At 40.2% G+C, this 42,554-nt stretch carries 42 protein-coding genes, 1 other RNA gene and 1 pseudogene; 27 read left to right on the top strand and 17 right to left on the bottom strand.

The window, feature by feature from the left end; translation table 11 throughout:
- Window positions 1-211: 211 nt before the first annotated feature.
- Window positions 212-1,144 (bottom strand): metal ABC transporter substrate-binding protein, encoded by a 933-nt coding sequence (locus RMX69_RS26625; protein WP_409877910.1) that lies wholly within the window; start codon window positions 1,142-1,144, stop codon window positions 212-214.
- 413 nt (window positions 1,145-1,557) lie between these two features.
- Here RMX69_RS26625 and RMX69_RS26630 point away from each other — a divergent pair, with 413 nt between their 5' ends.
- Window positions 1,558-3,162 carry an iron uptake porin gene (locus RMX69_RS26630; RefSeq protein ID WP_322639227.1) on the top strand — a complete coding sequence of 535 codons (1,605 nt, stop codon included), beginning with the start codon at window positions 1,558-1,560 and terminating at the stop codon, window positions 3,160-3,162.
- Between the two features lie 163 nt (window positions 3,163-3,325).
- Here RMX69_RS26630 and RMX69_RS26635 read toward each other — a convergent pair whose 3' ends face one another.
- Window positions 3,326-3,955: a TenA family protein gene (locus tag RMX69_RS26635; RefSeq protein WP_322639228.1), complete on the bottom strand. Its 630-nt coding sequence runs from the start codon at window positions 3,953-3,955 to the stop codon at window positions 3,326-3,328.
- 29 nt (window positions 3,956-3,984) lie between these two features.
- Window positions 3,985-4,755: a pentapeptide repeat-containing protein gene (locus RMX69_RS26640; protein WP_289795048.1), complete on the bottom strand. Its 771-nt coding sequence runs from the start codon at window positions 4,753-4,755 to the stop codon at window positions 3,985-3,987.
- A 530-nt stretch (window positions 4,756-5,285) separates the two neighbouring features.
- Here RMX69_RS26640 and RMX69_RS26645 point away from each other — a divergent pair.
- Both RMX69_RS26645 and RMX69_RS26650 read left to right on the top strand, forming a co-directional pair.
- Window positions 5,286-5,552, top strand: coding sequence for a toxin HicA (locus tag RMX69_RS26645; RefSeq protein ID WP_099103576.1), 267 nt, complete (start codon window positions 5,286-5,288; stop codon window positions 5,550-5,552).
- Window positions 5,536-5,748 carry a type II toxin-antitoxin system HicB family antitoxin gene (locus tag RMX69_RS26650; RefSeq protein ID WP_289795047.1) on the top strand — a complete coding sequence of 71 codons (213 nt, stop codon included), beginning with the start codon at window positions 5,536-5,538 and terminating at the stop codon, window positions 5,746-5,748. Before RMX69_RS26645 ends, RMX69_RS26650 begins: the two co-directional genes overlap by 17 nt.
- Before the next feature lie 196 nt (window positions 5,749-5,944).
- Here RMX69_RS26650 and RMX69_RS26655 read toward each other — a convergent pair whose 3' ends face one another.
- Complete coding sequence (locus RMX69_RS26655; protein ID WP_322639229.1) at window positions 5,945-7,006, bottom strand: L-histidine N(alpha)-methyltransferase; 1,062 nt, start codon at window positions 7,004-7,006, stop codon at window positions 5,945-5,947.
- Between the two features lie 214 nt (window positions 7,007-7,220).
- Here RMX69_RS26655 and RMX69_RS26660 point away from each other — a divergent pair, with 214 nt between their 5' ends.
- The 4 genes from RMX69_RS26660 to RMX69_RS26675 all read left to right on the top strand — a co-directional run bounded on the left by RMX69_RS26660 (window position 7,221) and on the right by RMX69_RS26675 (window position 12,055).
- Window positions 7,221-8,999 (top strand): ABC transporter ATP-binding protein, encoded by a 1,779-nt coding sequence (locus RMX69_RS26660; RefSeq protein WP_322639230.1) that lies wholly within the window; start codon window positions 7,221-7,223, stop codon window positions 8,997-8,999.
- Between the two features lie 134 nt (window positions 9,000-9,133).
- Window positions 9,134-10,936, top strand: a complete 1,803-nt coding sequence (locus RMX69_RS26665) for an ABC transporter ATP-binding protein (RefSeq protein WP_289795044.1) — start codon at window positions 9,134-9,136, stop codon at window positions 10,934-10,936.
- Between the two features lie 208 nt (window positions 10,937-11,144).
- Entirely contained in the window at window positions 11,145-11,399 is a 255-nt protein-coding gene (locus RMX69_RS26670) for a TIGR03643 family protein (protein WP_289795043.1), read from the top strand.
- 110 nt (window positions 11,400-11,509) lie between these two features.
- Window positions 11,510-12,055, top strand: a complete 546-nt coding sequence (locus tag RMX69_RS26675; protein WP_289795042.1) for a dihydrofolate reductase family protein — start codon at window positions 11,510-11,512, stop codon at window positions 12,053-12,055.
- Between the two features lie 70 nt (window positions 12,056-12,125).
- Here the strand turns inward: RMX69_RS26675 and trxA are convergent, their stop codons facing one another.
- Window positions 12,126-12,464: a thioredoxin gene (trxA, locus tag RMX69_RS26680; RefSeq protein WP_289795041.1), complete on the bottom strand. Its 339-nt coding sequence runs from the start codon at window positions 12,462-12,464 to the stop codon at window positions 12,126-12,128.
- A 231-nt stretch (window positions 12,465-12,695) separates the two neighbouring features.
- Window positions 12,696-13,007: a hypothetical protein gene (locus RMX69_RS26685; RefSeq protein ID WP_322687094.1), complete on the bottom strand. Its 312-nt coding sequence runs from the start codon at window positions 13,005-13,007 to the stop codon at window positions 12,696-12,698.
- Window positions 13,008-13,864: 857 nt separating this feature from the next.
- Here RMX69_RS26685 and RMX69_RS26690 point away from each other — a divergent pair.
- Complete coding sequence (locus RMX69_RS26690; protein ID WP_289795039.1) at window positions 13,865-14,080, top strand: hypothetical protein; 216 nt, start codon at window positions 13,865-13,867, stop codon at window positions 14,078-14,080.
- Between the two features lie 158 nt (window positions 14,081-14,238).
- On the opposite strand, the gene RMX69_RS26695 is transcribed toward RMX69_RS26690, so the two are convergent.
- The 3 genes and pseudogenes from RMX69_RS26695 to aroB all read right to left on the bottom strand — a co-directional run bounded on the left by RMX69_RS26695 (window position 14,239) and on the right by aroB (window position 16,725).
- Window positions 14,239-14,559, bottom strand: coding sequence for a hypothetical protein (locus tag RMX69_RS26695; protein ID WP_289795038.1), 321 nt, complete (start codon window positions 14,557-14,559; stop codon window positions 14,239-14,241).
- A 318-nt stretch (window positions 14,560-14,877) separates the two neighbouring features.
- Window positions 14,878-15,480: pseudogene (locus RMX69_RS26700) on the bottom strand (Uma2 family endonuclease).
- An 87-nt stretch (window positions 15,481-15,567) separates the two neighbouring features.
- Window positions 15,568-16,725, bottom strand: coding sequence for a 3-dehydroquinate synthase (aroB, locus tag RMX69_RS26705; RefSeq protein ID WP_322639231.1), 1,158 nt, complete (start codon window positions 16,723-16,725; stop codon window positions 15,568-15,570).
- Between the two features lie 144 nt (window positions 16,726-16,869).
- Between aroB and petL the strand changes: the two genes are divergently transcribed.
- From petL to ssrA, 12 genes are all read left to right on the top strand, one after another.
- Window positions 16,870-16,965 (top strand): cytochrome b6-f complex subunit PetL, encoded by a 96-nt coding sequence (gene petL, locus RMX69_RS26710; RefSeq protein WP_084227316.1) that lies wholly within the window; start codon window positions 16,870-16,872, stop codon window positions 16,963-16,965.
- A 269-nt stretch (window positions 16,966-17,234) separates the two neighbouring features.
- A complete protein-coding gene (locus tag RMX69_RS26715; protein ID WP_292781172.1) occupies window positions 17,235-17,675 on the top strand; it encodes an ATP synthase subunit I in 441 nt (146 codons plus the stop codon).
- A 60-nt stretch (window positions 17,676-17,735) separates the two neighbouring features.
- Entirely contained in the window at window positions 17,736-18,497 is a 762-nt protein-coding gene (gene atpB, locus RMX69_RS26720) for a F0F1 ATP synthase subunit A (RefSeq protein WP_175586935.1), read from the top strand.
- 148 nt (window positions 18,498-18,645) lie between these two features.
- Window positions 18,646-18,891: an ATP synthase F0 subunit C gene (gene atpE / locus RMX69_RS26725; protein ID WP_012411162.1), complete on the top strand. Its 246-nt coding sequence runs from the start codon at window positions 18,646-18,648 to the stop codon at window positions 18,889-18,891.
- A gap of 182 nt (window positions 18,892-19,073) precedes the next feature.
- The gene (locus RMX69_RS26730; protein ID WP_094351161.1) at window positions 19,074-19,505 is read left to right on the top strand and encodes a F0F1 ATP synthase subunit B'; all 432 of its coding nucleotides are present in this window, start codon (window positions 19,074-19,076) and stop codon (window positions 19,503-19,505) included.
- A gap of 189 nt (window positions 19,506-19,694) precedes the next feature.
- Window positions 19,695-20,267 carry a F0F1 ATP synthase subunit B gene (locus tag RMX69_RS26735; RefSeq protein ID WP_289795034.1) on the top strand — a complete coding sequence of 191 codons (573 nt, stop codon included), beginning with the start codon at window positions 19,695-19,697 and terminating at the stop codon, window positions 20,265-20,267.
- The gene (gene atpH / locus RMX69_RS26740) at window positions 20,264-20,818 is read left to right on the top strand and encodes an ATP synthase F1 subunit delta (RefSeq protein ID WP_289795033.1); all 555 of its coding nucleotides are present in this window, start codon (window positions 20,264-20,266) and stop codon (window positions 20,816-20,818) included. Before RMX69_RS26735 ends, atpH begins: the two co-directional genes overlap by 4 nt.
- Window positions 20,819-21,008: 190 nt before the next feature.
- Window positions 21,009-22,529: a F0F1 ATP synthase subunit alpha gene (atpA, locus tag RMX69_RS26745; RefSeq protein ID WP_322639232.1), complete on the top strand. Its 1,521-nt coding sequence runs from the start codon at window positions 21,009-21,011 to the stop codon at window positions 22,527-22,529.
- A gap of 501 nt (window positions 22,530-23,030) precedes the next feature.
- Window positions 23,031-24,266, top strand: coding sequence for a GTPase (locus RMX69_RS26750; protein ID WP_322639233.1), 1,236 nt, complete (start codon window positions 23,031-23,033; stop codon window positions 24,264-24,266).
- A gap of 170 nt (window positions 24,267-24,436) precedes the next feature.
- Window positions 24,437-25,537 carry a GTPase domain-containing protein gene (locus RMX69_RS26755; RefSeq protein WP_322639234.1) on the top strand — a complete coding sequence of 367 codons (1,101 nt, stop codon included), beginning with the start codon at window positions 24,437-24,439 and terminating at the stop codon, window positions 25,535-25,537.
- 228 nt (window positions 25,538-25,765) lie between these two features.
- Complete coding sequence (locus RMX69_RS26760) at window positions 25,766-26,713, top strand: F0F1 ATP synthase subunit gamma (RefSeq protein ID WP_289795031.1); 948 nt, start codon at window positions 25,766-25,768, stop codon at window positions 26,711-26,713.
- A gap of 157 nt (window positions 26,714-26,870) precedes the next feature.
- Window positions 26,871-27,260: a transfer-messenger RNA gene (ssrA, locus tag RMX69_RS26765) on the top strand.
- Window positions 27,261-27,655: 395 nt separating this feature from the next.
- Here the strand turns inward: ssrA and RMX69_RS26770 are convergent.
- Window positions 27,656-28,111, bottom strand: a complete 456-nt coding sequence (locus tag RMX69_RS26770) for a helix-turn-helix domain-containing protein (RefSeq protein ID WP_289795030.1) — start codon at window positions 28,109-28,111, stop codon at window positions 27,656-27,658.
- A 1,083-nt stretch (window positions 28,112-29,194) separates the two neighbouring features.
- Between RMX69_RS26770 and RMX69_RS26775 the strand changes: the two genes are divergently transcribed.
- From RMX69_RS26775 to RMX69_RS26795, 5 genes are all read left to right on the top strand, one after another.
- Complete coding sequence (locus RMX69_RS26775; protein WP_322639235.1) at window positions 29,195-30,934, top strand: diflavin flavoprotein; 1,740 nt, start codon at window positions 29,195-29,197, stop codon at window positions 30,932-30,934.
- 112 nt (window positions 30,935-31,046) lie between these two features.
- Window positions 31,047-32,759 (top strand): diflavin flavoprotein, encoded by a 1,713-nt coding sequence (locus RMX69_RS26780; protein WP_289795028.1) that lies wholly within the window; start codon window positions 31,047-31,049, stop codon window positions 32,757-32,759.
- Window positions 32,760-33,109: 350 nt separating this feature from the next.
- Entirely contained in the window at window positions 33,110-33,358 is a 249-nt protein-coding gene (locus RMX69_RS26785) for a class I SAM-dependent methyltransferase (protein WP_322639236.1), read from the top strand.
- 249 nt (window positions 33,359-33,607) lie between these two features.
- Window positions 33,608-33,760, top strand: coding sequence for a hypothetical protein (locus RMX69_RS26790; protein ID WP_322639237.1), 153 nt, complete (start codon window positions 33,608-33,610; stop codon window positions 33,758-33,760).
- Between the two features lie 144 nt (window positions 33,761-33,904).
- Entirely contained in the window at window positions 33,905-34,450 is a 546-nt protein-coding gene (locus tag RMX69_RS26795; RefSeq protein ID WP_289795026.1) for a hypothetical protein, read from the top strand.
- 116 nt (window positions 34,451-34,566) lie between these two features.
- Here the strand turns inward: RMX69_RS26795 and RMX69_RS26800 are convergent, their stop codons facing one another.
- Window positions 34,567-35,745, bottom strand: coding sequence for an extracellular solute-binding protein (locus RMX69_RS26800; protein ID WP_289795025.1), 1,179 nt, complete (start codon window positions 35,743-35,745; stop codon window positions 34,567-34,569).
- Between the two features lie 357 nt (window positions 35,746-36,102).
- Here RMX69_RS26800 and RMX69_RS26805 point away from each other — a divergent pair, with 357 nt between their 5' ends.
- Both RMX69_RS26805 and RMX69_RS26810 read left to right on the top strand, forming a co-directional pair.
- Complete coding sequence (locus RMX69_RS26805) at window positions 36,103-36,474, top strand: hypothetical protein (protein WP_289795024.1); 372 nt, start codon at window positions 36,103-36,105, stop codon at window positions 36,472-36,474.
- A gap of 337 nt (window positions 36,475-36,811) precedes the next feature.
- On the top strand, window positions 36,812-36,943 hold the full coding sequence (locus RMX69_RS26810) for a hypothetical protein (protein WP_289795023.1): 132 nt from the start codon (window positions 36,812-36,814) through the stop codon (window positions 36,941-36,943).
- Between the two features lie 201 nt (window positions 36,944-37,144).
- Here RMX69_RS26810 and RMX69_RS26815 read toward each other — a convergent pair whose 3' ends face one another.
- The 6 genes from RMX69_RS26815 to RMX69_RS26840 all read right to left on the bottom strand — a co-directional run bounded on the left by RMX69_RS26815 (window position 37,145) and on the right by RMX69_RS26840 (window position 42,111).
- Window positions 37,145-37,891 (bottom strand): creatininase family protein, encoded by a 747-nt coding sequence (locus tag RMX69_RS26815; RefSeq protein WP_289795022.1) that lies wholly within the window; start codon window positions 37,889-37,891, stop codon window positions 37,145-37,147.
- A gap of 393 nt (window positions 37,892-38,284) precedes the next feature.
- Window positions 38,285-38,539: a cupin domain-containing protein gene (locus RMX69_RS26820; RefSeq protein ID WP_289799882.1), complete on the bottom strand. Its 255-nt coding sequence runs from the start codon at window positions 38,537-38,539 to the stop codon at window positions 38,285-38,287.
- A 40-nt stretch (window positions 38,540-38,579) separates the two neighbouring features.
- Window positions 38,580-38,939, bottom strand: a complete 360-nt coding sequence (locus RMX69_RS26825; protein WP_289795021.1) for a Mo-dependent nitrogenase C-terminal domain-containing protein — start codon at window positions 38,937-38,939, stop codon at window positions 38,580-38,582.
- A 711-nt stretch (window positions 38,940-39,650) separates the two neighbouring features.
- Window positions 39,651-41,108: a protein kinase domain-containing protein gene (locus tag RMX69_RS26830; protein WP_289795020.1), complete on the bottom strand. Its 1,458-nt coding sequence runs from the start codon at window positions 41,106-41,108 to the stop codon at window positions 39,651-39,653.
- A gap of 48 nt (window positions 41,109-41,156) precedes the next feature.
- Window positions 41,157-41,705 carry a GIY-YIG nuclease family protein gene (locus RMX69_RS26835; protein ID WP_289795019.1) on the bottom strand — a complete coding sequence of 183 codons (549 nt, stop codon included), beginning with the start codon at window positions 41,703-41,705 and terminating at the stop codon, window positions 41,157-41,159.
- A 79-nt stretch (window positions 41,706-41,784) separates the two neighbouring features.
- Entirely contained in the window at window positions 41,785-42,111 is a 327-nt protein-coding gene (locus RMX69_RS26840; protein ID WP_289795018.1) for a hypothetical protein, read from the bottom strand.
- Window positions 42,112-42,554: the final 443 nt, after the last annotated feature.

Genomic DNA, 42,554 nt, shown 5'->3' on the forward strand with positions numbered 1-42,554 from the left:
TGTACTGAGCGTAGTCGAAGTATTGGTCACTTGTACTGAGCGTAGTCGAAGTATTAGTCACTTGTACTGAGCGTAGTCGAAGTATTGGTCACTTGTACTGAGCGTAGTCGAAGTATTGGTCACTTGTACTGAGCGTAGTCGTTGGCGTAGCCTCTCGTAGAGAAGTATTGGTCATTAGTCATTTGCCAATGACAAAGGACAACTGACAAATCTATTTACAAGATGTTTCCAGAGTTTGCAAATTAGCTTTCATTGCCTTGAAATAATGCTGCGGATCTGTTTCGCCAGTTTCTAGAGAATCCAGAGTACGCAAATTTAATTTCAAGTCTTTAGAGAGGCTGTTCAGCAGTTTATTATCTACTCCTGGTTCGCTAAATAAAGCTTTAACTTTGTATTTTTTCACAGCGTTGACGGCATTTTGGACATCTGTTGGTGAAAGTTGATCTTCGGGAATTTGCACTACAGCAACTTGCTTGAGGTTATAGCGTTTAGCTAAATATGGAAATGCATCATGAAAGGTAATAAAGGTGCAAGTGGGATTTTTCTGCAAAGTCTGCTGAAATTCACTGTTTAAACTTTCTAATTCTTTAATATAAGCTGTAGCATTTGCTTCGTAAGTAGCTTTGTTCGCCGGATCGGCAGCAATTAATCCATCTCGAATATTTGTTACCTGCTGTTTTGCTAAAACTGGATCTAACCAAACGTGCGGATTACCCTGACTATGTTCGTGGTCTTTTTCATCTGGCGTCGTTTTGACAACAGGTGAAATTTCATTTAAGGGTTTAATACCAATACTTGCATCAATTTCAGCTAATTTGGAATTTTGGGCATTTTTGACAGTACCTTCTAGAAATTCCTCTAAGCCTAAACCATTTTTTACTAACACCTTAGCAGTAGCGATCGCTTTGACATTTCCTGGTGTCGCTTGGTATTCATGTACCTCCGTACCAGGTGGCACTAGAATTTCTACATCTGCCACATCCCCAGCTACTGCCTTAGTAAACAAATATATCGGCAAAAATGTCGCTACTACTTTAGTTTTTCCCGACTGCGCCTGTGGGGTAGAAGCAGCTTCCTGTGCTTGCGGCGACTGTTCGGAAGTTCTTCCCTGATTTGGATTTGATTGGCTACACCCAGTAGCCATCGACAATATTAGCAGAGCAATTATGGGCAAGATGCCGCTTCTTTGCCTACCTGTTCTAATTTCTCTGCAATTCACAATCACAATATTTCTCCTCCAAACGGATGCTTGCTCTACCTCTGTCATCATCGCTATTGACAATGGCAAGTATTCTAAATTTTATACTATAATAATTCTCATTCTCATTTTAAGTACATAATATCATTCTGGGTTTGCTGTGTAATGAGTAACAACAAAACTTTTTCAGACGGTACAGCCCTCTGCAATTTAGTTTTCCCTGAATAATTAGGATTTCTTGACTTTTTTTGTTAAAAAGTTTCCTTACTTCTGATAAGATTGCTGACAAATATTGTCATAAAATGCCCGTTAAAAAAACGTGGTTTGGGTGTGAATTGGAGATTAGTGTGAGGAGAGAAATGCAAAAATTCTGGAAATATCTGCTAGTTAGTCCAGCAGTCTGCGGTGTCATGCTATTTGTTAATACTGCTACATTTGCAGCTGAAACATTGGGTAATTCTGAAATAAATCAACCGCAAGTTTTAGCTAATCCAGACACAAAAGATCAGAAAATGGGACAAGTTACCTCCGTGTCCCAATTTTCTGATGTACAACCCACCGACTGGGCATTCCAAGCATTACAATCCTTAGTTGAGCGCTATGGCTGTATTGCCGGATACCCAAATAGCACTTATCGGGGTAATCGGGCATTAACGCGATATGAGTTTGCTGCTGGTTTGAATGCTTGTCTCGATCGCGTTAACGAACTTATTGCTACAGCTACAGGCGATTTAGTTAACAAACAAGATTTAGCGACATTACAAAAGTTGCAAGAAGAATTTTCCGCAGAACTGGCGACACTCCGAGGTCGTGTGGATGCAGTAGAAGCGAAAACTGCTGAATTGGAGGCGAATCAGTTCTCAACTACAACTAAATTGCAAGGACAAGTTGTCGCAGTTGTCAGCGATGTGTTGTCAGGAAATACAGTCAACGGTGCAGAAATTACAGACGAGAATACAACTTTAGGGGTACGGGCACGGATAGAATTAGTAACTAGCTTCACAGGGCAAGATACGCTGTTCACCAGAATTCAAGCTAATAATATTCTCAGCCCTAACATTGGTACACCAGAAGGTAACTTATTTTTTGCTGGCGAGGATGGTACTACTAATGCTGCCATAGATGCCTTGTATTACAAATTCCCTTTGGGCGAAAAAACAGAGGTTATCGCGATCGCTAATGGAGGTGCAGCAGACGACGTTACCAGCACTGTCAATCTCTTTGATGGTGATGGTGCTTTTGGTGCTTTGTCCACCTTTGGTACACGTAACCCAATTTATAGCCAAATAGGCGGCGCGGGGTTAGGAGTAACATACGAGTTCAGCGAAAAATTGGCATTAAGTCTAGGGTATTTGAGTGGTACAGCTAATAACCCTACACCCAATAATGGCTTGTTCAATGGTTCTTATGGTGCATTGGCACAGCTGACAGTTAAACCAAGCGATCGCATTTCTATCGGTTTAACTTACATTAATTCCTACAACCAACCACTACTCACAGGTAGCAATGCCGCCACTTTCCAGGATATAGCAGCTATCCAGGGTTTACCAGAAGATCAAGTAGGATTTTCCAGTAATTCTTACGGCGTCCAAGCATCGATTGGCATCACTGATAATATCGTCTTGGGTGGTTGGGCTGGATACACCAACAGCCAAAGCTTGAGAGGAACCCGTGGAGACGTTGATATTTGGAACTATGCTGTCACCCTTGGCTTCCCTGACCTCGGTAAAAAAGGTAACTTAGCAGGTATCATCGCTGGTATGGAGCCTAAATTAACAAGTTCTGACATCGCAGGTTTGGATAGCGATCCTGATACATCCTATCATCTTGAGGCTTTCTACCAGTATAAGCTGAGTGACAATATCACCATTACTCCTGGAGTCATCTGGTTAACATCTCCAGATCATAACGACACTAATGATGATGTTGTTATTGGTGCATTGAGAACTACATTCAGTTTCTAATTTTTTTAAATCTTAAAAGAAGACGCAAATTTATCCTTTGCGTCTTTTCTTTTGTGTATGGGTTTAAAAACAGAACTCAATATTTTTACTGGGCTTGATATCTTCAAGCAACGTGAGTTCGATAGATAGAAAAGGTCAAAAAGGTTGCTAGATATCAATTTGCTCAACTGAACATCCACGCAGCCTGAAAAAAGTCGCGTTCACAAAACATCGCATAACGATAAGTTGAATGCACAACAGGGTTGGTAGCGGCATAATTGTCAACTAAATTTTCTAATTGTTGTGTTAGTGGTTGAAAATCTGTGCTGCTATAAGTACGAATCCAGTCTGCATATTGATGATCGGGAATACCTTTACAAGCCAATTTTTCTCCTAAAAAGGCATACAAACGCATACAGGGAGACATCGCCGCCGCAGTTAAACCCACATCTTTGCTCCAAGCAGTTGCTAATAAAAAATCAGTATAGCGGCGGGTGACAGATGCAGGTTCTACAGCATACAAATTGACTCCCCACTCAGAAGCATAGCCACTATGCAGCCGTAGTTCTTCTAAAACTCCACTAGCTAAATTATGAAATGTGGTGAAACCTAACCAGTCTGGTGCTTTAGCTGCGGCGATACTGTAGGCACGGGCAAAAGCTTCTAAGAAAAAAGCATCTTGCCCTACATAGTAAGCAAATTTAGCTCGCTCAAGAGTACCATCGCCAATACCTCGAACGAAAGGATGCTCTAGGCAAGCTTGGGCTAAGTCTTGATTTGCTGCCCATAATTCGTTAGATAAGTCATTTGTCATTTGTCATTTGTTAACTGTTATTATCTCCTTTAAAAAGGGAAGAACTGGAGCAAGACTGAGCCAATACTTCCCAAAAAGTCAACGAAGTTGGGTTTACCAGTACTTATCTTCTCATTGACGGGTGTTTGTAGTTCTGTTATAAAAGTTTGGGCTGTTAGGGTTCCAGTGCTGTTATTTTGGGATGTAAACAATTTTTGTGCAACTTGAGCATCTTGAAATGCACCTTGTCTATCTAGTATTTGGTAACGAGCGACACCACGAGCGAGATAGGCATCCGCATATTCTGGTTTAATTGCGATCGCTTGATTAAAATAACTGATTGCTTGCTGTTGGTTGCCTTTTTGCCCTTCTGCTACACCCAAAGCATAAAATTCTGCTGGTGAAGCAATTTGTGATGGTATCGCAACTGCACCTTGAAAGTTAGTCCCATTTAAGTAAGCGCCAGTTAGTTCTGCATTTGCTAAATAAGTATTTCTCAAATCAGCACCCGTCAAATTTGCCCCATTAAATTTAGCTTCGCTCAGGTTAACGCCAAATAAACTCGCGCCACTTAAGTTTGCACCCCGCAAATCTGCACCACTTAAGTTTGCACGGCTGAGGTTAGCACCTGTAAGATTAGCACCACTTAAATTAGCTCCAGATAAATCAGCCATTACTAAACCTGCACTCGTCAAATCACAGTTTTGACATTGTTTGGTTGCCAATAACTGTTTAATATGTTCAGAATTTGCTGCTTGTACGGTTGTTGTCAAACTAATTGTGGTTAAAAATGCGGCTATACCTAGAATTTGGTTTTTCATATTCGTGTAATATTTCTTACTCAACGCCAATTTACCTAAGACGGATTTATACCTCAGCATTATGATATGAGCAATCTCAACAATTTGCCCTCTGTAGTTGCCTATATAACTTATAAATTGGCGATACCTTTCCTGTGGAAGGCTACGCTAAAGGATTGTAGAAAAGTAGCGAAGCTATAAATTGAGCCAATATTAAGATTGATATCCCCGGTAATTAAGGATCAGTGCGAATTATTCGTCAAGATAAGTGATACACTCCATGATAAGTGAAACTAATGTTAAAAAATTATACTTATTGCAAAATATTGATTCAAAGAAAGCATCTGGAACATCCAAATAATTAGTATTTTTTAAAATCAAGTAAATTACTAAAGCAGTATCCAAGCCTACAATTTTCCCTGATAACTGGACTAGCCATTGTCATCAGTCAGGGATGCTCTCACTCAAGAGTAAAATGGTAAATTTGCTTTTGGATACCCTGATTTTAAATAAATATGAGACTATAGAAACATTAAGACAGTCAGAAAAACGTGAGTCAGCAAGACAAACTCTTAGACAAAATTCTCTCTGGGACTTCTGATACAGATATCCCTTTCGCCCAACTGTGGCAACTTTTATATACACTAGGCTTTGAAGAACGGATTCGTGGCGATCATCGTATTTTTGTCAAAGCCGATGTTGAGGAGATATTGAACCTACAACATAAAAGAGGAAAAGCCAAAAGCTATCAAATTAAACAAGTTAGGGCAGTGATTCTCAAGTATAAGCTAGGAAGTAAAAATGATGTTTCGGTATGAAATCATTCTCTACTGGAGTGAATTAGATCAAGCCTTTATTGCTGAAGTCCCAGAGTTATCAGGCTGTGCTGCTGATGGTGATACTTATCAAGAAGCTTTGCATAATGTAGAATTGGTTGTGCAGGAATGGATAGAAACTGCTAAAGATTTGGGGCGTCCAGTTCCTGAGCCTAGACCGCGTTTGATGTATATTTAACTGAGATACAAGCTAATTAAAACTATTTTTTTCGCCTTATCATAAATATATTTTATCTGCTCTAGATACAAATCAACAATATTTTTGCTATGGCGCTTATTGTACCCTTGGGTGTAGATAATTTTTCTGATCAAGACACTATAAATCGCGTCTCTACATCACGGTTTTGGGTTTTCGAGACTTATCTTAACTGTATTTAATTAGTGGCAATCTTACAAATCACCATAATATGTGAATTGTATTTATTAGTAGTATAGTGAATAAGTTGTAGTCCAGAACGTTCTAGTTCTTGCAATAGTTTAGGTATTTCATACTTGTGATGTCGCCAAATAGTAATCTCTTCACCTTTAGAGATTTCAATATTTTTATCTATACCCATCCGACTAAAGTTTATAGTGTAATCATGACGTAGTTTCAGATTAGCAACAATACTATCTGTTTTTAAATCGTACTTTCTCACCAGTTCACAATCTTCAGATTTAATCCCAATTTTATTTTTAACCCATCCATATACTTCTTCTACATGATACTTGCAGCCACCTCTAACTATTCCATCCCATGTTGAGTTAGAACCAGTTTCGTTAGTAAATACTAAAAGATCATTTTTTCCCATGCTATCTCTGAAGTTTTTGAACACTTCATCTCTATTTTGATGATTTCCAATGGTAACTCCTAAGTGTAAAAATATTTTTGCTGTGTCGTCAATTTCAAGGTTAGCTTGATTTTGGAATAAAATTTTAGGTACACAACTACTTTCTATGTCAATTGTAGAACTGATAAATTCGACTAGTGGGAACCATTTCTTAAAATTACTTTTGGAGACATGAAGCAATTCTTCACTAATATCTAAAGCAATATATTTATTAACCTTTCCTAATTTGTTTAACCTGCCGATAAACTTTTTAACTGGATAGGAATTACCTGCGCCAACATCTATAATATTTACTCTTTCACCAGTTTTTATATTACCATTCAGGTATTTAAAATTATCTTTTAAAAGGTCAATTTCTACATTTGCTCTTCCATACCATCTAGGAATAGCATGTTTCAGATAAAAATCGTTCCAGATTTTTGCACCTCTTCCTTTATAAGAATACTTGAGAGGGATTTCTCTTCTAACTTCTAATGCATGAATTATCCCTAAAACTTCTTCTTCAGAAAAAAGAGAGTAGAATTCAGAACTTGGCTTTGCTGTGCGACTGATAGCAGATGAAATATCTAAGGGAAGTTGGGAATTGCGATGAAAATTTTGAGCCATGATTCTTGTTCTTTGGTTTTCTTCGGTCTTGAAATTGATTAGCCGCAATGCTTGCTAGAAATATATTCTCCCATGCCACTGTCCCAAAACCTGGAATCTTGATCACAAAGAAGAGGGCTGTTTTCCATATTACATTCCCCACTCTCAAAGAATAAATTGGTTTTTTACAATCAAAATACGAGATAATTTTCCAATGATACAGGGGTGAATTGCAGTGGTTCAGCAACCAGAACTCCAGGAAACTTCGTCGATCAAGGCAACCCAGCGTGTGCTTAAGAGTTTAAGCACTTACCGGTGGACTTCACTGGGAGCGTTAGTCAGCCTGTTGCTGTTGACGATCGCAAATGCTGTAACCCCACAATTATTTCGGTGGGGAATTGATCAAGGGATCACGCAAAAAAACCTCCAAATTGTGCTATATAGTGCCGCCTGGATGGTAGTTGCCGCGATCGCTCGTGGTGTATTTAACTTTGGACAAAGCTATTTAGCAGAAGCAGCGTCTCAAGGTGTTGCTTATGACCTGCGAAACAAGATTTTCAGCAAAATTCAAAATCTCAGTTTCAGCTTTCACGATCAGGCGCAGACTTCCCAACTACTAACCCGTGTCACCAGCGATATTGAACAAATTCGTACCTTTGTTGGCACTAGCTTAATTCAAGTCGTCGGCTCAATTGTGACATTGGTGAGTATTTCGGTAGTTTTGCTGCTGATGAACTGGCGATTAGCACTAATTACTCTCACAGTAGTACCCATAGCCGCATGGTTAATGGCGCGATTCATCAACCGAAATGACAAACTTTTTCGGCAAGTACAAGAGCAACTGAGTAACTTGAATGCTGTATTGCAAGAGAACTTGCTAGGAATCCGGGTAGTGAAAGCTTTTGTGCGGGAGTCAACCGAAAGGTCGCGTTATACAACTCTGAATGATGGCCTAGTTAAGGCAAACATGAAGACCATTAGCGCCATCCGTGATACCTTCCCGCTGATCTTTTTGCTGAGTAATTTGGTAACATTGGCAGTTTTCGCCTATGGGGGAGCGCAGGTGATTGGAAATCGGTTCTCCATAGGCGAACTGGTGGCGTTTAACTCCTACCTAGCATTGATTCTCCAACCGATTTTGTTAATTGGATTTGCCGCACCCGCGATCGCTCAAGCAGCTGCTTCCGCCGAACGAGTCTATGAAGTTGTGGATGCAGAGGTAGAAATTCGCGATCGCCCTGGTGCTGTCCCCTTTGACACCTGCGGTGGTAGAATTACCTTTGAAAATGTTTGCTTTCGCTATCCCGGAGCGACAACCGAAACTCTCAAAGAAGTCTCCTTTGAAACCAAGCCTAACGAGCTAATCGCCGTTTTAGGAATGACCGGTTCGGGAAAAAGCACAATTATGAACCTGATTCCCCGCTTTTACGATGTCACCAAGGGAGCAGTTCGCATTGATGGACGAGATATAAAAAGTTTCACACTCAAAAGCCTCAGATCGCATATTGGTATTGTCTTTCAGGAAACCACCCTATTCTCTGGCACAATCCGCGAAAATATTGCCTACGCTAAACCTGATGCCACCTTAGAGCAAGTGATTGAAGTTGCAAAAACTGCCCAAATGCACGATTTTATTAGCGGTCTAGCCGATGGCTACGAGACGATTGTGGGTGAACGGGGCGTGGGCTTATCTGGTGGACAAAAACAAAGAATTGCGATCGCTCGTACCTTACTAACCGATTACAGCATTCTGATTTTGGACGATAGTACCTCAGCTGTAGATGCCAAAACCGCTGCTCAAATTCAAGCCGAACTAGATGGCTTAATGCGCCAAAAAGCTTGTACAACCTTTGTAGTAGCTCAACGTATTAGCACCGTTAAAAATGCCGATCGCATTTTTCTCATGGATAAAGGACACTTGGTAGCACAAGGCACTCACGAGGAATTGATGCAAAGCAGTCCACTCTACGGTGTAATTTTGGAATCTCAGGTAAAGCCGAAGGAGAAAAAATGATCTCCAATTAGCATAATTAATTTTGCTTACAGCCTTGTAATAAAGACTTTTAATCTAAAATCGTTCGACTGAGCGACTTGCCTTGAGCGGAGCCGAAAGGAGCCGAAGTCCAAAATCTAAAATCCAAAATTTTTATGAGAGGCACTATTCCCGTTGTTGCATCCGAGGAAAACGCGAGTCAGCAACTTTCCACCCTGCGGCGCTTTTTGCAATACGTGCTACTTTATCGCAAAGAAATTCCCCTCGCCCTGACATTAGTATTAATTGGTGCCATAACTCAGGCAGTTGGGCCATTCTTTCTCGGCTGGTCGATCGATCGTCTGATTGCACAAGGGGATTTACAAGGACTGCTGGTATTGTTAGGGCTACTAGGGCTGAACTATGGACTTGGTGTCTTAGCAATTCGGGGTCAAATTATTCGAGTTGGCTGGATTATGCAGCGATTGCTGGCTCAATTGAGGCAAGATATTTTCATTAAAATCCAAAGTCTGCCACTCAGCTTTTTCGATCGCAGCGAAGCAGGCGATTTAATGAGCCGATTACTGAATGATGTCAACACCGTGAATCAAGCATTTGGACTAACGATCGCCCAAATGCTGGGCAACACTTTCAGTTTAATTGGCATTGTAATTGCCATGCTCTCTATCAACCTGCAACTTGGTTTGTTGAGCAATCTAGTTGTGCCACTGATGATTTTTACCACAAGCTTATTTGCACGTTGGGCAAGAGTCAGATTTCGCGTCACCCGACAAACCATTGGGGAACTCTCTGCCAAGTTAGAAGAAGATATTGGCAGCGTGCGAGAAGCGCAAGCATTTAATCGCGTACAGATGAATATCAAAGAATTCGATATTCTGAACGCCGCCAATAGAGATGCCAACGTTGAAGCTGTGGCAATTACTTCAGCCTTTTTGCCCTCTATCGATTTTCTCAACACACTAGCAACGGCAGGTGTGCTAGCCTATGGCGGTTATCTAGCGGTAACAGGGGCTGCAACAGTAGGTGTAGTAACATCTTTTTTACTTTACGTCCAGCAATTCTTCCGCCCGATCCAAATTCTCAGCCAGTTTTATACTCAAGCTCAATCTGCCTTCGCCGGATTAGAGCGAATATTTCTATTATTAGATGAACCGTCACAACTCAAAGATGCACCCGATGCCACAGAAATGCCGCCTATTCAAGGTGAGGTGACATTCGAGAATGTCAAATTTGGCTACAACCCAGATCAACTGGTTCTCAAAGGCGTGAATTTACACGCCTATCCAGGACAGATGGTTGCATTAGTGGGGCCAACCGGTTCAGGAAAAAGTACAATTATTAACTTAATTTTGCGTTTCTATGATGTATCAAGCGGTGCAGTGAAAATTGATAATCTTGATGTGCGTAGCGTGACTCAAGCAAGTCTGCGCCGTCAAATTGGCATCGTCCTGCAAGACAATATTTTATTCACTGGTACTGTTGCCGAAAATATAGCTTTTGGCGCTCCTTACGCCACTCAAGCTGATATCGAAGCGGCTGCACAGCTGGCAAATGTGCATGAGTTCATTACCTCACTACCACAGGGTTATACAACTCAATTAGGCGAACGGGGAGCGCCTCTGAGCCAAGGACAGCGACAACTAATCAGTATTGCTCGTGCGGTATTAATTAATCCCCAAATTCTGATTCTCGATGAAGCCACCAGCAGCATCGATACCCGCACAGAAGCGCTAGTACAAAGTGCGATCGCTCGTTTGCTCCAAGGTCGTACTAGTTTCGTAATTGCCCACCGCCTCAGTACAGTTACTCAGGCAGATCAGGTATTAGTAATTCAGCAAGGACAAATTGTAGAACAAGGTACTCACACTGAACTCGTTAATCAGCAGGGTGTTTATGCCAACCTCTATGCTCTGCAACTAGGTGCAGCAGACACAATGGTTCTTCAAAACGAAAAGTAAAATATATTTGAAGAAGGAGTCAGAATTCAGAATTCAGAATCAATTAGTGGTGTGTTTGCATCCCCCACTAAATTTAAGATTTAGGGGATTTATTAAACCCACTTATCACTCGCTAATAATATAGAATTTATTCTGTTAGCGGTAGCGGGGCGTTCACCCATTCTGACTCCTGACTCCTGAATTCTTTTTTTATTTCCCAGGAAAAAAAATGAAGCTCCCTAATCTAGATTCGGAAACCATCGATCGCATCATTGAAATGGCATGGGAAGATAGAACACCTTTTGATGCTATCGAGGCTCAGTTTGGGCTACTGGAGAAACAGGTAATCGCCCTAATGAGGCGCGAAATGAAAGAATCTAGTTTTAAGATGTGGCGAGAGCGAGTCACCAAACGCAATACAAAGCATTTATCTCAGCGAGAATTTATTGCAGGTCGCTTTAAATCGCATAATCAAAAAACGTAAAATTGGGTAAGCTATTGCTCTTTTGTGATATGAACCACCAAGGGCTAAAATGCTGTAGAAAGGCGTTCGCTTGCACTCATTGAGTGAAAACTACCAAATTCAGAAGCACAATGACGAAAGTTACACTCTACATTGCAGCTAGTTTGGATGGCTACATTGCTCGCAGCGATGGCGGAATTGATTGGCTATCCCCCCTTGATACAGAAGGAGAAGATTACGGTTACACTGATTTTTACGAATTGATTGATGCGATCGTCTTAGGTAGCAATACGTATGAAGTAGGGCTGGGTTTTGATCAATGGCCTTATCCAGAAAAAAAATCCTTCGTATTCACCCAGCGTCATCTCCAATCCGAGCGTGAGGATGTTGTGTTTGTTTCTGAACCAGTAAAACAAGCGTTAGCCAATATAGAGGCTCAAGGTTTTAAAAATATTTGGCTAGTTGGTGGCGGAAAATTAATCAATTCGTTTCTTCAGCACAGCTTGATTGACGAATATATCATTTCAACTATTCCAACTATCTTAGGTGGCGGTATACATCTTTTTCCACCACCTACCCCTGAAGAAAAATTGGAACTAATTAACTCAAAACCATATCCTAGTGGTTTACTCCAAGCACATTATAGGAGAAAAATAAATCCTGAAAATAATTCGTAATTCTTAATGATGCTATCTACGAATTACGTTAGCGCAGCGTTAGTGACGCAGGAGCGTCATTACGAATTATCTAGAGAAGCTTCTGAACAGCATTGCTAAAGTCTTCGTAAGGAGAAACTCCCACAATGGTTTCTGCTAAAATACCATCTTTGAAAATTAAAACTGCTGGAATACTGCGAAGACCGAATTTTTTGAAAATGGGCTTATTGCTGTCAACGTCTACCTTAACGACTTTAGCACGACCTTTGTATTCTTCAGCAAGTTGATCCATTAACGGGCTGACTAAGCGGCAAGGTCCACACCAAGTAGCAGTAAAATCAACAACAACAACTTTCTCTTCACTTCCATTTAAAACAACATCAAACTCACTTTCTTCGACGTAAGTAACTATGTCAGTATCAGTAGACATTTTTTAATTCCTTAGTGTCAAACTAAAATTTCAGCAAAAAGCTAACTATACAAACTATACTCCCTTCTGAGTGTCAAATTCATTAGTTACCTACATTCATTGGGAAACTCCCACAGATGATTTTTGCTTACTAAAGTATATTTAATAACTTAAATTTTTGTACGTAGGGTGCGATCGCACCCTACCAACCAACCTAATCCAAAAACCCATACCTTATAAGGCATAGAAGCGTCAATAGTCATCCGGCTGGCCAAATAATTCTAACAACCCAATTGTGCCGACAAAAAAAGTATAAGTAGCATATTTTATTGGCATCTTTTGTCTTGAATGTGCATAAAAAGCTGCTATAATGCTCTCAACAAAATGGCTCATCATCGCAAAACGCTCAATCCAAAAAATTAGATTCAGGCTACTTGGTACATTAATATTAGTTATTACTGCATAAATATTCCACGATTCCAATCCAATTGCGCTTGTTATAAGCACTGTAGATATAATTTTTACAAAGGTATAAATCTTTTTCTTGATAAATTTTAAGTCCATACTGTTCACAACAATAATATTTAACATATCTACAAAACTTGGAAAATTAACAGACAAGTTAATGTGTCTTGTCTAAAAATTTGCCCTAAGTCAACCAATCTTATCTCATGATTTCCATTTTTGTAAAAGCCTATATTTACTACATCATAGTCCCCTCCTCGCAGGGCTACGGTGTATACACAAGTCCTAAAATCATTGCCTGGTAAGATACAAGCTTTGGTAGGCAAGGTTTTGAGTTAAGCGAACTGATTATCAATAGTGTCAGCTTATTGATAGAGTTCTAACGGAAAATCAAGGATTTAAAAAATAATTTTCCGTTGTTTTTCGTTGATTTGATTGCCAACTCGACTTGTGTATACACGGTAGCCTCGCAGGTAGGGGGTTGGGGGTGGGGTTCTTGTACCTCACTCAACTGATACCATTTCTTTGTGAGGCTGCGCCAAATTTTCTTTCTTCTTTGTGTCCAACTCTTACGAGACGCTGCGCGTAGCTTGCTTCTCCGTAGGAGTATGCGCCCTTTGCGGTTCGTTCCTCATATAGTTTGGCGCATCTTCATACAGAATTGGTATGAGAACCGCTATATAAAAATATAGATATGTTACAAAGTTAAATTAGCAGAGCTAGCTATATTTGTACGTTTGTAGTACAAGCGCACATCCAGGTGCATTTAAGATGAGATGTTTTTTAACTTAGAAGTATCTGAAGTCAATATTCCCAAAATTTTGAGAAGAGAACAGGCTAAAACTATGAAAAATCAAGATGAAATCGCCAGATATTTCAAAAATGACAAAAATGTGGAATAATACATAAGTGGAAAATTTGATTGCATTCCATATATTAATAATAAATGTAAAGCTATGATTGCTCAACATTACAACTCAATTCATGTTGAAAATAACTTGCTTAAACAAATCAAAATTAAAGAAAGTCAGCTAAAAATTGCACAAGAGTCTGAGATGCTTCATGTAGCAGAAGAATTACAGAGTCAATTATTAAAGCTACAGTCTCAATTATCAGAGCCGCAAGAGCAAGACGTTGAAATTCAAGCGTTGATGAGTTTGCTAGACGAATAAGATTGTAAAATTTTGTTGCAAAATTTATTGAAAATACAATACTTCTCTTGACTATAAGGAAATCATAGTGATTGTGATCCTTGGCAACATAGCTTATGTGCTACAGCTTAAGAATTAACAGGACAAGCAAAAGCCAATAGAAGAGTGATGATTCTTACTTAGATAAAACGTTGGGGTTTGTGCTGAGTATGTGGTTTTTTGCTTTGCGGTACTGAATCAATCATAAGAATAGGTTTAATTGGGCGCTGTTGCCTTTGATTAAGAATTTGAATTTCTCTCTCAATTGAATCTTTTCCTTGTCTAAAAAATTCTTGAGAATTATATGGAACCAAGTCACGGGAAAAATGTTGAGCTTGTCTTGGAGTCAAACTAGGAACTGCTTGTTCAGCATTGGCAGAAGTCTGTACAGCCAGTAAAAAAGCTGTTGAAAGCACCAAAGGTTTTATTTTTATATATCCGGTGAATATTAGGTTTAACATAGTTCATACATCTGTTGCGTGAATACAGCTTCCAACCATATTAGTGTTGGTCTTATTATAAATAAAGTATACTTATTTCCTTACTAATTACCTCCTACAAATGGATGAATTAATCAGCTAAACTATTAGTACAGTAGAGCTTACATACAGCTACTATCTAAATTAACCAGATAAGTTGCTCAAGCAACTCATTAAAGTTAGACAAACCTTCCACTACTTTAAATTTCGATAGATGTTTAAAGCAAGACAATTGTGCTATTGAGTAGCTAATGGTATTTTCGCCTTTTGAAACACCTGCTCAACAGTAAATTGCAGTCCTTAAAACAAAGAATCTGTGAGTAGTTCTTCTCCCATATAAGTTTGTGGTGCTGCATCTGGATAAAAAACAGTAATGCTTCTGGCTTTACTATCTAATACCCATACCCGCAGCACCTCAGCATCCAAATAGTCTTTGGCTTTAGCCGCCATTTGTCCAAAGGTTTGTCCTGGTGAGAGAGTCGCAGTCTTGGCGGTTTCCACCGATTGCGATAGCGTAGCGTTAGCGAGTCTTCGAGCGTCACTCTCGAACCCGAAAAGTGAAATAATCTCAATCACCAAATCAGGAGGAATAGAACATATTCCTTCTTGCTCCCAATCAAGGGGTAAACGTTCATTAGAAATGTATAAAATATCAGGTATTGCCATCCAATCTCGTCCTCGACGAGTTAATGTGATAGCTAATTCTGGGCAAACTTCTCCTTTCCCCTCACAGCATTACTCAATTAAATTGAGAATGGCGCGGGTAAGTTTAGAGTGAAGTTTTTTTGGTGACATTTTAGGAATTGCTTGACCATCAACAAGTTCGTAGGTGATATCTCCCTCGCCTGGTGGAAGATTCAAGAACTCTTGCAAGGTTAATTGATTTTTGGCTTGGAGTATCATAGCTCATTAATTCGTAATTGAAGGACAGAGCAACTAACTTTTATTCTGACTCCTGAATTCTGACTCCTGAATTCTTATTCAAATTATTTACATTCCTCGCAATACTTGCCGAATAATATCTGATGGCACTTCATCGGTAATTGTTACTACACCAATCTCTGTTGGTAAAACAAACCGAACTTTCCCCTCTTTGACTTTCTTATCTAACTGCAACGCCTCAATAATTGCTTCAATATCTAACCCATCTGGTAACTGAGTCGGTAAACCCGCTTTTTGAATTAAAGCATTTTGACGTTCTGTGTCTTCCTTTTGCCACAATCCTAAATCCACAGCAATTTGACCGGCTGCTACCATACCAATAGCCACCGCTTCACCATGATTTACTAGACGATAACCAGTCAGACTTTCCACTGTATGACCGATGGTGTGTCCATAGTTGAGAATTGCCCGTAATCCGCCTTCTTTCTCATCTTTGCTAACAACATCAGCTTTAGCTTGACAAGAGCGCGTTAATATGGTGGTTATTAGGTCAGGTTTGACATAGCGGAGTTGGTCGAGGCGTTTACTTGCTTCTAACTGGGCAAACAATTCGGCATCCCAAATCACACCGTACTTAATAACTTCTGCCATCCCTGCTCGAAACTCACGCATAGGCAGAGTTTTTAACACATCTGGGTCAATCAAAACCAAACGCGGTTGATGGAATGCCCCAATTAAGTTTTTACCGTGGGGATGATTCACACCAGTTTTGCCACCAATTGCCGAATCTACCATCGCCAACAAAGAGGTAGGCACTTGGACAACATTAATACCACGTAGCCAAGTTGCAGCTGCAAAGCCAGTCATATCCCCAATTACACCTCCGCCCAAAGCCACCATCGTAGAAGAACGTTCTAGGCGGTTTTCCAAGGCTACATCGTAGAGTTTTTGGATAGAATTGAGGGTTTTGTAGCGTTCACCAGGTGGTAGAGTGCAGCTAGCAACTTCAAATCCAGCAGATTTTAGGGATGTAATTGCTCTTTCGCCAAAATGCTTAAAAATTGTCGGATTAGAAACCAGCAGTACCTTCTTGCCTAGCTTGAGACTAGCCATTCGTTGACCCAGTTGATCTAAACTCGAAGGTGCGTTAGCGTAGCTCGACGTTCGCGTAGCGTCTCGTTCGCGCAGCGTCTCCGGCAGGAGAAGAGAAGTTATCGCAATCTCATAAGACTGCTCTGGTAGATTCACATTAATTACAGAAGTCATTGCCCAACCCCAAACAAGCGCTCGTGGGCTGTATTGTATCGCAATCTAGGAGTGGGGAGATGAGAGGACAAGGGGAATCAGCAATGCCCACTGCTCAACAACTAATGATTCAATAGATTTAGGAAGTATTCTGGAGAGCAATAAATGTTTGCAATTGTATCTTATGTCGTCTTCTTGGGTTTATTCTTTGGCTTATCTGTAGGTTTGCTGTTCGGTCTGCGGACTGCCAAGATAATTTAATCGAGAGGTATATTCAACCCCAGACTCTTGTGGGGTAGGCATCTTGCCTGCCCTCAGTTTATCAATATCCTATAAAATCCTTACTTTTTCACCAAGTTCACTTGAGCGGACTTAGTAAAATCGCTTTAGGCTTTAGTCTGTCGGCACTTACTCTCTGATGTTGACAAGAAGTTAATTGTTTTTTCCTAAAGTATTGTTACCGCATCGTGATATGATTCAGCTGACTGAATGTGCAGTCATCATATTTAACTGTACTGGTTTCAAGTCCCGTGAGCTTGTCTGACGAATCAATTGCGCCCACTCCGACAACGCAACAAGATGCTAAAACCGGTTCTGAAGACACAGAATCGGGTAACTCCATGCAAGAGTTCTATCAACTCTTCCAGCGATTGTTGGTAATCACGCTTGTCTTGACGGGGGTTATTTTTATCTCTGTGTGGATTTTTTATTCCTTAAACATTGCCCTAAATTATTTAATTGGGGCGTGTACAGGTGTGGTTTACTTAAAAATGTTGGCTAGAGATGTTGAGCAGCTCGGTAGTGAGAAAACCAGTTTGAGCAAAACTCGTTTTGCTCTATTTATGGGAGTCATGATCGTAGCAACTCAATGGCGTGAGCTACAGATTCTACCCATTTTTTTGGGATTTCTAACTTACAAAGCCACGCTCCTCGTCTATATGGTGCAAATTGCGTTCATTCCTGATTCTTAAAAAGTCAGGCTCACAAAGATAGTAATCCCATCCTCGCTCGTTGGGGAAAATGCTTGAAGAATGCAAATGCTTAGTGTCTTAAACGCCTTTAATTCTTTTCCCCTCGCCGAATTAGAAGTAGGACATCATTTCTACTGGCAGTTGGGCAATCTTAAAATTCATGGGCAAGTTTTTCTCACCTCATGGTTTGTGATTAGTATTCTAGTAGTGGCTTCAATAGCTGCTACTCGAAATGCACAAAGAATTCCCAAGGGCATCCAAAATTTGATGGAATACGCCCTAGAATTTATTCGTGATTTGGCCAAAAACCAACTCGGTGAGAAAGAGTACCGCCCTTGGGTGCCATTTATTGGCACATTGTTCTTGTTTATTTTCGTATCGAACTGGTCAGGCGCACTAATTCCCTGGAAGCTCATCAAGCTACCTTCGGGCGAATTAGCAGCTCCCACCAATGACATCAATACGACTGTTGCATTGGCATTGCTGACTTCCTTGGCGTACTTTTACGCAGGTTTTAGCAAACGGGGTTTAGGCTACTTTAAGAAATATATAGAGCCAACACCCGTTTTGTTGCCGATCGCAATTCTAGAAGATTTCACCAAACCCCTCTCCCTAAGCTTCCGGCTATTTGGTAATATTTTGGCGGATGAATTGGTAGTAGCGGTGTTGGTGCTGCTAGTTCCTCTATTTGTACCTCTGCCTGTAATGGCCTTGGGTTTATTTACCAGTGCCATTCAAGCCCTGGTTTTCGCCACCCTAGCCGGAGCATACATTCATGAGGCAATGGAGGGACATGGCGGAGATGAACATGAGGAGCATTAAACTTCTCAGCTGATAGCACAGTTCCCAGAGCATATTCGCTCAAAACATCGCAAAGCGCGATCAAAGAACTCATGTGCAGCGTGAAAACCACGTTTCTAATCGTTAACGTACTTTTGTTAGTTTTGTAATCAAAGCAAGGAAAATCAACATGGATCCATTAGTTCAGGCTGCTTCAGTTCTCGCTGCTGCTTTAGCGATTGGTTTAGCTGCAATTGGCCCTGGTATTGGTCAAGGAAACGCTGCTGGACAAGCAGTAGAAGGTATTGCTCGTCAACCTGAAGCAGAAGGAAAAATTCGCGGTACTCTGCTATTAACCTTGGCATTCATGGAATCCTTGACTATCTATGGTCTAGTAATTGCCTTGGTATTGCTGTTTGCTAACCCCTTCGGTTAATACCTGAAAGTTTTTGTGAGTGTGGAGACGTGAACCATCACGCCTCTACAATCGGAACTTTTTGGATATCTTAATAGTTCTAATGTTCAGTTGACCCTTATTGGCTATGGGTCTCTAAAATATGAAAGGTTGGATGATGTTGCTAGCCACGAAAACTGCTACTCCAGCCAAAGAGGAGACAAATGTTTGATTTCGATGCTACCTTGCCCTTCATGGCATTGCAATTCCTGCTACTAGCAGCTTTGTTGAATGCAATTTTCTATAAGCCACTGACCAAGGTACTAGACGATCGCGATAATTATATCCGAACGAATACCCTGGAAGCGCGGGAGAGCTTGGCTAAAGCCGAGCGCTTGGCTACTGAGTATGAACAGCAACTCGCAGACGCTCGCAGACAATCGCAAGCAACTGTAGAAGCAGCTCAACTCGAAGCTAAGAAAATTACTGCTGAGAAAATCGCTGAGGCCCAAAAGGAAGCTCAGACTCAACGGGAACAAGCTGCTGTTGAAATAGAACAACAAAAGCAGGAAGCTTTTCGCACCTTAGAGCAACAAGTTGATGCTTTAAGCAGGCAGATTCTAGAAAAACTATTAGGACCAACTCCAGTTAGATAAACTAACTAGACTGGTTCTGTGAAAGCATACGCGCTAACTGGCCCCTAGTCCAGAGCGCAAAATTTAAGTGTCAAAAAAAGGCACTTTTTCCCTTCTGGGGAAAGATACTTAATTTCCTTACGGGGAAAAGATACTTAAATTTCCTTCAGGGAAAATACAACGTATTAGCAGCGAGCAGCGCACTTGTAAATGGGTATCATGGGGACATTCTTATTACTTGCCGCAGAAGCGAACGCTGTTCACTCTGAATTGGCAGAAGGCGCAGCAGAAGGTGGTTTCGGTCTAAACCTAGACATTTTTGAAACCAATCTGATTAATCTAGCGATTCTGATTGGCATACTATTCTACTTCGGACGTAAAGTTTTAAGCAATATCCTGAACGAGCGACAATCCAATATTGCCACCGCAATTCAGGAAGCAGAAGGGCGCTTAAAAGAGGCAAAGACTGCCCTTTCAAAAGCGCAAGAGCAATTGAAGCAATCTCAGGCAGAGGCAGAACGCATCCGTCAATCTGCCACAGAAAACGCTCAAAAGACCAAAGAAGCCTTGTTAGCGAAGGCAGTGCAAGACGTAGAACGCTTGAAACAAACAGCAGCAGCAGATTTAAACACTGAAACCGATCGAGCGATCGCTCAACTGCGGCAACGGGTAGCTACACTAGCATTGCAGAAAGTCGAATCGCAACTCAAAAGCGGGATTGCCGACGATGCTCAACAAAGTTTAATTGACCGCAGCATCGCACAACTGGGAGGCAACGTATGACAAGTCAGGTAGCGTCAGCCGAAGTAGCCCAACCCTACGCACAGGCACTTTTGTCAATAGCGCAATCGAAAAACTTGACTGAAGAGTTCGGGGAAGATGCGCGTACTTTCCTGGGACTGCTCAGGGCAGACAAACAGCTACACAACTTCTTCAGCAACCCGTTTATTCAGTCTGAGAACAAAAAAGCTCTCATCAAACAAATACTCGGTGAAGGCGCTAATCCCTACTTACGCAATTTTTTGCTGATATTGGTAGATAAACGGCGCATTGCATTCTTGGAAGATATTTTTCAACAATATCTGGCGCTGTTGCGGCAGCTGAATCAAACCGTATTAGCGGAAGTAATTTCAGCCGTTCCCCTCACAGAAGCTCAACAGCAGGCAATCATCCAAAAGGTCATCGCCATCTCCAATGCTCGCCAGGTAGAACTAGAAACCAGGGTAGACAGCGAGTTAATTGGTGGTGTGATCATTAAAGTAGGTTCACAGGTAATTGACGCTAGTATCCGGGGTCAGTTGCGCCGCCTTTCATTGCGCTTAACCAGTGGTTAGAAAGTTAGGAGTTAGGAGTTAGGAGTTAGAAGTTAGAAGTTAGAAGTTAGGAGTTAAGTAAATAGTAATTTATTTTGACTTTTAACTTGTCATTTTTGCATTTTTAACTCATCACTCTTAACTCATCACTCCTAACTGTTAACTCCTAACTCTTGAATTTTTCCGTCTCGAAAGCAAAAAAGATAGACACATGAGCATATCAATTAGACCTGACGAAATTAGCAGCATTATCCAACAACAAATCGAGCAATACGATCAAGAGGTCAAAGTTGCTAACGTTGGTACTGTTCTCCAAGTTGGTGACGGTATTGCCCGGATTTATGGTCTGGAAAAGGCTATGTCTGGGGAACTTTTGGAATTTGAAGATGGCACAATTGGCATCGCCCAAAACTTAGAAGAAGATAACGTGGGCGCGGTGCTGATGGGTGAAGGGCTAGAAATTCAAGAAGGTAGTTCTGTAACTGCTACTGGTAGAATTGCCCAGATCCCAGTAGGAGAAGCCTTAATTGGCCGAGTTGTAGACGCCTTGGGTCGCCCCATCGATGGGAAGGGAGACATCAAATCCTCCGAAAGCCGTTTGATTGAATCTCCAGCACCCGGTATCATTGCTCGTCGGTCTGTACACGAACCCATGCAAACGGGTATCACAGCTATTGACTCAATGATTCCCATCGGTCGTGGTCAACGGGAATTGATTATTGGCGATCGCCAAACCGGTAAAACTGCGATCGCGATCGACACCATCATCAACCAAAAGGAAGAAGATGTAATTTGTGTCTACGTAGCGATCGGTCAAAAGGCTTCCACAGTTGCTAACGTGGTACAAACATTGCAAGAAAAAGGCGCAATGGATTACACCATCGTCGTCGCCGCTAGTGCCAGTGAACCTGCAACCCTACAATACCTAGCTCCTTACACAGGTGCGACTATTGCTGAGTACTTCATGTACAAAGGCAAAGCTACCCTGGTAATTTATGATGACCTTTCCAAGCAAGCCCAAGCTTATCGCCAAATGTCCCTACTGCTGCGTCGCCCACCCGGACGCGAAGCTTACCCTGGTGATGTATTCTACATCCACTCCCGCTTGTTAGAAAGAGCAGCAAAACTGAGTGACGAATTAGGTAAAGGCAGTATGACCGCCCTACCAATTATCGAAACCCAAGCTGGTGACGTTTCAGCATATATCCCCACCAACGTAATTTCTATTACCGATGGTCAGATATTCCTGTCTTCTGACTTGTTTAACGCTGGTATCCGTCCCGCTGTAAACCCCGGTATTTCAGTATCCCGTGTGGGTTCTGCCGCTCAAACCAAGGCAATGAAAAAAGTTGCCGGTAAGATTAAATTGGAACTAGCCCAATTTGACGACCTACAAGCCTTCGCTCAATTTGCTTCCGACTTAGATAAAGCCACTCAAGACCAGTTGGCACGGGGTCAACGGTTGCGCGAACTCCTCAAGCAGCCACAAAATTCCCCACTCTCGGTATACGAGCAAGTAGCAATTTTGTACGCTGGTATTAATGGTTACTTAGATGATGTACCTGTAACTCAAGTAACCACCTTCACTGCTGGTCTACGTGAGTACTTAAAGACTGGCAAGACCCAGTATGCTCAAGGAGTACAAGCATCGAAAGCACTAGGTGATGCCGAAGAAGCTGCTTTGAAGGAAGCGCTGACCGAATACAAGAAGACCTTCAAAGCTACAGCATAGTATTTTTGGATTTTGTCTAAACCGAGTTTTTAAGCAAATCTATTCTTGCATAGATTAATGCTTATTAATAAACTCGGTTTTCTTATTTGTATAAAAATGTCTAATACCAATTCAATAAAAGAATGTTACAGATATTTAGGTTGGTTTAAATAAGTGAAATTTAACATATACAAGGTTTTGAAGTGTTAGGTTTCGTTCCTCGACCCACCCTGCATCTGTAGCAACCATTTTTCAAATTTGTATATTTTTTTATAAAAATTGAGAATTTCTGTATGCTGTGGATTGCAAGATACAGTCTATTTAACTGTATCAGCATCAATGGAAGTTTTTCAAATTCTGAATAAATATCCTCAGTTTTTATTTTTAACTTAACGGAATGATATGAATTGAAAATTTATAAAATGTTCTAACTCTTTATGGTAAGCTTGGCGATGACGGCAAATTGGTAAAATAAATTTAAATTTTAGTATATATAATTTATTTACAATAATTAAAGATATTATGGATATTGAAAACTTTCTCCCAAATTTTCGGGAATGGAAAAAGCAAATTGAGGATAAATTGCAAGGTCAGAATCAAGACAATCAAAATCATAATGACCTAGCTAAATGTAATATTTTGCTAATAGGGAAAACTGGTGTTGGTAAAAGTACATTAATTAATACTATCTTCCGAACAAGTTTAGCTCCAGAGGGTGCAGGTAAACCTATGACTGGTAAGCTAACTAAGTACGAGCAAACAGGATGCCCAATCATAGCTTTTGATTCAAGAGGATTAGAATTAACGAACGACCTACCAAATGAAAACAGTATTCATAGTAATCAGGAAGATGTTCGGAACTTAATACAAGGAAATCACGTAGAATTTCCAAGTGTAATAATTGATGTGATTTACTACTGTATTAGTTCAGGCTCTGACAGATTTGAGGATATAGAAGAAAACTGGATTACTTCTTTGATACAGTATAAAATCCCAATTATTATTGTCATAACGAAAACAGCAAAGAAACCAGAATTTTCTAACCTTTTCAAAGCAATAAAAGATAGAACAACTATAAAAAACAACGAATTGAAATCTTTAGTTCACTGCATTACAGAGGAAAAAGAAATAATTATAGACAGAAAAGATATAGTTCCAGTTATCCCAATTCTGGCTCTGGAAGAAAAAATTAGTGATGATTATACATTTCCACCACAGAACTTAGACCTTTTAGTTAGACAAACCGCTTGTCTTCTTGAAAAACAAGCTAAACAAACATTTATTAGTGAACAGGTTGCTAGTATTGACCTCAAGATACAAGAAGCACAAAAATTGACTGCTGTGTATACCTCGGTGGCTAGTATTCTTGCATTGAATCCTGTAATTCCTATTAGTGGAACTATTCTGCCTCCTACACAACTGCTTATGTTAAAAAGGATAAGTTCGATCTTTGGATTAAAGCAGGAAGAACAGGAATTATTATTATCACCAGAGTTTCAACAATTCGCAGGAGCAATATTAACAACAGGTGCATCTACAATCCTGACTAGTTTAATACCAGTCGTAGGTTCAATAAACGATGCCTTGGTTGCGGGAACATCAACATCTTTGCTTTGTTTAGCTTGGATTGATACGCTAAAGCGTCATTCTTTAAGACTAGTAGATGAAAAAACATTAACTGAGGAAGAAATCAGAATATTTATAAAGATTTTTGAAGAAGAATATAAGAAATATTGCATTAATACCAATTGTCCATAAGGTTGCACCAAATAAATTCCGTAGAGACGTTATATATAACGTCTCTACACGCAGTAAGAAAACACATCTTTGTAAAAAATTTGCGTCTATTTATCGACAATATATAAAAGTAACCCATTCAATTATGATTAGTGCTACAATAATATAAAACTCATAATTCATAGAATACAATGGCTGACAACAATACTAGTCCTAGTAATGAGCAGCTGGTTCATATATTCAATAAACAATACGAATCGTTTGCCCAAGATATTGGGCAATGTAACATCTTATTAGTTGGAAAAACGGGGGTAGGTAAAAGTTCCCTATTAAATGCTGTTTTTACAAAAAAATTAGCAGAAACTGGAACTGGCAAACCCATAACTCAATATATCAAACAGTATATCCAACCAGATTGTCCAATTACAGTTTATGATTCTCCAGGGCTAGAATTAAGTGGGGAAGTAATTCAACGTCTAAAAAAGGACGTTGCTGCACTAATTGCTGATAAACGCAAGTTACCTATAGAAAATCATATTCATTTTGTCTGGTTCTGTATTAATAATCAGTCAAGTAGATTGGAAAATGCAGAAGAAGAATGGATTAAAGAGCTAGCTGAACAAAAAGTACCAGTTATTATTGTACTTACCCAAACACTCAATGCTAAACATAGTGAGTTACTGGACTTTATAAAAGGACTAAATTTACCGATCCATGACGTGATTCCAGTTTTGGCAGAACCATTGAAAATTACTAATGATTACACAATTCAATCGCATGGACTAGGGCATCTAGTTGAAGTAACTGCCTCAATTTTACCAAAAGTTGCGAGCAAGGCATTTATTGCAGAACAGAAAGTCAATGTAGATTTAAAAATATCTGAAGCCGAGAAATGCATTAAATTCTACGCAGGAGGAGCAGGCCTAGCTGGTAGTCCTTTGTCGAATGTTTTTGGTGGATTCTTGGTAGCCGGAGTTCAGATGTCTATGATAATACATCTCACCTATCTATGTGGATTGCAATTTAATCGTGCTTTCCTACTTCCAATATATACTGCTTGTGCAGCTGTATCAATCCCTGTATTAATAGCATTATCAATACCGGGACTGGATCTGGTTGAAGCTCCAGTAGGAGCGGCAATGACGTACTTTATGGGTCAGGCTGTGCTTTTTGGATATAAACAGTATCTAAACCAAAAAATAGGGAAAGATGAAATTGCAAAGACTATTATTGACGAATATAAACAGGTATGGGATAGGTATAAACAGAAGTTACCAAACACAAAAAAATAGACATATATACATGATAAAAATATTTTAAAGGAAGGGAAAAACAAAAATCAGGATTACTGAATCCTCCATGAAAGCCTAAATCATGAGAAAATTAGGATTAGCTTAGATGTCCTTGCTGGTAAAATCCAAATGGAGAAACCGCTGAGTGCTGAACCAGCGAATTGGTGAATCAACAAGAAAGATGAACTGATTCATCATTATATCGCATCCTATTCCTTACTACAAATTATGGCCAATTTAAAAGCAATACGCGATCGCATTCAGTCGGTCAAAAACACCAAAAAAATTACAGAAGCCATGCGCCTAGTTGCGGCAGCTAGAGTGCGCCGGGCGCAAGAACAAGTGCTAGCAACTCGCCCCTTTGCCGATCGCTTGGCACAAGTATTGTATGGTTTGCAAAGCCGTCTGCGCTTTGAAGAAGCAAACCTACCACTACTGAAAAAACGCCAAGTTAAGTCAGTTGGGTTGTTAGTTATTTCAGGCGATCGCGGTCTATGCGGCGGCTACAATAATAACGTTATCCGTCGTGCAGAAAACCGCGCCAAAGAAATCCAGGCAGAAGGTTTAGACTATCAATTTGTGATTGTCGGGCGTAAAGCTACACAGTACTTTCAACGCCGCAATCAGCCAATTGATGCCACCTACAGCGGCTTAGAACAAATCCCCACCGCAGCGGAAGCCAATCAGATTGCTGACCAACTACTTTCCTTGTTCCTTTCGGAAGAAGTTGACCGCATCGAATTGATCTATACCAGATTCCTTTCCTTGGTTAGCTCCCGTCCTGTGATCCAAACCTTACTGCCCCTCGATCCCCAAGGTCTAGAAGCAGGCGATGATGAAATCTTCCGCTTGACAACCCGTGGTGGTAAATTTGAAGTCGAACGCGAGAAAGTGACTAAGGAAGTCCGCCCATTGGCTCCTGACATGATTTTCGAGCAAGATCCCGTGCAAATTCTCGATTCTTTATTGCCCCTGTATCTGAGTAATCAGCTATTGCGGGCGCTACAAGAATCGGCAGCTAGTGAACTAGCAGCGCGGATGACAGCCATGAGTAATGCCAGTGAAAATGCTGGTGAACTAATTAATACCCTCACCCTGTCTTACAACAAAGCTCGACAAGCTGCAATTACTCAAGAACTCCTTGAAGTTGTGGGCGGTGCTGAAGCACTAACTTAGGGTATAGCTAATTATTTATTTGTAGTGCGTTGTAATATATAGCCAATTGCTAATTATCTTAAGATTAGCAATTGGCTATTTTAGTATTGGGGACTTTTAATTATGTCTATTAACACATTTCAAGAATTGCGTATTATAATTGAAGTATGAAGTGCATGGGTCCGTCACGGTTTCGACAGGTTGGCGAACGCTGCTCTGTGATTCAGGTCGAGAGTGAGTCTCCTCTCGCAAATCAAAGGCTCAAACAAAAAGTAAATGCGAATAACATCGTTAACTTTGCTCGTAAGGATGCTCTAGTAGCTGCCTAAACACCTCTTATAGGTTCGAGCGTCTTCGGTTTGACTCCGTTAAGGACTGAAGACCAACCCCCAACGGATGCTCTAGCAAGCGTTCTCTGGTTGGCTTGCTGGCTAAGATCAAATCAGAGCATCCTACGTTCGGGATAATGAACGATTCCCGCCTTGAGGATTAGAAAGGCTAAACCTGTGAATGAGCGGGGGGTTAATACCCAATTTGGACAGCAGTTCGACTCTGCTCGGATCCACTAAAAGTTAACAAGTCCACTTGACACTGTGATGTGTAAGTGGACTTTGTTTTAGGGACTTCCAGTTAAAAAAATATCCTGTCGTAGGGGCGCAAGGCCTTGCGCCCCTACAAATCTATAAATAATTTGGGATAGTTTATTTTTTGCCAGTCCCTTATGGGACAATACCGTTCAGTTAAGCCCAAATAACACAAAGAAGCGCAACAAGCACTATCTCTGCAAAAAGCAAAAACCCTTCAAGAAGATATCGATTAAGCCCGTGCAGAAGTAAAGCAACAACAAGTACTATCTCTGCAAAAAGCAGAAATTTGTCAAGAAGATAATCGTGATGGTCATCCACGATCTAGCGATCGCAAAACAAACGAGTGATTTGAGTCCAAGATGGTTTAATTAGCTAATTATGCTTGCTGTTTCTGGGTTTGTGTGCGTGTGCTTCCAAACCTCCTTCCCCTTTTTTTCAGTACCCGTCGTAGTCGATCTGCACTCAAGTTTACTTGACGTTCAGATGCTAGTTTTTTTGCTAATTGTTTAGAGTTATAAGTCTCTGACTCTTGAGCTAAACAATTTTCGAGATAAACCAAATCCGATTCCGAATATCGGGGTTTTCCTCCTCGACCAGGAGCATCCCATAAACCTGCTAAACCCATTTTTTCCCAGCGATGAAGGGTTTGACGCACTGTTGAAATCGCCCAGTTCAAGCCTTTTGCAATTTGCTCATTTTTTAAGCCACGAGTATTCAGCAGTAAAACTTGAGCACGATCCTTAGTACGTTGAGGAACATCTTTAGCTTTTCTCAACTCTTCTAAAGTTAGCTTTTCCTCTTCTGTGAGAAACACTTTTAATCGGCATCCCATAAAAAATAACCTTTTACAAAATCAATTTTTGTCATTTTTGTATCTATTTACGTCTGTATACTGAATTACTTAGGTATTTCACCATACATTCGAGAAAACTGAACTACAAGTATTAAGGATGTCAGCGTATATAAGGCTGCAACACGATCAGTATTGGCTTGAGAACACTATTAAAGTTTGCAATTTTTCATCAACAATGGATTTTTATAAAAAGTTCGGCACATCGAGATTACACATTAACCTATATAGGCAAACCTATCTGATAGCCTGAAGCTGTAGCTTATAGCTATGACAATAAAAAGTTGTTGGCGTTATCTTGATTAATGTTTAAAGTCGATAATAAAGGACTGTATCATTAAATTCCTGAAATTATTCTTATGCTTACGCAGGTTTATCGAAACTTTAAAAATCCTTTTTACGCTAGTTTCCATTTGGATGAGCGGAAAAAGATGTACAAGGCTAGTTCCTTTTTATTCAACTAGTCTCTGGAACTTTGACTTGATTATCTCCAAAAAAATATCTGTTTTACCGACTTTACATAAAGTTTATATTTTATGTACCATATTTTTGATTAAGACAACAAGAGATTGAATATCTATTGAATAAACTAATGTTAACAGCCTATTCGATGCTTTTTGGAAGTCTAATAAGGTTTGTCCTACCTTTCCTACTTTTCCCACCTTTCCTACTTTTTATAATTAAGGGAGTATCCGAAAAAAATATTTTTCTACTTGAGAAATGTATTCTCTGACAATATTAAGCATCACAAGTAATTTAGACTTGGTAAATAGACCTGCAATCTAATATTGTTTAAATTATGCTGTTCTATTGAAAAAATATAATTGCTATGATGTTTTTGAATTAATATAAAACCACATCAATAGCAAAAAATATGTACTCAGTAAAACTTCGGAATAAATTAATATTTAGTGGATTTTTGAATCACATTTTTTGCTAAAAAACAGCAATATTTGATACAAGTTAAATTTTTCAAAAACTGATATTCATTACAACTTCAAATAAAAATAATAGAGAGAATGGGGGCAGAAGAAAAACCTGTTAATTTGCGCTCGGAGACGAATAATGGTATCGATGTCTACGACCGGCAAGGCCCACGAAGAGAACGTTCAACATCGGCTAACTATACAAACTGTAGAAATTGCCCCTAACACAACAGCGATTCGCTCTCTTGACTGGGATCGCGATCGCTTTGATATCGAATTCGGACTGCAAAACGGTACAACCTACAATTCATATCTAATTAGGGGCGAACAAACAGTTTTAATTGATACTTCTCACCAGAAGTTTCGCGATCTGTATTTAGAGACCCTTAAGGGTCTTGTAAACCCCAAAACAATTGATTACATAATTGTTAGTCACACAGAGCCAGACCATAGCGGTTTAGTAGAAGATGTCCTCCAGTTAGCTCCTAGAGCTACTGTTTTAGCCTCAAAAGTTGCGCTTCAGTTTTTGGAAGGCTTAGTACACGATCCTTTTTCCAAGCGGGTTGTGAAAACTGGCGATCGCATCGATATCGGCAAAGGCCACGAAATGGAATTCGTGAGTGCGCCTAACCTACACTGGCCGGATACAATCTTTAGCTTTGACCGCAAAACCCAAATTCTCTACACCTGTGATGCTTTTGGGATGCACTTTTGTGACGATCGCACCTTTGACGAAGATTTAGAAGCGATCGAAGCTGACTTTAGATTTTACTACGACTGCTTAATGGGCCCTAACGCTCGTTCGTTGTTGAATGCGATGAAGCGGATGGGCGATCTCGGAAAGATTAATATTATTGCCAATGGTCACGGGCCATTATTATACCACCATTTAGATGTTCTGACCGGGTGTTATGAAAATTGGAGCCAAAAACAAGCGAAAGCAGAAACCACAGTTGGCTTGTTTTTTGTCTCAGAATATGGATATGGCGAGCGCCTTGGTCACGCAATTGCCGAAGGTATCTTGAAAACTGGCGTTGGCGTAGAAGTACTAGATTTGAGTACTGCTGGGAGCCAAGAAATTCAAGAACTAGCCGGGAGAGCAGCTGGCATCATTATCGGTATGCCCTCGACTACCGCCGCCGCCGCCCAAGCTAGTATCAGTTCGGTGCTAGCTGTTGCCAAGAACAAGCAATTTCTTGGGCTGTTTGAATGTTACGGTGGGGATGATGAACCCATTGATACCCTCCGCAGACAATTTCTTGACTCTGGCATCAAAGAAGCTTTCCCACCCATTCGGATTAAAGAGGCTCCCACAGCATCAACATTCCAGTTGTGTGAAGAAGCGGGTAAAGACATCGGACAATTGCTAGTGCGCGATCGCAACATCAAGCAAATCAAGTCCCTTGATGTCAACATGGAAAAGGCACTGGGTCGCATCAGCAGCGGACTATATATAGTCACTACAAAAAAAGATAATGTCTCAAGCGCAATGCTGGCATCGTGGGTAACGCAAGCGAGTTTGCAACCATTAGGATTCACAATTGCCGTTGCGAAAGACCGCGCCATTGATTCCTTAATGCAAGTAGGCGATCGCTTCGTCCTCAACGTTTTGGAAGAAGGCAATTATCAAGAACTCAAGAAACACTTCCTCAAGCGCTTGCATCCTGGTGCTGACCGCTTTGCAGGAGTGAAAACTCAGACCGCGAAAAACGGTTCGCCGATTCTGGCAGATGCTTTGGCATACATGGAATGTGAAATACAGACCAGCATGGAATGCAGCGACCACTGGGTTTTATACTGCACTGTCCAAGAAGGTCGTGTCTCCAAAAACGATGGATTGACAGCCGTTCGCCATCGCAAAGTAGGTAATTACTACTAAGAAAGAGACAAGAGGAAACAGGTGACAGGGGAAAGCAAAGAAAACTATCCCCTGTTTCCTACGATCTATACCCTATAACCTATTCCCTATTCCCTAACTTTATCCAACAGCTATGACCAATTCCAAGCCACGCGACGTACAAGTTCTACCAATTGCTACAAATACTAAAGCGATCAGAGCACGTAGTTGGTCACGTCTGCGGTTTGAAATTGAATACGCACTTGAAAGAGGTACTACCTCCAATTGCTATTTAATTGAAGCTGATAAAACCGCACTTATCGATCCACCGCCAGAAAGCTTTACCGAAATTTATTTAGAGGCATTGCGACAGACTTTAGATTTGCAACATTTGGATTATATAATCCTGGGTCATTTTAGTCCCAATCGAGTTGCAACCCTCAAAGCAATTTTAGAACTGGCACCACAGGTAACTTTTGTCTGTTCTCTTCCTGGTGCGAACAATTTGCGTGCTGCTTTTCTAGATCAGGATTTGAAAGTCTTGGTGATGCGGGGGAAAGAAACTCTGGATTTAGGCAAGGGTCATGTTTTAAAATTCTTCCCCACTCCTAGTCCACGTTGGCCGGAAGGACTTTGTACTTACGACCAGCAAACCCAAATTCTTTACACAGATAAGTTATTTGCAACTCATCTCTGTGGTGATGAAGTATTTGATGATAATTGGGAAGCACTTAAAGAAGACCAGCGTTACTACTTTAACTGCTTGATGGCTCCCCAAACTCCTCATGTGCAAGCAGCTTTGGAGAAAATATCAGATTTGCAGGTGAGAATGTATGCTGTAGGTCACGGGCCCTTAGTACGCACAGGCTTAATTGAACTTACCAAAGCTTATGGAGAATGGAGCCGTTCTCACAACGATCGCGAGATTTCCGTTGCCCTACTTTACGCTTCAGCTTATGGCAATACAGCGACTTTAGCACAAGCGATCGCTCTGGGACTAACTAAAGGTGGAGTCGCAGTCAAATCGATTAACTGCGAATTTGCTACCCCTGATGAAATTCGCATCAATTTAGCACAGTCAGAAGGTTTTATCATCGGTTCTCCTACCATCGGTGGTCATGCGCCAACTCCCATTCATACTGCTTTAGGGATTGTGCTATCGAGTGGTGACAACAGCAAACTCGCTGGGGTATTTGGTTCCTATGGCTGGAGTGGCGAAGCATTTGACTTAATCGAAGGTAAACTCCGGGATGCTGGATATCGCTTTGGCTTTGACACTTTGAAGGTGAAGTTTAAACCTGATGATGTCACCCTCAAGTTTTGTGAAGAATTAGGTACAGACTTTGCCCAAGCACTGAAAAAGGCTAAAAAGGTACGTGTACCACAACAAGCTGCTACTCCAGTAGAACAGGCTGTTGGTCGGATTGTTGGTTCCGTTTGCGTGGTGACAGCAAAACTTGGAGAAGTGTCTACCGCAATGTTAGGCGCTTGGGTTTCTCAAGCCACCTTTAACCCACCCGGAATAACAGTTGCGATCGCTAAAGAGCGAGCGATCGAATCTTTGATGTATCCAGGCGGTAAGTTTGCCTTAAATATTTTACCTGAAGGGAATCATCAAGACTACATGAAGCATTTCCGTAAATCTTTCGCGCCTGGGGAAGATCGATTTGCTAACTTTAGTACAGCAATTGCAGATAACGGCTGTACTATCCTGACTGATTCATTAGCATATTTGGAATGCTCAGTCAACCAACGTCTAGAATGTGGCGACCATTGGGTTGTGTATGCAACTGTGGATGAAGGTAAATTACTCAAGCCTGATGCTGTTACTGCCATCAACCATCGCAAAACAGGCACTCATTATTAGATACAACGTAATCGCCTGAGATTGAATATAGCCAAGGCGTTTGATGAGAAAATTCTCTTTTTTCTGTGATGGGCAAGATGCCATTGGCATCAAGTTAAGGCTGGTTCCCAAATGTCAAGTGACCTTTTGGCATTATCCCTATGCCATTTGCGAACAGCTTTAACAAGTCCCATTGAGCGATGATTTTCGACAAGCCAAGGTATAAGTTCTAACTGTGGGTTCTGCAAGCAGGAATCCCCTCCCCGCAAGCGGGGCTACCGTGTATACACAAGTCCTAAAAACCTAGCTTGATAGGACTTTCCTCGTTCCCAGGCTCCGCCTGGGAACCCATTCATTGAGTCTTTGACTCAATGTCTGACAGGAGGCAGCGTAAGCTACGTTCTTTATCTTTTCAATGCGTAAACAATCATGCACCCACGATGCTCGAAAAAGCAAGACAAAACTATCCCCATATCCGTTTTGATGTTGCGGATGCTAGTAACTTTCAAGTAGACAAGCCATTAGATGCTGTGTTTTCCAACGCTGTATTGCATTGGGTGAAAGAAGCAATAGCGCGTAGTTTACCGCCGCAGGCATCGCTTCCATCCATCAATTCCTAAAACCTGGAGGCCGTTTTGTGGCAGAATTTGGGGTAAGGGAAATGTACAGGCGATGCCACAGCTTTATACAGTGCTTTAGAATCCTTTGGTATCTCTCAAGCACAAGTAGAGAATCCTTCGTATTACCCCAGTATTGGTGAATACGCTAGCCTCTTAGAACATCACGGCTTTGATGTTATTTATGCTATCCTGTTTCCTCGCCCAACTCCCCTAGCAGAACGAGAAACTGGCATCGCAAACTGGATTAAAATGTTCGCCAGTCCTTTCTTAGCAGGACTTGCACCTGAGCAACAAATACAAATAATTCCCGTCGTCGAGGAATATCTGAGGCCAACACTATATCAACAAGGAACTTGGACAGCAGATTATCGAAGAATTCGTATAGTTGCCATTAAACTTTAGATTGTGCCCTAATTACGAATTATGAACTTGTACTGAGTTTCGACTGCGCTCAACTACCGCGTAGCCGTAAAGCCTGCGGCATAGCTACGCTTCGGGCGCAGCCTATCGTAGAGAAGTATTACGAATTACGAATTAGTATCAGTTATGCATATACCTAAATTGTGCGATCGCCCTTGGTGTTGGCGCAGCCATCGCCAGACATCATTTTCATTACTACTAACTATTACCCTCACAGCTTTACTAGCCCCGCCCTCACTAGCGCAAACCCGTTCAATACCATCACCTTCTAGTGCGCCTTTAGAACTAGACTTATTAACCAAGCCAAAAGACTATGTAATCACAGCTAACACCATTCATCCACAACGATTAACTGTTCCCAGTTTATGGTGGGCACAACAAAACTCCGAGAAAAAGCTATTGGATAATTGGATAGCATATCCAACTTCTGGCAAAGAACCTGCACGAGTAGACTTGATCGTGAATCAGCAAATTTGGAGTTTACTAGAGTATGTAGAGCGCTACGACTTCGTAAATCGCTTGGGTAGCGCCGCACGGAACTTTGGTTACAACGTCCGAGTATTTAATTATCAAAAAGAACCCTTGGCAACCTACACTTGCAACTTTAGTACAAGTCCAGCTTTATGCAGTATCCAAACCACTATTAAGAATAAGATAGGGTTACAGCGTTGACTCTAGTAAATAGTTAAGAGTTAGGAGTTAGAAATTGGGGGACATGAGGGAGAAATAAATTCAAAATTCAAAATTAAAGAACTTCTCTCTCCTACCTCTTCTTTCCCAATTCCCAATTAAACCTTAATTTTGGCGAATAAAGACTCGTATTGCTTTATTGCTGATGGAGGTAAGGGAAGTAAAAATTCGCTTTTATTGAAAATGTTGCGTAGGCGTAGCCCGTCGTAGACATCGCTCTCTAACAAACTCCATAATGGTTCTTGGATATCGGAAGCGGCAATATTTGTAGAAATTGGCGAATTAGTTTTAGTCAGCACCGAAATTTGTTTAGCTGTGCTTGGTTGCCAACAAAAATCAATCCATTGATCTGATAAAGTATTCTTAGTAATCCCTGCGGGACGTACCCATAAGTCCGCCCAAATTGCTGTTCCTGACTGGGGGATAACTGCGGCAAACTGCGGATAACGTCCTAAAACAGGCAATACATCGCTTGACCAACCAACCGCTAGCCAAGTGTCTTCCATAATTAGAGGTTCCAAATAGTTATTGGAACTGTAAAATTTCACCTGTTGGTTTAATATCTGTAATTCCTTTTCCAAGTCTGGTACTTGGTCAAGATTGTCTGTATTATAAGATTTTCCTAACTTTTTTAAGACCAAACCAATAACTTCTCGTGGTTGATTGAGTAGGGAAATACGCTGCTGCATTCCATCTCGCCACAAATCACTCCAATCTTTGGGTGTCCATCCCAATTTTCGGAACTTGTCACGGTTATAAACAATTACTGTACTACCCCACCTGTAAGGCGCACCCCACACCTTCCCTTGAGTATCCAAATTACCTTGGTCATTGCGCGTTACCAGTTGTTTCCATCTTTCATCTAAAGTAGACCACTGCTTTAATTGGTTTCCCTGTACTTCTTGGAGTGGTTGAATCAATTTCTGTTGAATAGCTGCTTGTAGCCAGTAATCTCCCAATGTTACTAGGTCTGCGTCAGCTGCTTTTTGACCTTGCCTAAAGGGTATAAAACGACTCCATCCCTGCTCATTGCTGGTCTTTGGCTTCTGCTGCCAATTTTGTAATTGCTGAAATAAATCCTGTATATGCTCAACTGGAGCAAACTTTAACTGCACCCGTTGCTGCAAACCTTTGTGGAACTGATTCACCACCTGGCCAGGTATAGAACCTTTTAATAACTGTACTTTTAGTTGCGTTTGCTTGTTTCCACCACAGCCAAAAAGCAGTTGTGAAAGTGCCAATGTGCTTGTACCTAGCAAAAAAGACCGTCGATCCATTGATTTTGGATTTTGAGATTTTTGATTATACCTAATATTAAGCAGAGATTCACCAGTGGTTGACTAGCTAAAAAAGTGGAGTTGGAGATTTATCAGTATTTTTTCTTGATAATACGGATAATTTTGAATATTTAGCTCAAATTAGCGAGATTTTTGTCAAATTAGTACCTAATGATTAATTTTTCTCCATAAATTTACTTGGTGGTACTTGTAGTGAAACCTTACTTGTATTGAGAAGTAATGACTTAAATGTCACATTTCCAGCAAAAATTATCAATACTTAAATAATCCATAAGTATCGTTAAGGTTGGGAGTAAATTGAATAACATAGAGAAAATGTACGAATAAAGGTATTAAATGGAGCTATTACAGCAGCAGATCCTGACTTTAAGCCAAAAGCTGGATGACCTGTGCCAAGTAATTGAGCAGCTTGATAGTAAAGTCACTCAAACTTTCTCAGAGTGTTCTTTAGCGAATACCCAAGCAAAGGATAATTGCCAACAAAATGGCGCGACTGGAGGCTACCAGTTTAAAGGAAGTAAAAATTTAAATCCAGAAATGGAACACAAAGATGTGTTGACAGATGGCATTTATCTAGACATGCATCGTCAAGCTGGAGATAATATAACACCAGAAATTCAAATACAACGACTGACAGCGCAGTTAACAGCAGCGTACAATCGCATTGCTGCTTTAGAAGAACAATTACTTAGAGAGAGAATTCATTAACTTAGCCTGAGTTCAACGAATTAAAAAATGGCTGGAGGTAGGGAATGCAAGCCTTTAGGTTCAATGTCGAATCATGGCTTTATGTCCATATGTTAAATATAAGCAACTAATCCAGCCATCAAATTGATAATAAACTTAAACATAATTATTACATATATTTACATAGAACCGCGATATATGTACGTTATAGATTTTAGGGAGTAACTCACTATGAAACAAAAAAACCAACCCTAAGACTAGTGTAGCTAGGGTATTTTATGCTTCAAAAAGCAAGCTTTTCTTATTAAAAGGAAAACAAGACCCTGTAGTACGAGAAGAGAGGCAAGCCGACCTAGATATGTTGGAATTAGCTGCTGCTACCGGAGAAATAGACCTGAAGTATTTGGATGAATCAGGGTTTTGTGCATGGAGTGAGCCAAGTTACAGCTATTACCAACGAGGTGAGCAAAAACGCTTAGTTAACAGCTAAGATAATTTACAGCATTTTCTATCTTTTTGAACCATAAGAAGGTAAAAATACGAAATTGAACTGATTTTACCCCGCTAGCATCTCTACAAGAATTCTGGATAACGCATCTTTAATTTCACCAGATATTTAATAACCTTTCTCAAGATATTTGATGCAGAGACACGATTTTACTCGCATCTCTACAATGTATTTTCATGAGTTTTATTCTGCGTTCACAAATTCAAAATATCCATTGCTAAGTTCTTTCACTGCTAAATCATAAAATTGCTTACCATGTTCTGGCGTTGCTAAAGCTGGATTTGATCCCATGCGTCCATCTGGATAACGCACTCGAAAGTCAGCAGCGTTATAAATCCTATGTCCACTTGCAACTTCTGGTGAAAGAGGTGCTTGCTTAATCACCTCTGGATAAACATACTGGGTGAGGGCTACTTCACTTGGCGTTGCATGAGAACCTTCTTGATCCCCATATAATTCTTTAGCTAGTTTATATACAGAACCGCACATAAACCAGTTTGCTACTTGACATTGCACCTGTTGAGCATTGGCAATCTGCAAATCTTCTAAATGAGCGTAGGTTTCTGAAAAAGCAGCTTTGAGGGTGGCAATATTACCACCATGTCCGTTAATAAAGTAGAATTTGCTAAAACCAGCTTTGGCTAAACAAGTTACATAATCTCGCACTACTTGAATTAAAGTGCTGGGACGCAGACTAATTGTGCCAGGAAAAGCAGTATGGTGTAGTGCCATGCCCACATTGATTGTAGGGCCAACGATCGCTTGAGTTGCATCACCTACACCGCCTGCGATCGCTTCTGCACAAATAGCATCAGTACCAATTAATCCCGTTGGCCCATGTTGTTCTGTGGAACCAATAGGGAAAATAATCCCCTTTGACTGCTGTAAATAAGCTTCGACTTCTTGCCAAGTACTTAAATGCAGTAACATTGTTAGTTATTTTCCTCAATAAAATTGCGGTGGGATGAAAGCTTTTGCTACTAAATAGCATCTTCCGTAACTAAACTCTCACTAACACAATTATGAACTCTCTGAATTTTCTGTGCTGGCGATCGCACAAGATCCCCGACTTCGCAAAAGTTGTCGGGGATCTTTGTTTACTGCCAAATTTAGAGAGAATTAAACGATCTATTTCTACGAATATTGTTTAGGGATGCAGTTGCAACAAGTTTCGACAGAGATGGATATAAGCAATTTACCGATTCTGCCATTTTATCCTACGATACTCGCCGCGAACTTTCCCATAATAGAAATCAAAATTGATTTATGAAATGTTGCTTTTCTGGATAATTGAGAAAAAAGTTGATCGACTTTGATTTTTGACTACTCAAAGTAATAATGCTTCTTTACGTCCTTCGTAATTTCCCATGTACAGGACATACCAGCCGGAAAAATCACTAAGTCGCCCTTACCCATTTGCACTGCTTCTCCGCCATCAGGAGTAACAAGTACGTCACCTTCCAAAAAATAGCAAGTTTCTTGAGAATCATAAGTCCAAGGGAATTTTGACACTTCCTTTTTCCAAATTTCCCATTTAAATACACCTAATTCATTGGGATATTCAAGTCTTAAGTTGATGCTAAATTTTAATTTCCATATTGTTTTTTTCCAGTTATATTCAGCAGTAAGATTGAATATCCTCTCCACACTGATCTACTAGATAACACAAAGCGCGAAAACGCAAGTAGACAAGTTCGTTATAAAGCGGATTCAGCTTGCACATTGGCGGAATATGAGCTATTTTACGGCCAAAAAGCATGATATCACGCTCGAATGGACACTGAGCAGGAATTAGTTTAGCAATAAATTTGGCTAATTTCCGATTCTGAATCTCAATTTTATCGAGCCATTGACGTAATGGTTGCAATAAATCTAATTTGGGTTGAGCAAATTGCTTTTTACTACCTATTTGATTCTTTTCTTCTAAAGGTTTAATAAAAGCAGGCAAAAAAATACGATGACTCTGTGTTTTAAGCATAGTTTTAGGCAAGGCTTTCCTTGTGTAGATGAACTATTTACCGATCAAAAACGTTCACATGTAATATTTTTGGTCAATTTGCATTGTGCTTGTAGATTCAGAAGCAAAGTAAGCATAATGCAAACAATTTACATGTATCTTTGGGAAGGGAAATGGTTTAACTAATTGTTATTTAAACCCACCAAATCATGAAGAACTGTCCCGTTAAATACAAAATAACAAAGAAAATATAAAAATGGCATTTCTTTGACTTAGAGATTTCTAATCTGTAAGATAGCAATCTTATATATTCAATATAAATACTTGGTTCTGGAACTGCCTAGTATCTAGAGATGTAGTTTATGGCATAAAAACACAGTTTTGTTCTGACCCTACATACATTTCGCTAGGATTAGCCCCTAATATCTTTTGATTTTAGAGTATTCAATATCCATACATTTGTCTGATACACTACACAAGATAACCTAGATATTATCTAATAAGTAGCAATAAATCGTTTGATAAGTCAAAACTAATATTAGGTTTACACAAAGGCAGAGGGCACTTGTACTGAGCAGTTTGACCCTTCAAGAACTCTTACAGTGAGCTTGCCGAACGGCTCAGAGAAATGCAGGTTTGCCAAAGCTATCTGCCAAACTACTAAATGTGAGATTTTGCCGTTGGTGCAGTCTCTAGTAGAGAATTATTGGTTATTCTGCTATAAAAAACTTATTATCTAAAATATCTTAGCCCAGTACTAACCTGATATTTACTGATATAATCTACATTTTGTTGCTCCAATTTTGACAGCAATTTAGCTGGAAATGTCTTTGGTGAATATTTAGGACGATACCAAGGTTGGTTATTAAAGTAATTTTGCAATTCAGTATTATCAAAACGGCGGCCATGAATGGCAAAAATCGAATTTCGCATAATATCTAGTTCAAAACCGCTCTTACTATCCAAATCTGCATCAGTTACAAGTCTTTGAGAAAGCCAGAGATAATTGTTGAGAGTTGTGGGATCAACTAGCGGTATTGATGTAGTCGCGGAAGGTGATTGAGTTGGAACAGATGGGGTAGTTGGTGTAAATGTAGGAGTTATCACTGGGCTTGTAACATTTGACGGTGTTTCTGAAGGCAATACCGTTTTATCTGCTATGGGTTGAGAAGATTTGGGTAACACTTGACTAATAATCACAGATGCACCAACTAACCCACCTGCTATCAAACTGCCCATGAGAATATTATTCTGCCTATTACTACTTTGAGGGCTAGGCTGTGGTTTGAGAGGCACTGTCTGAGGTGGCGGTGCAGAGACTATAGTCGGTTGAGTCAAGAGGGGTTGCGTCGGTGGAATTGGATTTGCTATGCTCTGCAAAGAATCCAGCATTGCTCTGGCTGTAGGATAGCGATCGCGCGGATGATAAGCGATCGCCCGATCGATTACTCTTGCCATAATTGGGCTAACATGACTGGCATACTGTCGCCAGATAATTTCACCCGTTTGAGAATCGGTTTCTAGTTGTTGCGCCTGTTTACCAGTGAGCAAATAAATTACCGTCATTCCTAAACTGTATAAATCACTAGAATAAACAGGTCTACCTGCGGCTTGTTCGCTCGGCATATAGCCAGGTGTACCAATTACAATGGAACTGGTAGGATTACCTTGAGAATTTACTACTGTTCCCATTGACTCCCGCACAGCCCCAAAATCAATCAGCACTGGTTTACCATCGCGATAACGCACAATAATATTATCTGGCTTAATATCCCGGTGAACGATATGTTTAGAGTGAACGTAATCCAGGACAGGTAATAAATTCATGAACAATTCCTGGATAGCACCTTCACTAAATAGTCCCTGCTTCTGGACTTTTTCAGTTAAGGTATCGCCTTCAACCCATTCTTGAACTAAGTAAAATTGTCCACCTGAAGAGAAGTAGGCATATAATGCCGGAATTTGGTCATTTGCGCCACCAAGTTCTTCTAAAATAGCTGCTTCGCGTTGAAACCTCTCTTGCACTAACTGGTAAATTTGGGGATTATTGTGAATCGGTCTTAGCTGTTTAACCACACAACGACGCTTTGAAGGCATATAGGTATCTTCAGCTAGATAGGTTTCACCAAACCCACCAGCACCCAGTGTACGGATAACTTGATAGCGATCGTTCAGCAGCTGTATTGTCATGGGAGATTACAAACGATATTCATAAGATAGTTTTCCCCAAAACTACCTTCATTTCAAATCTAGTAAACCTTCTTCTTTCAATTTAGGATTGAAACGAATCTGCATTTGCAAACCCCGCACTTCTAACAATTGCGTTGAAATTTCTGCTTCTACTCTCCGTGCCACGTTTTTAAGAACTTTTATTTGTGCTAATTCATCATTAGCTGGATTTTGATAACTTGCCTGTTCTTCAGGTGTCATTACAACTTTGACATTAATGGGATGAGTCCATTTTTCCTTGTTATCCCCATTACCACAAGGCACACTACCATTTTCAGCAATCCAAGCATTTTCAGTATTTTCTAAAATTGTGCGACTAGGACGTTCAATAGTTTGAATTTTGACCCAATAGCACTGCTGTGGCTGACGGACTAAATGCTGCTTAAGGCTAAGATAAACATCACGAGAGTATCCTACAAATTGCAGCACTTTTTCTTGGTCAAAGATAGCATATACACCAATTTTACCTTGAAATTGTTCGGGTAATTGGCCGCGATCGTCTATATAGGGAATATATTCCAGAGTTGCCAAAGAAGAAAGATTTGTTTCAGAAGCCATAGATCAAATATCAAACTTACTATTTGCCTTCAAAATTGAAAATTGCGAATTATAAAAAAGTTATCTTTAAAATTATTCATTACTCAATTAATTTTTGGTAAATTGCACAAAGGCGACTGGGCTTAAAAATCTTAGCACTGAACATGAAATTTGGTGGCACATTAATAATGACATACTCATCAGATTCATGATATTTTTCAAATTCCGCTGGCATTCCTTTAGTAGTAGTTAAGCTGTAAGGAACTGGTTGGAAAAGTAATTCTGTAAATTTAAGTCGCTTACACCCCAACTGTTGGCAAATTTGGTTCAAGAAAGCAACGCTTGTCAATAAATTGAATAGAGTTTCTTGAGCTTGAGCTTCAAGAGTGAAACTGCCATCAAAGCTATGAACTATTTTAAGTGACATTTTATTGTATTAATAGCTAGTTATTAACGACTAAATGATATGAGATAGGCAATATGTTACACATTATGAGGCAACTAAGTCTACTTTTTTGTGCAGATGTGTTTGGTGAAAAATAACAACTTTAAATGTTCAGCCTATTAGATTGTAAGACTTCTGTCAGCTACATAAGGAAGCTGCCATAGTTAATAATCGTGAAGTTTAACAAATGTTCAAGCATAGGTGATTTCTGCTTGCTCTGTGTTGAAAAAAATAAGCCTAATTCTTTGAAACATAATTAAATTTAGGTATCAGCAAGATCCATTTTGGCATTTTCTTGTGACGCGATCGCCATATCTAAATTTAGTTTTAGAAGTTAAAACCTTTCTTTATCTAGTCTACTTGTCGGTAAATATAGCAGTTGCCAAAGCCGTTAGGACAGTTTGCGGGAAACGCGTCTTCAACAG

Origin of the sequence: Nostoc sp. EspVER01, from assembly GCF_034530635.1 — a bacterium.
Classification (GTDB): domain Bacteria; phylum Cyanobacteriota; class Cyanobacteriia; order Cyanobacteriales; family Nostocaceae; genus Nostoc.

Bases quoted from the DNA above. Each gene is read 5' to 3' on its own strand.
- RMX69_RS26835 (WP_289795019.1), bottom strand. From the start codon at position 41,705: ATGGCTTCTGAAACAAATCTTTCTTCTTTGGCAACTCTGGAATATATT.
- RMX69_RS26840 (WP_289795018.1), bottom strand. From the start codon at position 42,111: ATGTCACTTAAAATAGTTCATAGCTTTGATGGCAGTTTCACTCTTGAA.
- RMX69_RS26830 (WP_289795020.1), bottom strand. From the start codon at position 41,108: ATGACAATACAGCTGCTGAACGATCGCTATCAAGTTATCCGTACACTG.
- RMX69_RS26675 (WP_289795042.1), top strand. From the start codon at position 11,510: ATGACGAAAGTTACACTCTACATTGCAGCTAGTTTGGATGGCTACATT.
- RMX69_RS26770 (WP_289795030.1), bottom strand. From the start codon at position 28,111: ATGGGATGCCGATTAAAAGTGTTTCTCACAGAAGAGGAAAAGCTAACT.
- RMX69_RS26690 (WP_289795039.1), top strand. From the start codon at position 13,865: ATGATTGCTCAACATTACAACTCAATTCATGTTGAAAATAACTTGCTT.
- RMX69_RS26810 (WP_289795023.1), top strand. From the start codon at position 36,812: ATGTTGGAATTAGCTGCTGCTACCGGAGAAATAGACCTGAAGTATTTG.
- atpB (WP_175586935.1), top strand. From the start codon at position 17,736: ATGCAAATGCTTAGTGTCTTAAACGCCTTTAATTCTTTTCCCCTCGCC.
- RMX69_RS26635 (WP_322639228.1), bottom strand. From the start codon at position 3,955: ATGACAAATGACTTATCTAACGAATTATGGGCAGCAAATCAAGACTTA.
- RMX69_RS26825 (WP_289795021.1), bottom strand. From the start codon at position 38,939: ATGCTTAAAACACAGAGTCATCGTATTTTTTTGCCTGCTTTTATTAAA.
- RMX69_RS26665 (WP_289795044.1), top strand. From the start codon at position 9,134: ATGAGAGGCACTATTCCCGTTGTTGCATCCGAGGAAAACGCGAGTCAG.
- RMX69_RS26695 (WP_289795038.1), bottom strand. From the start codon at position 14,559: ATGTTAAACCTAATATTCACCGGATATATAAAAATAAAACCTTTGGTG.
- RMX69_RS26755 (WP_322639234.1), top strand. From the start codon at position 24,437: ATGGCTGACAACAATACTAGTCCTAGTAATGAGCAGCTGGTTCATATA.
- aroB (WP_322639231.1), bottom strand. From the start codon at position 16,725: ATGACTTCTGTAATTAATGTGAATCTACCAGAGCAGTCTTATGAGATT.
- RMX69_RS26640 (WP_289795048.1), bottom strand. From the start codon at position 4,755: ATGAAAAACCAAATTCTAGGTATAGCCGCATTTTTAACCACAATTAGT.
- RMX69_RS26650 (WP_289795047.1), top strand. From the start codon at position 5,536: ATGATGTTTCGGTATGAAATCATTCTCTACTGGAGTGAATTAGATCAA.
- RMX69_RS26805 (WP_289795024.1), top strand. From the start codon at position 36,103: ATGGAGCTATTACAGCAGCAGATCCTGACTTTAAGCCAAAAGCTGGAT.
- RMX69_RS26670 (WP_289795043.1), top strand. From the start codon at position 11,145: ATGAAGCTCCCTAATCTAGATTCGGAAACCATCGATCGCATCATTGAA.
- RMX69_RS26685 (WP_322687094.1), bottom strand. From the start codon at position 13,007: ATGGACTTAAAATTTATCAAGAAAAAGATTTATACCTTTGTAAAAATT.
- RMX69_RS26780 (WP_289795028.1), top strand. From the start codon at position 31,047: ATGACCAATTCCAAGCCACGCGACGTACAAGTTCTACCAATTGCTACA.
- RMX69_RS26790 (WP_322639237.1), top strand. From the start codon at position 33,608: ATGTTCGCCAGTCCTTTCTTAGCAGGACTTGCACCTGAGCAACAAATA.
- atpH (WP_289795033.1), top strand. From the start codon at position 20,264: ATGACAAGTCAGGTAGCGTCAGCCGAAGTAGCCCAACCCTACGCACAG.
- RMX69_RS26625 (WP_409877910.1), bottom strand. From the start codon at position 1,144: ATGGCTACTGGGTGTAGCCAATCAAATCCAAATCAGGGAAGAACTTCC.
- RMX69_RS26795 (WP_289795026.1), top strand. From the start codon at position 33,905: ATGCATATACCTAAATTGTGCGATCGCCCTTGGTGTTGGCGCAGCCAT.
- RMX69_RS26815 (WP_289795022.1), bottom strand. From the start codon at position 37,891: ATGTTACTGCATTTAAGTACTTGGCAAGAAGTCGAAGCTTATTTACAG.
- RMX69_RS26775 (WP_322639235.1), top strand. From the start codon at position 29,195: ATGGTATCGATGTCTACGACCGGCAAGGCCCACGAAGAGAACGTTCAA.
- atpA (WP_322639232.1), top strand. From the start codon at position 21,009: ATGAGCATATCAATTAGACCTGACGAAATTAGCAGCATTATCCAACAA.
- RMX69_RS26730 (WP_094351161.1), top strand. From the start codon at position 19,074: ATGTTTGATTTCGATGCTACCTTGCCCTTCATGGCATTGCAATTCCTG.
- trxA (WP_289795041.1), bottom strand. From the start codon at position 12,464: ATGTCTACTGATACTGACATAGTTACTTACGTCGAAGAAAGTGAGTTT.
- petL (WP_084227316.1), top strand. From the start codon at position 16,870: ATGTTTGCAATTGTATCTTATGTCGTCTTCTTGGGTTTATTCTTTGGC.
- RMX69_RS26800 (WP_289795025.1), bottom strand. From the start codon at position 35,745: ATGGATCGACGGTCTTTTTTGCTAGGTACAAGCACATTGGCACTTTCA.
- RMX69_RS26785 (WP_322639236.1), top strand. From the start codon at position 33,110: ATGTCTGACAGGAGGCAGCGTAAGCTACGTTCTTTATCTTTTCAATGC.
- RMX69_RS26735 (WP_289795034.1), top strand. From the start codon at position 19,695: ATGGGTATCATGGGGACATTCTTATTACTTGCCGCAGAAGCGAACGCT.
- RMX69_RS26630 (WP_322639227.1), top strand. From the start codon at position 1,558: ATGCAAAAATTCTGGAAATATCTGCTAGTTAGTCCAGCAGTCTGCGGT.
- RMX69_RS26750 (WP_322639233.1), top strand. From the start codon at position 23,031: ATGGATATTGAAAACTTTCTCCCAAATTTTCGGGAATGGAAAAAGCAA.
- RMX69_RS26655 (WP_322639229.1), bottom strand. From the start codon at position 7,006: ATGGCTCAAAATTTTCATCGCAATTCCCAACTTCCCTTAGATATTTCA.
- RMX69_RS26760 (WP_289795031.1), top strand. From the start codon at position 25,766: ATGGCCAATTTAAAAGCAATACGCGATCGCATTCAGTCGGTCAAAAAC.
- atpE (WP_012411162.1), top strand. From the start codon at position 18,646: ATGGATCCATTAGTTCAGGCTGCTTCAGTTCTCGCTGCTGCTTTAGCG.